The sequence below is a fragment of the Vreelandella songnenensis genome (assembly GCF_003002925.1).
Lineage (GTDB): Bacteria > Pseudomonadota > Gammaproteobacteria > Pseudomonadales > Halomonadaceae > Vreelandella > Vreelandella songnenensis.
The window spans coordinates 1-54,295 of record NZ_PVTK01000008.1; the positions used below are offsets into that span (position 1 = coordinate 1).

58 protein-coding genes and 1 pseudogene (1 of these 59 cut by a window edge) are annotated in these 54,295 nt (G+C 59.4%); 32 read left to right on the forward strand and 27 right to left on the reverse strand.

Features of this window, described 5'->3' with window-relative positions:
• Together B0H98_RS12830 and B0H98_RS12835 are read left to right on the forward strand one after the other, a co-directional pair.
• Window positions 1–189 (forward strand): integrase core domain-containing protein (locus B0H98_RS12830; protein WP_146130253.1); only part of this gene is annotated, 189 nt, incomplete at its 5' end.
• A gap of 131 nt (window positions 190–320) precedes the next feature.
• Window positions 321–794 (forward strand): pyridoxamine 5'-phosphate oxidase family protein, encoded by a 474-nt coding sequence (locus B0H98_RS12835; RefSeq protein WP_106375469.1) that lies wholly within the window; start codon window positions 321–323, stop codon window positions 792–794.
• Between the two features lie 77 nt (window positions 795–871).
• Here B0H98_RS12835 and B0H98_RS12840 read toward each other — a convergent pair whose 3' ends face one another.
• Entirely contained in the window at window positions 872–1,360 is a 489-nt protein-coding gene (locus B0H98_RS12840) for a TspO/MBR family protein (RefSeq protein WP_106375470.1), read from the reverse strand.
• 145 nt (window positions 1,361–1,505) lie between these two features.
• Between B0H98_RS12840 and B0H98_RS12845 the strand changes: the two genes are divergently transcribed.
• The 5 genes from B0H98_RS12845 (at window position 1,506) to katG (ending at window position 5,985) form a co-directional block, all read left to right on the forward strand.
• Window positions 1,506–1,727 carry a VF530 family protein gene (locus tag B0H98_RS12845; protein ID WP_106375471.1) on the forward strand — a complete coding sequence of 74 codons (222 nt, stop codon included), beginning with the start codon at window positions 1,506–1,508 and terminating at the stop codon, window positions 1,725–1,727.
• Between the two features lie 11 nt (window positions 1,728–1,738).
• Window positions 1,739–1,873 (forward strand): GFA family protein, encoded by a 135-nt coding sequence (locus B0H98_RS17360; protein WP_479715055.1) that lies wholly within the window; start codon window positions 1,739–1,741, stop codon window positions 1,871–1,873.
• A gap of 52 nt (window positions 1,874–1,925) precedes the next feature.
• A complete protein-coding gene (locus B0H98_RS12855; protein WP_106375472.1) occupies window positions 1,926–2,363 on the forward strand; it encodes an N-acetyltransferase in 438 nt (145 codons plus the stop codon).
• A gap of 89 nt (window positions 2,364–2,452) precedes the next feature.
• Window positions 2,453–3,487 (forward strand): alpha/beta fold hydrolase, encoded by a 1,035-nt coding sequence (locus B0H98_RS12860; protein ID WP_106375473.1) that lies wholly within the window; start codon window positions 2,453–2,455, stop codon window positions 3,485–3,487.
• A 296-nt stretch (window positions 3,488–3,783) separates the two neighbouring features.
• Window positions 3,784–5,985: a catalase/peroxidase HPI gene (gene katG / locus B0H98_RS12865; RefSeq protein ID WP_106375474.1), complete on the forward strand. Its 2,202-nt coding sequence runs from the start codon at window positions 3,784–3,786 to the stop codon at window positions 5,983–5,985.
• A gap of 70 nt (window positions 5,986–6,055) precedes the next feature.
• On the opposite strand, the gene B0H98_RS12870 is transcribed toward katG, so the two are convergent.
• Window positions 6,056–7,837: a DUF4153 domain-containing protein gene (locus B0H98_RS12870; RefSeq protein ID WP_106375475.1), complete on the reverse strand. Its 1,782-nt coding sequence runs from the start codon at window positions 7,835–7,837 to the stop codon at window positions 6,056–6,058.
• Window positions 7,838–8,018: 181 nt separating this feature from the next.
• Here B0H98_RS12870 and B0H98_RS12875 point away from each other — a divergent pair, with 181 nt between their 5' ends.
• Window positions 8,019–8,483: an acetyltransferase gene (locus B0H98_RS12875; protein ID WP_106375476.1), complete on the forward strand. Its 465-nt coding sequence runs from the start codon at window positions 8,019–8,021 to the stop codon at window positions 8,481–8,483.
• Here B0H98_RS12875 and B0H98_RS12880 read toward each other — a convergent pair.
• From B0H98_RS12880 to B0H98_RS12900, 5 genes are all read right to left on the reverse strand, one after another.
• A complete protein-coding gene (locus B0H98_RS12880) occupies window positions 8,476–9,039 on the reverse strand; it encodes a manganese efflux pump MntP (protein WP_106375477.1) in 564 nt (187 codons plus the stop codon). The two genes, B0H98_RS12875 and B0H98_RS12880, sit on opposite strands and share 8 nt — an antisense overlap.
• Before the next feature lie 228 nt (window positions 9,040–9,267).
• Window positions 9,268–10,356, reverse strand: a complete 1,089-nt coding sequence (gene modC / locus B0H98_RS12885) for a molybdenum ABC transporter ATP-binding protein (RefSeq protein WP_244183144.1) — start codon at window positions 10,354–10,356, stop codon at window positions 9,268–9,270.
• A gap of 4 nt (window positions 10,357–10,360) precedes the next feature.
• Complete coding sequence (gene modB / locus B0H98_RS12890; RefSeq protein WP_106375479.1) at window positions 10,361–11,059, reverse strand: molybdate ABC transporter permease subunit; 699 nt, start codon at window positions 11,057–11,059, stop codon at window positions 10,361–10,363.
• A complete protein-coding gene (gene modA, locus B0H98_RS12895) occupies window positions 11,056–11,868 on the reverse strand; it encodes a molybdate ABC transporter substrate-binding protein (protein ID WP_106375480.1) in 813 nt (270 codons plus the stop codon). Before modA ends, modB begins: the two co-directional genes overlap by 4 nt.
• 138 nt (window positions 11,869–12,006) lie before the next feature.
• Window positions 12,007–12,369 (reverse strand): winged helix-turn-helix domain-containing protein, encoded by a 363-nt coding sequence (locus B0H98_RS12900; protein ID WP_106375481.1) that lies wholly within the window; start codon window positions 12,367–12,369, stop codon window positions 12,007–12,009.
• Between the two features lie 184 nt (window positions 12,370–12,553).
• Between B0H98_RS12900 and B0H98_RS12905 the strand changes: the two genes are divergently transcribed.
• A complete protein-coding gene (locus B0H98_RS12905) occupies window positions 12,554–12,964 on the forward strand; it encodes a DUF1090 domain-containing protein (RefSeq protein WP_106375482.1) in 411 nt (136 codons plus the stop codon).
• Window positions 12,965–13,043: 79 nt separating this feature from the next.
• Here the strand turns inward: B0H98_RS12905 and B0H98_RS12910 are convergent, their stop codons facing one another.
• Window positions 13,044–13,772: a CDP-alcohol phosphatidyltransferase family protein gene (locus tag B0H98_RS12910; protein ID WP_106375483.1), complete on the reverse strand. Its 729-nt coding sequence runs from the start codon at window positions 13,770–13,772 to the stop codon at window positions 13,044–13,046.
• A 306-nt stretch (window positions 13,773–14,078) separates the two neighbouring features.
• Between B0H98_RS12910 and B0H98_RS12915 the strand changes: the two genes are divergently transcribed.
• The 4 genes and pseudogenes from B0H98_RS12915 to B0H98_RS17195 all read left to right on the forward strand — a co-directional run.
• Entirely contained in the window at window positions 14,079–15,068 is a 990-nt protein-coding gene (locus B0H98_RS12915) for a zinc-dependent alcohol dehydrogenase (RefSeq protein WP_106375484.1), read from the forward strand.
• Between the two features lie 18 nt (window positions 15,069–15,086).
• Entirely contained in the window at window positions 15,087–15,485 is a 399-nt protein-coding gene (locus B0H98_RS12920) for a 6-pyruvoyl trahydropterin synthase family protein (protein WP_106375485.1), read from the forward strand.
• Window positions 15,482–17,446, forward strand: coding sequence for a glycosyltransferase (locus tag B0H98_RS12925; RefSeq protein WP_106375486.1), 1,965 nt, complete (start codon window positions 15,482–15,484; stop codon window positions 17,444–17,446). Before B0H98_RS12920 ends, B0H98_RS12925 begins: the two co-directional genes overlap by 4 nt.
• Window positions 17,447–17,450: 4 nt before the next feature.
• Window positions 17,451–18,311 (forward strand): annotated as a pseudogene (locus tag B0H98_RS17195) (lysylphosphatidylglycerol synthase transmembrane domain-containing protein); the annotation flags it as partial.
• 66 nt (window positions 18,312–18,377) lie between these two features.
• Here the strand turns inward: B0H98_RS17195 and B0H98_RS17200 are convergent.
• Window positions 18,378–19,235 (reverse strand): RibD family protein, encoded by an 858-nt coding sequence (locus B0H98_RS17200; protein WP_340162383.1) that lies wholly within the window; start codon window positions 19,233–19,235, stop codon window positions 18,378–18,380.
• Window positions 19,236–19,287: 52 nt separating this feature from the next.
• On the opposite strand from B0H98_RS17200, the gene ribA reads away from it, so the two are divergent.
• On the forward strand, window positions 19,288–20,394 hold the full coding sequence (gene ribA, locus B0H98_RS12940) for a GTP cyclohydrolase II RibA (RefSeq protein WP_106375487.1): 1,107 nt from the start codon (window positions 19,288–19,290) through the stop codon (window positions 20,392–20,394).
• A 12-nt stretch (window positions 20,395–20,406) separates the two neighbouring features.
• Here ribA and B0H98_RS12945 read toward each other — a convergent pair whose 3' ends face one another.
• The 4 genes from B0H98_RS12945 to B0H98_RS12960 are packed head-to-tail and all read right to left on the reverse strand — an operon-like array spanning window position 20,407 to window position 25,514.
• Window positions 20,407–21,183 (reverse strand): creatininase family protein, encoded by a 777-nt coding sequence (locus B0H98_RS12945; RefSeq protein ID WP_106375488.1) that lies wholly within the window; start codon window positions 21,181–21,183, stop codon window positions 20,407–20,409.
• A gap of 56 nt (window positions 21,184–21,239) precedes the next feature.
• Window positions 21,240–22,028, reverse strand: a complete 789-nt coding sequence (locus tag B0H98_RS12950) for an FkbM family methyltransferase (protein WP_106375489.1) — start codon at window positions 22,026–22,028, stop codon at window positions 21,240–21,242.
• On the reverse strand, window positions 22,028–23,998 hold the full coding sequence (mdoH, locus tag B0H98_RS12955; protein ID WP_106375490.1) for a glucans biosynthesis glucosyltransferase MdoH: 1,971 nt from the start codon (window positions 23,996–23,998) through the stop codon (window positions 22,028–22,030). The genes B0H98_RS12950 and mdoH overlap by 1 nt, the downstream gene beginning before the upstream one ends.
• Window positions 23,991–25,514 carry an OpgD/OpgG family glucan biosynthesis protein gene (locus B0H98_RS12960; RefSeq protein ID WP_106375491.1) on the reverse strand — a complete coding sequence of 508 codons (1,524 nt, stop codon included), beginning with the start codon at window positions 25,512–25,514 and terminating at the stop codon, window positions 23,991–23,993. The genes mdoH and B0H98_RS12960 overlap by 8 nt, the downstream gene beginning before the upstream one ends.
• A gap of 206 nt (window positions 25,515–25,720) precedes the next feature.
• Between B0H98_RS12960 and B0H98_RS12965 the strand changes: the two genes are divergently transcribed.
• Complete coding sequence (locus tag B0H98_RS12965; protein ID WP_106375492.1) at window positions 25,721–27,319, forward strand: alkaline phosphatase family protein; 1,599 nt, start codon at window positions 25,721–25,723, stop codon at window positions 27,317–27,319.
• Entirely contained in the window at window positions 27,316–28,734 is a 1,419-nt protein-coding gene (locus B0H98_RS12970) for a mannose-1-phosphate guanylyltransferase/mannose-6-phosphate isomerase (RefSeq protein ID WP_106375493.1), read from the forward strand. The genes B0H98_RS12965 and B0H98_RS12970 overlap by 4 nt, the downstream gene beginning before the upstream one ends.
• A 3-nt stretch (window positions 28,735–28,737) precedes the next feature.
• On the opposite strand, the gene B0H98_RS12975 is transcribed toward B0H98_RS12970, so the two are convergent.
• From B0H98_RS12975 to B0H98_RS12985, 3 genes are all read right to left on the reverse strand, one after another.
• Window positions 28,738–29,676: a lysophospholipid acyltransferase family protein gene (locus B0H98_RS12975; protein ID WP_106375494.1), complete on the reverse strand. Its 939-nt coding sequence runs from the start codon at window positions 29,674–29,676 to the stop codon at window positions 28,738–28,740.
• 3 nt (window positions 29,677–29,679) lie between these two features.
• Entirely contained in the window at window positions 29,680–30,078 is a 399-nt protein-coding gene (locus tag B0H98_RS12980; RefSeq protein WP_106375495.1) for a DUF4870 family protein, read from the reverse strand.
• A 104-nt stretch (window positions 30,079–30,182) separates the two neighbouring features.
• Entirely contained in the window at window positions 30,183–30,563 is a 381-nt protein-coding gene (locus B0H98_RS12985) for a VOC family protein (RefSeq protein WP_106375496.1), read from the reverse strand.
• A gap of 43 nt (window positions 30,564–30,606) precedes the next feature.
• On the opposite strand from B0H98_RS12985, the gene B0H98_RS12990 reads away from it, so the two are divergent.
• The 4 genes from B0H98_RS12990 to B0H98_RS13005 all read left to right on the forward strand — a co-directional run bounded on the left by B0H98_RS12990 (window position 30,607) and on the right by B0H98_RS13005 (window position 35,456).
• Window positions 30,607–31,242 (forward strand): class I SAM-dependent methyltransferase, encoded by a 636-nt coding sequence (locus B0H98_RS12990; RefSeq protein WP_244183146.1) that lies wholly within the window; start codon window positions 30,607–30,609, stop codon window positions 31,240–31,242.
• Window positions 31,243–31,380: 138 nt separating this feature from the next.
• On the forward strand, window positions 31,381–32,754 hold the full coding sequence (locus tag B0H98_RS12995; RefSeq protein ID WP_106375498.1) for an MFS transporter: 1,374 nt from the start codon (window positions 31,381–31,383) through the stop codon (window positions 32,752–32,754).
• A 107-nt stretch (window positions 32,755–32,861) separates the two neighbouring features.
• Complete coding sequence (locus B0H98_RS13000) at window positions 32,862–34,634, forward strand: acyl-CoA dehydrogenase (RefSeq protein ID WP_106375499.1); 1,773 nt, start codon at window positions 32,862–32,864, stop codon at window positions 34,632–34,634.
• A gap of 48 nt (window positions 34,635–34,682) precedes the next feature.
• Window positions 34,683–35,456 carry an enoyl-CoA hydratase-related protein gene (locus B0H98_RS13005; RefSeq protein WP_106375500.1) on the forward strand — a complete coding sequence of 258 codons (774 nt, stop codon included), beginning with the start codon at window positions 34,683–34,685 and terminating at the stop codon, window positions 35,454–35,456.
• An 85-nt stretch (window positions 35,457–35,541) separates the two neighbouring features.
• Here B0H98_RS13005 and B0H98_RS13010 read toward each other — a convergent pair whose 3' ends face one another.
• From B0H98_RS13010 to B0H98_RS13020, 3 genes are read right to left on the reverse strand one after another with little or no spacing between them, the layout of a single operon-like run.
• Window positions 35,542–36,552, reverse strand: a complete 1,011-nt coding sequence (locus tag B0H98_RS13010; RefSeq protein ID WP_106375501.1) for an L-idonate 5-dehydrogenase — start codon at window positions 36,550–36,552, stop codon at window positions 35,542–35,544.
• 23 nt (window positions 36,553–36,575) lie between these two features.
• Window positions 36,576–37,346: an SDR family oxidoreductase gene (locus B0H98_RS13015; RefSeq protein ID WP_106375502.1), complete on the reverse strand. Its 771-nt coding sequence runs from the start codon at window positions 37,344–37,346 to the stop codon at window positions 36,576–36,578.
• Between the two features lie 9 nt (window positions 37,347–37,355).
• Window positions 37,356–38,714 (reverse strand): GntP family permease, encoded by a 1,359-nt coding sequence (locus tag B0H98_RS13020; RefSeq protein ID WP_244183148.1) that lies wholly within the window; start codon window positions 38,712–38,714, stop codon window positions 37,356–37,358.
• A gap of 269 nt (window positions 38,715–38,983) precedes the next feature.
• Between B0H98_RS13020 and B0H98_RS13025 the strand changes: the two genes are divergently transcribed.
• The 4 genes from B0H98_RS13025 to B0H98_RS13040 all read left to right on the forward strand — a co-directional run bounded on the left by B0H98_RS13025 (window position 38,984) and on the right by B0H98_RS13040 (window position 41,733).
• Window positions 38,984–39,523 carry a YaeQ family protein gene (locus tag B0H98_RS13025; protein WP_106375504.1) on the forward strand — a complete coding sequence of 180 codons (540 nt, stop codon included), beginning with the start codon at window positions 38,984–38,986 and terminating at the stop codon, window positions 39,521–39,523.
• A gap of 196 nt (window positions 39,524–39,719) precedes the next feature.
• Window positions 39,720–40,709 (forward strand): lipid A deacylase LpxR family protein, encoded by a 990-nt coding sequence (locus B0H98_RS13030; protein WP_106375505.1) that lies wholly within the window; start codon window positions 39,720–39,722, stop codon window positions 40,707–40,709.
• Window positions 40,710–40,774: 65 nt separating this feature from the next.
• Window positions 40,775–41,098, forward strand: a complete 324-nt coding sequence (locus B0H98_RS13035) for a hypothetical protein (RefSeq protein ID WP_106375506.1) — start codon at window positions 40,775–40,777, stop codon at window positions 41,096–41,098.
• A 116-nt stretch (window positions 41,099–41,214) separates the two neighbouring features.
• The gene (locus tag B0H98_RS13040; RefSeq protein ID WP_106375507.1) at window positions 41,215–41,733 is read left to right on the forward strand and encodes a DUF421 domain-containing protein; all 519 of its coding nucleotides are present in this window, start codon (window positions 41,215–41,217) and stop codon (window positions 41,731–41,733) included.
• A 65-nt stretch (window positions 41,734–41,798) separates the two neighbouring features.
• Here the strand turns inward: B0H98_RS13040 and yghU are convergent, their stop codons facing one another.
• Window positions 41,799–42,659 carry a glutathione-dependent disulfide-bond oxidoreductase gene (yghU, locus tag B0H98_RS13045; protein ID WP_106375508.1) on the reverse strand — a complete coding sequence of 287 codons (861 nt, stop codon included), beginning with the start codon at window positions 42,657–42,659 and terminating at the stop codon, window positions 41,799–41,801.
• A 175-nt stretch (window positions 42,660–42,834) separates the two neighbouring features.
• Here yghU and B0H98_RS13050 point away from each other — a divergent pair, with 175 nt between their 5' ends.
• Complete coding sequence (locus B0H98_RS13050; protein WP_106375509.1) at window positions 42,835–43,530, forward strand: aspartate/glutamate racemase family protein; 696 nt, start codon at window positions 42,835–42,837, stop codon at window positions 43,528–43,530.
• Between the two features lie 7 nt (window positions 43,531–43,537).
• On the opposite strand, the gene B0H98_RS13055 is transcribed toward B0H98_RS13050, so the two are convergent.
• Window positions 43,538–43,963 carry an organic hydroperoxide resistance protein gene (locus B0H98_RS13055; RefSeq protein ID WP_106375510.1) on the reverse strand — a complete coding sequence of 142 codons (426 nt, stop codon included), beginning with the start codon at window positions 43,961–43,963 and terminating at the stop codon, window positions 43,538–43,540.
• A gap of 126 nt (window positions 43,964–44,089) precedes the next feature.
• Window positions 44,090–44,539 carry a MarR family winged helix-turn-helix transcriptional regulator gene (locus tag B0H98_RS13060; protein ID WP_106375511.1) on the reverse strand — a complete coding sequence of 150 codons (450 nt, stop codon included), beginning with the start codon at window positions 44,537–44,539 and terminating at the stop codon, window positions 44,090–44,092.
• Between the two features lie 264 nt (window positions 44,540–44,803).
• Here B0H98_RS13060 and B0H98_RS13065 point away from each other — a divergent pair, with 264 nt between their 5' ends.
• From B0H98_RS13065 to B0H98_RS13075, 3 genes are all read left to right on the forward strand, one after another.
• The gene (locus B0H98_RS13065; protein ID WP_106375512.1) at window positions 44,804–45,346 is read left to right on the forward strand and encodes a gluconokinase; all 543 of its coding nucleotides are present in this window, start codon (window positions 44,804–44,806) and stop codon (window positions 45,344–45,346) included.
• A 15-nt stretch (window positions 45,347–45,361) separates the two neighbouring features.
• A complete protein-coding gene (gntR, locus tag B0H98_RS13070) occupies window positions 45,362–46,357 on the forward strand; it encodes a gluconate operon transcriptional repressor GntR (RefSeq protein WP_106375513.1) in 996 nt (331 codons plus the stop codon).
• A 72-nt stretch (window positions 46,358–46,429) separates the two neighbouring features.
• Entirely contained in the window at window positions 46,430–47,302 is an 873-nt protein-coding gene (locus tag B0H98_RS13075) for an MOSC domain-containing protein (RefSeq protein ID WP_422822153.1), read from the forward strand.
• On the opposite strand, the gene B0H98_RS13080 is transcribed toward B0H98_RS13075, so the two are convergent.
• Window positions 47,286–48,161 (reverse strand): DMT family transporter, encoded by an 876-nt coding sequence (locus tag B0H98_RS13080; RefSeq protein ID WP_106375514.1) that lies wholly within the window; start codon window positions 48,159–48,161, stop codon window positions 47,286–47,288. The two genes, B0H98_RS13075 and B0H98_RS13080, sit on opposite strands and share 17 nt — an antisense overlap.
• Before the next feature lie 249 nt (window positions 48,162–48,410).
• Here B0H98_RS13080 and B0H98_RS13085 point away from each other — a divergent pair, with 249 nt between their 5' ends.
• Complete coding sequence (locus B0H98_RS13085; protein WP_106375515.1) at window positions 48,411–48,833, forward strand: OsmC family protein; 423 nt, start codon at window positions 48,411–48,413, stop codon at window positions 48,831–48,833.
• Window positions 48,834–48,986: 153 nt separating this feature from the next.
• Here B0H98_RS13085 and B0H98_RS13090 read toward each other — a convergent pair whose 3' ends face one another.
• The 3 genes from B0H98_RS13090 to B0H98_RS13105 all read right to left on the reverse strand — a co-directional run bounded on the left by B0H98_RS13090 (window position 48,987) and on the right by B0H98_RS13105 (window position 51,245).
• On the reverse strand, window positions 48,987–49,421 hold the full coding sequence (locus B0H98_RS13090; RefSeq protein ID WP_106375516.1) for a PRC-barrel domain-containing protein: 435 nt from the start codon (window positions 49,419–49,421) through the stop codon (window positions 48,987–48,989).
• 490 nt (window positions 49,422–49,911) lie between these two features.
• Window positions 49,912–50,580, reverse strand: a complete 669-nt coding sequence (locus B0H98_RS13100) for a 2OG-Fe(II) oxygenase (RefSeq protein WP_106375517.1) — start codon at window positions 50,578–50,580, stop codon at window positions 49,912–49,914.
• On the reverse strand, window positions 50,577–51,245 hold the full coding sequence (locus B0H98_RS13105) for a CoA pyrophosphatase (protein WP_106375518.1): 669 nt from the start codon (window positions 51,243–51,245) through the stop codon (window positions 50,577–50,579). Before B0H98_RS13105 ends, B0H98_RS13100 begins: the two co-directional genes overlap by 4 nt.
• Before the next feature lie 93 nt (window positions 51,246–51,338).
• On the opposite strand from B0H98_RS13105, the gene B0H98_RS13110 reads away from it, so the two are divergent.
• Window positions 51,339–51,896, forward strand: coding sequence for an NUDIX hydrolase (locus B0H98_RS13110; RefSeq protein ID WP_106375519.1), 558 nt, complete (start codon window positions 51,339–51,341; stop codon window positions 51,894–51,896).
• Between the two features lie 3 nt (window positions 51,897–51,899).
• Here B0H98_RS13110 and B0H98_RS13115 read toward each other — a convergent pair whose 3' ends face one another.
• Window positions 51,900–52,211 (reverse strand): YqfO family protein, encoded by a 312-nt coding sequence (locus tag B0H98_RS13115; RefSeq protein ID WP_106375520.1) that lies wholly within the window; start codon window positions 52,209–52,211, stop codon window positions 51,900–51,902.
• A gap of 90 nt (window positions 52,212–52,301) precedes the next feature.
• Between B0H98_RS13115 and B0H98_RS13120 the strand changes: the two genes are divergently transcribed.
• Window positions 52,302–53,261, forward strand: coding sequence for a sugar-binding transcriptional regulator (locus B0H98_RS13120; protein WP_106375521.1), 960 nt, complete (start codon window positions 52,302–52,304; stop codon window positions 53,259–53,261).
• Window positions 53,262–53,399: 138 nt separating this feature from the next.
• Window positions 53,400–54,295, forward strand: the 5' portion of a protein-coding gene (locus B0H98_RS13125; protein WP_106375522.1) for an ABC transporter substrate-binding protein. 424 nt of this gene lie beyond the right edge of the window; only the first 896 of its 1,320 coding nucleotides appear in the window; it begins with the start codon at window positions 53,400–53,402; its stop codon lies beyond the right edge, outside the window.

A 54,295-nucleotide genomic window follows, 5' to 3' on the forward strand; every position in this document is an offset into this window, starting at 1 on the left:
GAATGTCTGAATGAGCATTGGTTCACCAGCCTTCATCACGCCAAGGTTGTCATCGAAGCATGGCGCCGGGAGTACAACGAAGAAAGACCGAAGAAGAGTCTTGGCGGACTGACACCTTCAGCCTATGCCGAGCAACTGGTGTTAAAACACGATAAAGTAACTTCTGACTCTAAACCCGGCTGCTACTGAACATGGGGTGACGTCGCGTAATATTGTACTGTACAGACTGTCATACATTGATAAGTAGTGGGCAATGGCTTTTTTACTCACACAACTCTTTTAAGGTGATACGCTCGGTATACTTCGTTAGAGAAATTGCCATGACCAGAATGCTTACCCCAGACGTTCATAAAGCCGTAGAAAAAAGCGTGCTCTGTTGGCTTGCCACCTGTGATGAGCATGGCCAGCCGAACGTCTCGCCCAAGGAAATGTTTGCGGTGGCCGATGATGAGCATATTGTCGTGGCCAATATCGCCTCGCCGCAGTCGGCCAATAATATCCGGATCAATCCGCGGGTATGTCTGAGCTTCGTGGATGTGTTCGTTCAGAAGGGTTTCAAGGTCGTGGGCGAGAGCATTGAGGTTAAACGCTCGGCGCCCGAGTATTCACGCTGGGTGAAGCCGCTGGAAGCCATGGCGGGAGAGCGCTTCCCCATTCATAGTGTGTTCGTTGTGCGTGTGATTGAGGTTACACCCATCGTCGCGCCGAGCTATCGTCTTTATCCGTCTGAGACTACTGAAGAAGCACAGGTAGAATCTGCGCTTATTACCTACGGCGTTAGCCGGAAATCTTAAGAGTAAAGGGGGGCAAAGCTGGTATGAGCCATTATTTTATTCACTTATACCCAATAGCTGAGCCCCCCAAGCCGTCATCATCCAAACACCTGCGGATTCAACTGCCAGACGCTCCAAGTCAGCGCACAGGCCAGGCTCACCCAGGCCAAGTAAGGCACCAGCAACACCCCGGCCAACGCCTTCAGCCGCCAGAACATTACCAGCGTCACCAGTATCAATACCCACAGCGCCACTGTGCCGATGAATGAAATAGCGCCCAAATTCCAGACAAAGAACAGCCAGCTCCACAGCGCGTTCAGTGCCAGTTGCCCCACGAATACGGTTAACGCAGGCCGCGCACCGCGCTCGCGCCAGGCAAGCCAGGCGGCGATGCCCATCAGGCCATAAAGCGTTGTCCACATCGGCCCGAACAGCCAGGCCGGCGGCGCCCAGCTGGGCTGTTCGAGCGAGGCGTAAAAGTCGGCCGCGTTGATGGACGCCACGGCGCCGATGGCGGCAGCGATATAGGCCAGTACCAGCCAGCCGATGAGGCCCAGAATCTGTTTCTTGCGGGAGAGTGTACGCATGCGAGTGCCTGCCGAAGTTGATAAAAACTGTTTCAATGGTAATGCAGCGGCGCAGGCTCGGCCATGGGCGGCTTTCGTTAGCGCAAAAGGCTTCTCTGTTAAAATACGCGATTGGCCCTTTGGCATACACACCGGGAATGACTTGATGAACCCTACACAACCCAACAACCCCTTGCACGGTTTGACCCTTGAAACGATCGTGACCCGTCTGGTCGAGCATTACGGTTGGGGCGGCCTGTACGAAAAAATTCGTATCAACTGCTTTGATAATGACCCTTCCATCAAGTCATCGCTCAAGTTCCTGCGCAAGACGCCGTGGGCGCGAGATAAAGTGGAAGCGCTGTATATCGCTACGTTTAAGGATTGAGGACATTGACCATGACCGGTGAGTGCCTCTGCGGTGAGGTGAAGTTCGAGATTGATGGAAAACTTCCCAATCTCTATCAGTGCCACTGCTCGTTATGCCGCAAAACAACGGGCTCTACTGCCAATGCGGCCACCTTTGTCAGCTAGGCGGATTTTCGCTGGGTAAACAAGCGAACGTATTACCGTTAAGAAGGCTCGAATGATACGCCCATACCAACCCTCCGATATTGATTCGGTACTCTCTATCTGGCTTGCTGCTTCTATTCAGGCGCATGATTTTATCGACTCCGGCTTTTGGGAATCAAAGCTAGGAGATATGCGCCGCCATTATCTTCCGGCCTCTGAAAATCACGTGACGGAGGTGGCAGGCCAGGTAGCAGGGTTCTATAGCCTTTATGAAAACACGCTGGCGGCGATTTTCGTTCAGCCTGGCTATCAAGGCCAGGGGCTGGGCAGGGCGCTGCTTGATGATGCGAAAAACCGCCGGAAACATTTGCAGCTCACGGTGTATGCCAGGAATGCACCCAGCATTCATTTCTATCGCCAGCAGGGTTTTGTTACCGCCGGTGAGCAGATGGATGCGCATACGGGAGAGCCGGAGCTTCTAATGCAGTGGTCATGGGCGCCTTCCCGTTGATACTACGCTGGTTGCTCAGGGGGGTATGTCTGACAAATCCTGCCATACTCTTCCAGGTCACTGAATCCATGGAAGAGAGGAGCGACACAATGGTACGCCCACACTTTACCCGCACGTTTCTGACAAGCTGCATTGGCGCCGCACTTACGGTGGGCACTATCGGCAGCGCCAACGCTGACGAGGTGCCCACATTCGATGGCGAGCTTTCCGGCTTCGAATACGCCTACCCGGTCGAGCGCTTCGAGTTCAGCTCCCAGGGGCAGGATATGCAGATGGCCTACCTGGACGTTGCGCCTGACGAGGGCAGCGCCAATGGTCGCACGGTCGTACTGATGCACGGCAAGAACTTCTGCGCGGGCACCTGGGAAGGCACCATCGAGGTGCTGACGGGGGCAGGTTACCGCGTCATCGCGCCGGATCAGGTGGGCTTCTGCAAATCCACCAAGCCCGAACACTACCAGTTCAGCTTCCATCAACTGGCCGCCAATACCCATGCCCTTCTCGAAGCGCTGGGTGTGGATGAAGTGACCGCCATGGGGCACTCCATGGGCGGCATGCTGGCCACGCGTTTTGCCCTGATGTACCCGGAGCAGACCGAGCAGCTGGTCATGGTCAATCCGATTGGCCTGGAAGACTGGAAAGCGCTGGGCGTGCCTTATCAAAGCATCGATGATGCTTACCAGACCGAGCTTGAGAAAACCGCTGAGGGCATCCGCGCCTATCAGGAATCCACCTACTACGTGGATACCTGGGAGCCGGAGTACGACCGCTGGGTGGAAATGCTGGCGGGCATGTATGCCGGTGAAGATGGCGAATTGGTCGCCTGGAACCAGGCGCTGACCTCGGACATGGTCTTCACCCAGCCGGTGGTGCACGAATTTGGCGAGTTACAGATGCCTACGCTGCTGCTGATCGGTGAGAAGGACAATACCGCCATCGGCAAGGCGCAGGCACCGGAAGACGTGCAGAAAACCCTTGGCCATTACGATGTGCTGGGCGAGCAGGCCGCCGAAGCTATTCCTCAAGCCACCCTTATCGAGTTCCCGGAACTTGGGCACTCGCCGCAAATTCAGGCGCCAGAGCGTTTTCACGAAGAGCTGCTCAAGGGGCTTGAAGAGCAGTAACCCTTGAGCCAAGGACGGGCGGGCAAACCTGCCCGTCCTTATGGCTTTCTAAGCTGATCCTACCAAGCGCCATCCTGATGTCGGCTTACTTATCATTCATCACCTTGACGCCCCCGTTATTGAGTTCTTCACTGTAGGTGGATGGTTTCAAAGTTGAATCCTTCATTAACGTGACGGCTTATAAAGCCTTCAGCGCATTCTGTCGCGGCTCTGGCAGTGTTGGCGGTCTCTGGCACCTCCAGACCTATCGGCTTGAACGCCTGGGTAAGCCCCATCATCTAGTCGAGGAGAGTAACGTGTCCGATCCAACGCCTAAACGCCAGGAGTGGGGCGCCCGCACTACACCCCGCCTGCAGGGTAACGAGCACTGGTGGCCCGACCAGCTCAATCTCAACGTTCTGCACCAGAAACACCCCGACGCCAATCCCTTTGGTGAAGGTTTCCGCTACGGCGAGGCGTTTGCCAAGCTCGATGTGGATGAGCTCTGCGCCGATGTGGATGCGCTGATGACCGACTCCCAATCCTGGTGGCCGGCGGACTGGGGGCACTACGGCCCGTTTTTCATTCGCATGTCCTGGCACGCTGCGGGTACTTATCGGGCGATTGACGGCCGGGGCGGCGGCGGTACCGGCGCGCAGCGTTTTGCCCCGCTCAACAGCTGGCCGGACAACGGCAACCTGGACAAGGCGCGCCGCCTTTTATGGCCCATCAAGAAGAAGTACGGCGAGTCGCTCTCCTGGGCCGACCTGCTGGTATTTGCCGGCAACCGCGCGCTTGAGACCATGGGCTTCAAGACCTTCGGGTTCGGCTTTGGTCGCTCGGATATCTGGGCGCCGGAGGATGACATCTACTGGGGCCCGGAGGCCGAGTGGCTGGGTAACAAGGATGAGCGCTATACCGGCAGCTTCGATGAGGGCAACCGCCTGCTCGACAACCCGCTCGCTGCGGTGCAGATGGGCCTGATTTACGTCAACCCCGAAGGCCCCAACGGCGTGCCGGATGCGGCGAAGTCCGCCAAGGATGTGCGTGAAACCTTTGCCCGCATGGGCATGAACGATCGCGAAACCGTCGCACTCACCGTGGGCGGGCACACCTTCGGCAAGATGCACGGCAACGGCCCGGCGGATGCCGTGGGCGGCGCGCCGGAAGAGGCCAAACTTCACGAGCAGGGCGTAGGCTGGGCCAACAAGCACGAAACCGGCCTTGGCGAATACACCATCACGTCAGGGCTTGAAGGCGCCTGGACACCCACGCCCACCAAGTGGGACAACACCTACCTGGAAACCATCTTCTCCCACGAGTGGGAGGTCAAGAAATCCCCGGCCGGTGCCAACCAGTGGCAGCCTGTTGAGGTGAAGGATGGGTTCTGGGTGCCCGATGCCCACGTGGAAGGGCGCAAGAATCCGCCGGTGATGACCGCCGCTGATATGGCAATGATCGTTGATCCGGACTATCTCGAGATATCCAAGGAGTACCGCGAGAACCCGGACGTACTCGCTGACGAGTTCGCCCGCGCCTGGTACAAGCTGCTGCACCGCGACATGGGCCCCAGCGCGCGCTACCTTGGCCCGCAGGTGCCCGCCGAAATGCTCGTTTGGCAGGATCCGGTACCCAAGCACCAAGGGCCTCTGGTGTCGGACGAGCAAGTCGCCACGTTGAAACGCCAGATCGCCGATTCGGGACTGAGCGCCAAGCAGCTCGTCGGCACTGCCTGGGCCTCGGCATGCACCTACCGCCAGACAGACCACCGCGGCGGCGCCAACGGGGCGCGCATTCGTCTTGAGCCGCAAACCGGCTGGGACATCAACGTACGCTCCGGCGTGCCGCAGGTGCTCGAGCAGCTTGAGCGTATCAAGAACAGCGCAGATACCAACATCTCCCTGGCGGACCTGATCGTTCTAGCGGGCAGCGTGGGTGTGGAAATGGCCGCGAAAAACGCCGGGCACGCGCTCACGGTGCCGTTCACCCCAGGGCGTACCGACGCGTCCCAGGAAATGACCGAGATAAGCACCCAGGCGTATCTCGAACCCCGCCACGATGCGTTTCGTAACTACATGCAGGCGCAGTCTACCTCCATCCCCGCCGAGCATCTGATGATTGACCGGGCGTTCATGCTGAACCTGAGCGCCCCGCAGATGGCGGCATTGGTGGGCGGCCTGCGGGTCATCGGCGCCAACGCCGGTGATGACAATACCGATGGCGTCTTCACCGACCGCCCAGGCCAATTGACCAACGACTTCTTCGTCAACCTCGTCGATATGGGCACCGTCTGGGAGCCGGTGGACGAGAACGAAGAGCGCTTCGTGGGCCGCGACCGCAACAGTGGAGAAACCAAATGGACCGCCACGCGGGTGGATCTGGTCTACGGTTCGAACTCGCAGCTGCGCGCCATTGCCGAGGAGTTCGCGGCCAACGGCGGCGAGCGTCATATGCTCGACAAGTTCGTCTCCGGCTGGGTCAAGGTCATGGAGAACGACCGGTTCGACTTGCATCGCTGAGGAGTAAAAAAAGTAGATTGAGTGATGATCAAGCGCGGTAGGGCTTACCCCCGCCGCGCTTTTTTGTACCTTATTTTCGAATCGACAGCCGTTGCCGCACGCTTTCAAGCGTAGGCTGCAAACTGTATAGGCAGTTGCCGCCCTGGTAGACGTTTACCACCTCTGGAAGGCGCTGAAGATCTTCCGGCAGCTGAACGGTTTGGCACGCCAGGTCATGCTGGGCTTGAGTGCCGCCCAGCGGGCTCAGGGTACCGATGTGTTGCCAGTCGCCTTCAAGCACGGCGTAAGCTTGCCCGGCGGTGTTATAGGGCTCATAAATCAACCATTGAAACGCTGCCTCACCGCTTGGCTGTACGGCCTGGCAGGGCTCCACCTGGCTCAGGCAGGTAGATGTTTGTCCCGCCAGCAGGGTAAGCAGCGCCTCTGGAAGAACGGCGTTTTCCGAGCGCACGTTAAACTGCTGAGCCACTTCCCCCAGGTCATCGGCATCCACCAGCGGCTCCGGACTCCAGCGCTCGGCCTGGCGGAGCGAAAGCGTAATACGCCGAGAAAGTGCAGGATGGGCCTCGGCAAATTCGCTGTCTTCCAGCGCCTGCAATGCCAGCACCCCCGGCTGGCCGAGTTGAAAGCGCAGATAGTTCACATCGAACGTATCCACTGCTGTGCGGCCTTCCATCAGCCGTTTGATCTGATGCTGGGCCACCCAGTGGCGCATATCGACAAGTGGGGTGTTCACCAGCATTAGCGCCCCGGCCACCAGCAGGGCCAGAAGGATATTGGCGCGCTGAAGGCTTTGCAGCGCAGACCCTCGCCGCCATAGCAACAGCAGGCTATAGCTCAAGGTAAACGCCGCGGTAAGCGCTTGCAGCAGGGCGGCCCAGAGCCTGTCCAGGCTTAGCCCGTACTGATCGATACGCAGCCACAGCGCCCAGGCGGCCAGCACGCTGCCCACCGGCAACAGCGCCACGGCCAGGAGGATGAGCCGACCAAGCCAGGCTGGATAAGGCGCCGGGGCGTGCGGCTCATGAAACACGACGTTGAAGAACAGCAGCAGGGTCAGCATCAGCGTCATCAGAATGGAGGACGCTCTGCCTGTATCCCACACCGGCTGCAGGCCGGTGAAGGGCAGCACGGCGAAGAACAGCACAATGATCAGGGCCACCAGCGGCAGCAGCGCCTTGATAAGCGCCTCGCCCATCTGACGCACGCTCTGAATCAGGCGGTAGCGGCTGCGGATCATTACCAGCGCCAGCCCGACCACAAGCCCGGTTACGGGGTACACAAAAGCGGGCTTGCCAAACAGCGTGTCGAATACGCTCAGGCCGATGGCGGCAAACAGCGCCGCCCCCAGCCATAAAAGGCTCCAGAACACGCCCATGAACAGCCCCAGCAGTAACAGCGTCAGGGCAAGCTCCCAGGCAAGGCTGAGCAAAGGCAGGTAGCGTGTCGGCCAGCCTTTACATGCAGCACTGCTTCGAAAAAACAGCGCCAGAATGAAGAGCGCCACCGCCAGGGCCGCCCCGAAGGAGAAGGTGAATGAGTGCTGCTCCCACGGCTCCAACGCCTGCTCCGCCCAACCGAGGTGCCAGCCCATCCAGAAAAGCAGCGGCGCCAGCAGCAGCGCAAGCGCGTTGAGCCGATCACGCAGTTGCACCATGCCGAGTAGATAAAACGCCGGCAGGGCGAGCGCAACCGTGTAAAGCGCCTTGAGCCAGCGCGGATCCGCGGCCAGCCAATGCTCGTGCTCGATCGCCAGGTGAAGTATCAGCAGCGCAAGGCCTTGGATTACCGCAAGGGCGATCAGGCCCAGACGGGTGGTCTTGTCCAGCGTGGTGGTGCGGTGATCATTCATGGTGGGGCTTCACAGATGGTGGCGGAAGGGGCCATACGGCGAGACCGTGTATGTTTATAATAACCAGCAGAAGCGATACGTATGATGCAGCGTTTCTGATCAAGAAGCTCACCTTCAGTTCCGCGGTCGTCCAGGGCACACGTACTTGCCGTTGAGTGATTAATCCCGAATCGAGTGAATGATGCAGATAGAGAGAGCCGCTAAAACCGACTACACCGCGCTAATTTTGCTTTGGGAAGCCTCCGTGCGCGCCACCCACGACTTTCTGGCCGAAGAGGATCTCTTAATGCTCAAACCGCTTATCTTCGAGCAGTTCTTCGATGCCATGACGCTGCACGTGGCGCGCGACGCCAGCGGCGAGATCAAAGGCTTCAGCGGGGTAGATGATGGCAAGCTCGAAATGTTGTTTATCGACCCATCTGTACGTGGCCAGGGTTTTGGCACGGCGCTGGTCGATCACGCCGTTGACGTTCAGGGCGTACGCAAGGTCGATGTGAACGAGCAAAACGCACAAGCGTTCGGGTTTTATCGGCGCCAGGGCTTCACAGTAATAGGGCGCTCACCGGTGGACGGGCTTGGCAAGCCGTATCCGCTTTTGCATATGGCGCTTTCCTTGATCGATGGACCTGAAGACCACCTCAACTAAAAACGCCCGTGTGCTCCGCCAGTACCGCGCAGCCGATACCGATCAACATCACGCCGCCGATCAGCTCGGCCCAGTGGCCGACGAACTTGCCCAGCTTGTGGCCCAGCAGTGTACCGATCGAGGCCATCAGGGTGGTCGCAAGGCCGATGGCGAGGCTGGTGGCGATGATATCCGCATCGATAAAGGCCAGGCTTGCCCCTACAGCCATGGCATCGATACTGGTGGCGGTAGCGGTGAGTACCAGTAGCCAGAGTGTCTGCTTGCGGTGCTCTATCTTCTCCTCTTTTTTAAGCCCGGCAACCACCATGTGCAGGCCAATGACACAAAGCAGTGTGAAGGCCACCCAGTGATCCCAAGCTTGAACAAAGTGCTGTGAAGCCACACCTGCGACCCAGCCAATCAGCGGAGTAATCGCTTCGATCACACCAAATATCAGGCCAATTCCCACTGCATGGCGAAATTGTGGTCGGCTTAATTCCGCCCCTTTACTGATCGAGGCCGCAAACGCGTCGGCGGACATGGAAAATGCGAGAAAAACCAAGGCAAAAGGTGTCATGGATAAGCATTCTCTTGCGGGGTAAATAGTACTGTCTGATGAAAGATTAAAGCCATCTTCAATGGCGTGAAATCCTATCACGCTTTATACGATTTAAACGCTAAGTCATTAAAAATAAAGTTTATTTCTGACAAGTAATATAGCCTTGGCTAACAATGTCAGCAGTGGGTTATTTCTATAGATAGTTGAAACAAGATGCCGAATATTAGCTAAGCGTGTAAATCAAAACTAATGGGCGTTAAACGAGACGCTGCGAATGAGCGCGGTGACGGTCATGCCTTTTGATAGCCCCATGTCATCCCAGGATTTACGCGTCAGCCGGGCGCGCAGGAACAGCGTGCCGATGCGTAGGCGCAGTTCAACGGTATGCGGGGTTTCGGGTAGAACGGTGGTATCAGTGATGGTGGCGATGAGCTGGTTGCGGTAGCTGGTGCCTGCGGGCGGAGTAAGCGCCAGCGCGATATCGCGGGCCAGAATACGCAGGCGCAGGCGGCTGCCAATTGGCGCGGCGGTGCCGGGTAGCGTCAGTTGGTGGTCGTCATCCAGCGCCAGTATGGTAAGGCCGTAGGCCTGATCGTGCGCAACGACCTCACCTTCGAGAAGCGAAGCGGCATCAAAGCCGCCCAGCCCATGGGTCAGATCAAAACGGTGCAGCAGGGTGCTGAGCGCATCGCTCGCCTCGACGCGGCCAGCTTTCAGCACCACCAGGTGATCGGCAATGGCGGTGATCTCTTCGGCATCATGGCTGACGTAAACCACCGGGATATCCACCTGCTGGGTGAGCCGTGTGATATAGCGCAGAAGTTCTTCCTTGCGCGGGCCGTCAAGCCCGGTGAGTGGCTCATCCATCAGCAGGAGCTGCGGCTCGCTCAACAGCGCCCGGCCAATGGCGACTCGCCGGGCCTCGCCGCCGGAAAGCGTACCCGGCATACGCGCCAGCAGCGCTTCGATCCCCAGCAGCTCGACGATTTCGGCAAGCCGCTCGGGCGCTGGGTGGGGCATGCCGTAGGTCAGGTTGCCGCGGACGCAGTAGTGTGGAAACAGTCGGGCTTCTTGAAATACCACGCCGATACGCCGCTGATGCGGAGGCGTGAAAATACTCCGCTCGGTGTCCAGCAACACCTGCTCGCCCAGTTGGATATAGCCTTTTTGTGGTCGGTCCAGCCCGGCAATTACGCGCAACAGGCTAGTCTTGCCGCTGCCCGAGGCGCCAAACACGCCGCTTACGCCGTTACCGGGCAAATCGAGTGCGGCTGAGAGCTTGAAATCCCCCTGGGATTGCTCGACATCAAGCGTCAGGCGTGGGTTTGTGGTCATGATGTCAGCCATCGCGTTCCTGCAAGCGTTGTCGGGTGCGCCGCGCCAGCCACTCGGAGGCAATCAATGAAGCCAGGGCGATCACAATGGCGATCAGGCACAGGCGCGCTGCGGCGGATTCCTGGCCCGGTGATTGAATCAGGGTATAGAGCGCCAGCGGCAGGGTGCGCGTTTCGCCGGGAATGTTGGAGGCAAAAGTGATGGTAGCGCCAAATTCTGAAAGCGCCCGGGCGAACGCCAGCACGGTGCCGGTTAAAAGTCCGGGCACTGCCAGCGGTAGAGTGATGGTGGTAAACACCCGCCAGCGGCTGGCGCCCAGCGTGCTGGCAGCGGCTTCAAGCTTGGGGTCCACCGCTTCAAGCGATAGCCTGAGTGCACGCACCAGCAGCGGAAACGCCATCACGCCGCTGGCCACCGCAGCCCCTTGCCAGGTAAACGGCAGCGACAGCCCGAATGTGGTGTAAAGCCACTGGCCAATCGCCCCCTGCCTGCCCAAGGCCACCAGCAGCAAGTAGCCCACCACTACCGGCGGCAGCACCAGCGGTAGGTGAATCAACCCATCAAGCACCGCCTTGCCGCGGAACTCATGCCTAGCCAGCAGCCAGGCAACGCCGATACCCAAGGGCAGAATCCACGCCACTGCGGCCAGCCCGATCAGCAGGCTCAGGCGAATGGCTTCCCACTCGGCGGGCGAAAGGCTCACGGGGTCTTGTTTTCCAGGGCTTTGTTTTCCATGGCTGTGTCATCCGGAGTAAAGCCGTAGCGGGTGAATATCTCCAAGGCGTCTTCACTGGCAAGCCACGCCTTGAGCGCCACCGCCGCTTCATTGTGTTCGGCGTCGATCAGGGCAATCGGGTAGGTGATGGGGGCGTGACTGTCGGCCGGGAACAGGCCCAGTATGCGCACGGCATCGCTTGCCAGCGCATCGGTTTGATACACCACGCCCACCGGCGTTTCCTGGCGCTCGACCAGCGTGAGGGCGGCGCGGACGTCGCCTCCGCGGGCAAGCCGTGGCGCGAGCGCATTCCATTCACCCAAGGCTTCAAGCGCCTGCTGGGTATAGATGCCTGCGGGTACGTGGTCCGGGTCGCCGACCGACAGGCGCTCCCGGTCTTGGAGCAGAGAAATCACGGGCAATTCGCCGCCGGGAGTAAAGCGTTCCGGCAGCGTGTCACGCGCAGATACAAGCGCCAGGCGGTTGTGCAGCAGGTTGCGGCGCTGTTGAACGCTTACACCTTGATTCTCAAGCCAGTCCATCCAGGCGACGTTGGCCGAGAGAAAAAGATCGGCGGGGCTGCCGTTGGCAATCTGGCGGGCAAGCGTGGACGAGGAGGCGTACACAGGGGTTACCTGCACGTCGTGCTCGGCCTGGTAAACGCTGATGGCCTCATTCAGCGCATCGGTGAGCGACGCGGCGGCTGCAATGTGAAGGCGTTCCGTCGCCTGGGCAGGGCCCGATAGCAATACAAAAGCGGCGGCCAGTATAGCGCCGTGAATCACGTGGCTGGTCATCGTTATTCCGCTATTTCCATTTGGATATAACGGAGACTACACAAAAGCACGGGGCCACTCAATGTAAATGACGTAGCCTCCGTGTGACAAAAGGTCCGAAAGATGGGTCCGTCAACAGCGTGAGCTATCAGGGCGAGCTCAGCGAGTGTCCATCAGGGCAAGCAGCGCCTGGGCATCGGCGGAGTGTTCAGGGCTAAGCTGCTTTTCCAGAGCGCGATAATGGGCAAGTACCTGTTGGCCCAGCTCGGTCAAATGAGCGCCCCCGCGCTCGTTGCCGCCAGAGCTTGTGGACACTAAAGGCGATGGGAAGTGATTGTTCATGGTCTCGATCAGGTGCCAGGCTTTTTTATAGCTCATCTTCAGCGAGCGGCCCGCTGCTGAAATGGAGCCAGTCTGGTTGATCCTTTCCAGCAGGTCGGCCTTGCCAGGGCCGATCACCACATCGCGATTCAGCGCCAGGCGCAGCTGAAACGTGGGCGTTGTGTGAAGGGTGCGTGTCATTGTCTGTCCTGGGATAACCGTTTCGGGAAGTGTAACAGCCGCGCTACCTTCAGGGCCTGCCTGTAGAGAATCTTATGCCTATCAAACAGAAATAAAGAACCGTTTCGCTTGAAAGCGCTCTAAGCGTGATCAAACCAGAGATCTTTAGTGGATCAAGAAAAATCTAGCCTGAGAGGTAAAGGGAATGCGTCATCGCCTTACGAAAATGGGAACCATGGCCCTGCTGGCGGGTGTTTTACTACCGCTAACGGCCAGTGCAAATGAAGTCTTGTGCGAAAGCAAGGCAGCCGAGATCCAGGAGCAACTTGAGCATGCCCAGGCCCAGAATAACCAGCATCGGGTAGAGGGTCTCGAGCGCGCGCTGAATGCCATCGAAAACGACTGCACCAATGAGCGCGTGCTCAACGACGCCACCGATGAAGTAAAAGAGAGTCTACAGGAGGTTCAGGAGCGTCAGGCGGAGTTTGAACAGGCCTTGAGCGATGGCGACGAAGACGATATTCGCAAGCGCCGCGTCAAACTGGAAGAGGCAACGCTGGAGCTTGAAGAGGACACCGAGGCGCTGAACGCGCTGCAGGGGCAGCTGGGTAATTAAGCCTTGAACCGATACCAGGCGCCGCGGTTCAGCGGCGCCTGACGTGTTACCCATAGCCCATGAAGATAATGAACCCCGCCTAGCGCCGATACTGCCGGTACAGCCACCAGCTATCCATTCCAAACGAGTAGGCGAGTGATATCAGGGCGCTGAGAGCCAGCAGGCTTGCCAAATAGGGGTGGGTCAGCGGCGTCAGGGCCAGCAGCAGCGCGGAAACCTGCCATACGCATACGAGCTTACGCCGAAAGCTTGCATACAGCGGCTTCGAGAGCCAGCTTAAATACCAGCCCGCCGCCACGAACAGATAGCGCATCACGCCGATCAGCAGCACCCACAGGCCTAACGACTCAAGCCGTATCAGGCCAATGCACAAAAGCAGTATCAATAGGGCATCGAGTTCCATATCGAAGCGAGCGCCGAAGGTGCTGAAGCTTTGCGTGCGCCTGGCTACCCAGCCATCAACGCCGTCCAGCAGCAGGGCCACCGTGGCTACCACCAGCCAGAGCCAGATTGCCTGGGTAAAGGTATCGTAGGCCAGCGCTCCGGCTACCAGGGCAATCAGTACCGCGCGAAACAGGGTAATACGGTTTGCCCAGCCAAGCGGCCCCTGCGCCCAGAACGCCAGCACAAACAGGCTGATCAACCCGTAGGCTGCGTAAGCCAGCCACCAGTTGGCGGCTTGGGTCATCAGTTTGGAGAGTAGGCTGCCCAATCCCAGCAGCAGCAAGGCGCCTAGAAAAAGCTCACCGGTACTGTAAATGCGGTTAGGAAGCGAGTGAGTGGGGCTTGCGGTAAACAATCGACGCATGGTGTCTCGCAAAGCGGTCGCGCTGCCCGCCGTGAATTAATTAGTGCAAATGTTTTTATATGTACCATTTTTGTACATGAAGCCTGGTTAGTCCATTTTATTCCCTAGATCATTGATGCGGCTGGAAAGTCATCAAACATGTTTAAACGCTTTTGAATGAAATTGGCCGCCTGCATTCATCGACCTATGGCGTTTCTGCGCTACGCTATAAGAAACGCCATAAAAGATGCATGGACGAGCTGAGGGGTCTGGTTTGTCAGGAATACCCAGTTCATTGGATGAAAGCATTAATAATAGGGAAATGCCATGTCGGCGACTGATACCGCCACCGCCTTTTGGGTAGTTCGCCCAGGCGCTGGTGAGCTTAAAAGCGAACCGCTAACCGCCGTTGGCAAGGAAGACGTTCTAATTCGTGCGCTGTACAGCGGCATTAGCCGCGGTACGGAGTCGCTGGTATTCAACGCGCGCGTGCCGGAAAGCGAATTCGAGCGCATGCAGGCGCCGTTTCAGGCTGGCCAGTTTCCTGCGCCGGTAAAGTACGGTTACTGCAATGTCGGCCGAGTAGAGCAGGGGCCTGACCACCTGCTGGCTAAGACCGTTTTCTGCCTGTTTCCCCACCAGGACCGCTACGTGGTACCGGCGGCCATGGTGCTGCCCGTACCCGATAATGTGCCCGCTGCGCGCGCCGTGCTGGCCGCTAATATGGAAACCGCGATCAACGGCGTGTGGGATGCCGAGCCGATGCTGGGCGAGCGTGTCACGATTATCGGCGCAGGCGTCGTCGGCTGTCTGGTGGCTTATCTCTGTTCCCAGGTGGCCGGTGTCGAAGCCACGCTTGTGGATATCAACCCGGAGCGCCAGGCAATCGCCGAGCACCTGGGGATTACCTTCTGTACCCCGGATCAAGCGCCTGATGATCAGGACTGCGTCATCCATGCCAGCGGCCACCCCGAAGGCCTGCGTCAGGCGCTAAGCCAAGTAGGCAGCGAAGGCCGCGTCATTGAAATGAGCTGGTTTGGCGAAGGCGACGTCAGCCTGCCGCTGGGCGGCGCTTTCCACTCACAGCGCCTTAGCCTGCGGGCGAGCCAGGTAGGCCAGTTGCCTGCCAAGCTGCGCCCGCGCTGGGATTACGCGCGTCGCTTGGCCCTGGCGCTGCGCCTGCTGGCCGACAGCCGCCTGGACGCCTTGATCAATAGCGAAAGCGATTTTGCTGCACTGCCCGAGCTTGCCCCAACGCTTTTTGCCGCGGGCAGCCCGGTGCTGTGTCACCGCCTCAATTACCCTACTTCCGATTAATCAACGCCAGGAGCGTCTATGTACCGTTTATGTGTTCGTGACCACTTCATGATTGCCCATAGCTTCAAAGGGGAGATATTCGGCCCTGCACAGCGCACCCACGGCGCTACCTATGTGGTGGACGTTATCTTCCAGCGCCCGGAGCTTGACGAGGACGGCCTGGTGATCGATATCGGCCTTGCCAGCGAAACGCTCAAGGAAGTGCTCTCGCACCTGAACTACCGCAACCTGGATGACGAAGACGAGTTTGCGGGCAAGAACACTTCTACAGAATTCATGGCCGGCGTCATTTTTGGCCGACTGGCCGATGCCATCGGCGAGGGCACCATGGGCAAGACCGCCCAGGGGATTACTCGGATGGAGGTCAAACTCCACGAATCGCATATTGCCTGGGCAAGCTATGAAGGCGATCTATGAGTGAGCCGCTGACGCTGATCGTCGCCGGCGAGCTTGACCAGCGCACCGGCGGGTATATCTACGATGCGCGCATGGTGGAAGCGCTACGCCGCCAGGGGCATGCCGTTGAGGTGGTCAGCCTTGCAGGCTGCTTTCCGGCGGCGGATACCGAGGCTTACGAGCAGCTGGCGAGCGCGCTGGAGGCGCTACCCGACGCCTCGCATGTCATCATCGATGGCTTGGCCATGGGCGCGTTGCCGGAAGTGATTGCCGAACACGCCGAGCGCCTGGAGATAACGGCATTGGTTCATCATCCGCTGGGTGATGAACAGGGGCTGAGCGAAGCCGAGCAGCAGCAGTTTCATGAAAGCGAGCTGACGGCACTGGCCGCGGTTTCACGCATTATCGTGACCAGCCGGTTTACCCAGCGCCGTTTGCAGGCATTGGTCAGTGAATACGCCATGCCTTTCAGGGCTTGCGTGAACGTGGTCGAGCCGGGTGTGGAAGCGGCGCCAGCAAGCGATGCGCCGGGGCCCAATGAGCCGATTCGCCTGTTGTGCGTGGCCACCCTGGTGCCGCGCAAGGGGCAGGATCTTCTGGTGCGTGCGCTCGCGGGTGTGACCGCCGATGCCTGGCAGTGCGACTGCTACGGAAGTTCCCGGGATGCGGCATATGCAGACCGGGTCCGGCAGCTTGTCGAGGCGAGCGGTCTTGAGGCGAACATCACGCTGCACGGCGAGTGCGACGAGGCCACCCTGATACAGGCCTATCAGCAGGCCCACGCGCTGGTGCTGCCTTCCTGGTACGAAGGTTATGGCATGGTAGTCACCGAGGCGCTGGCCCACGGCCTTCCGGTGATCACCACCACTGGGGGGGCGCTTGATGAAACCCTGCCGGAGGGGGCGGGCCTCAAAGTAGCCCCGGGGGATGTGGCGGCCCTGGAGCAGGCAATCAGGCGTTTTTGCACGGATGCCGAATTGCGCGCCGAGCTGCGGGCCGGGGCACTTGCCAGACGCGAGACGCTGAACGACTGGCAGGCCGCCGGAGCGGCCTTTGCCGCCGCATTGACGCAGCCGCCTGCTGAACCGGAAGCGCTCTACAGTGCAGGCAGCCAGTTCGCGGCGGACTGGCTGAGCCTGCGCGAAGCGGTGGATTTCAGTTTTCGCAGCAAGGAGTTGCCGCGCGAGGCCGCCAAGTGGTTGAACGCCCGAACCCCCGCGCCAACGCTCGTTGATCTGGGCGCGGGCAGAGGCAGCAATATGCGCTTTCTGGCTCCTTTGCTGCCCATGCCCCAGCACTGGACCTTGATCGATCACGATGCTGAGCTGTTGGCACAGGCCAGCGCAAGCATCGATGCACCGGCCCACAAGATGATAACGGTGGAAACCCTGCAGGCCTCGCTGGATTCCTTGAACCATGCGGCTCTGCAAACCGCCGATCTGGTCAGCGCTTCGGCGCTGCTCGATCTGGTCTCGCAGCATTGGATAGACATGCTGGTAGATCATTGCGTGAATCATCAGCAGGCGCTGCTGATGGCGCTGAGCGTCACCGGCGAGTGGGGCTTTACCGATACTCAGGGCGAACCGTTGATCGATGACGAAGATCACTGGCTGCTGGCGCTGTTTATTGCGCACCAGCGGCGTGACAAGGGATTGGGCGATGCTCTGGGCGGCGACGCCCATAATGCCCTGGTAGCGGCGCTGGAAGGGGCGGGTTACCGCGTTGAACAGGCCAGCACGCCTTGGCAACTGGGCGCCGGTAACCAGGATCACCAGCCCTTGATGCAGGCGTTGATCGAGGGCTGGGCCGAAGCGGCCACCGAGCAGGCCCCGGAGGCCGCCTCGCGGATTGCCGAATGGCGCGAACGGCGCGCGCGCGCGATTGCCGAAGGCGAAGTGGGTATCTGGGTGGGCCACGCGGATCTGCTGGCGCTGCCCGGCGACGATTCAGCGCCTGCCGATACGCGAACGGGTGAGGTTTAAGCCTATGGCCATCAAACCGGTACTGCGCTCGCCCTGGGTGCAGCGGCTATTGATCAGTGCCGGTTTGCTGGGGGCGGTTGCGCTATTTGTCGAGCCGCGAGAAGTCATCGCGCAGGTGGAGCGGCTATCGGCGGGTTGGGTGGCGCTGGCACTACTGATCAGCGTGTTTCAGATCATGCTGAGTGCTTGGCGCTGGCAGTTTACCGCCCGGCAGGTGGGCGCACCGCTACGCTTCACCTATGCCTGGCGAGAGTACTATCTTGCGCTGCTGGTCAATCAGCTACTGCCCGGCGGAGTTCTTGGCGATGCCGGGCGTGCTCACCGTCATGCGCGCCAGGCCGGTTCGCGCGGCAGTGCCTGGCGGGCGGTAATTATCGAACGTACCTCGGGGCAGGTGGCGGTAGTGATCCTGACACTGGCCGCGCTGCTGCTCTCGCCGCTCTGGCACGCGGTGCTTGGCTGGCAGGTAAGCCTTTCGATGGTAGGGGGAATGCTACTGTTGGGCGTGGTCATCTGGCAGGGGCTTTCGCGCCTGCCGTCACGCAAGTTGCCCAAGTGGTATCACTCCATGGCGGTAGATATCAAACGCGGGCTGTTCAGCCCCGGCGTGTGGCATCTGCAGCTGGGTTCTTCGCTGGCGATCGTGGCGAGCTATGGCCTGGTAATGGTATGCGCCGCACGGGCAATTGGCGTGGACATTGCCGCCATTGAGCTGCTGGCGCTGGCGCCGGTGCTGCTTATGGCCATGCTGGTGCCCCTTTCAGTCGCAGGCTGGGGGCTTCGCGAAGGGGCAGCGGCGGCCACCTGGGTGCTGGTCGGGCTGCCCTCCGCCCAGGGCGTGGCGATTTCGCTCGCCTACGGCGTGCTGGTGCTGCTTTCAAGCCTGCCGGGCATCTGGGTCGCGCTTGACCGGCGCCACCGCGCTCAACCTTCAGGCGAAGGCGGCGGCGCGCAGCAGCACGTCAAACAGCGTGTCGTCGCCGCATCGGAATCGACGCATGGTAGGGCGCAGCGCACTCTCGAGCGTCTCGATGGGCGTCATTTGAAGTCCCGGTCTGCCCGAGCCAATCAGCAAGGGGGCGACCAGCAGGTGCAGGCGGTCAATGGTGCCCGCCTCGATGAACTGGGAAACCGTGATGCCGCCCCCTTCTACCAGAATACGCTCAAGGCCGTGCCGGTTGAGCAGGGCAATGACATCGCTCGGCGCGAACTGCCCCTGAGCGTTGAGCGGCAGCACGCACCGGCTGACCATCGCGCCCGCCGGTGCAGGCGACACCTCCGGCCCCACAATGTGCAGGGTAGGGGCCAATTCTTCATGAAACAGTTTGAGGTTGGCGGGCACGCGGCCCCGGGGGTCCAGCACTACCCGGGCCGGGTGAGCGCCGCTCACATGGCGTACCGTCAACTGGGGGTCGTCGGCACTGGCGGTGCCGGCGCCCACTACCACGGCATCCGCCAGGGCGCGAAGGCGGTGCAGGTGCACCAGGCTTTCAGGACCATTGATGTAGTGCGAATGGCCGCTTTCCGTAGCAATTCGCCCATCCAGGCTCTGGCCAAGCTGGGCGATAACCCAGGCCGAACGGCTTGCCAGCGGCATCAGGCAGTCCAGCAGTTCGGCGGCCTCGGCTGTTGCGCTGTTAGCAGAGGCGGCGACGCTGCTTCCCTGACGCAGGGTCAGCAGCTGTTGCCAAGCGGTATCCAGCGTCAGCCGTATAGAACCATTTTGACCAGGGGTGTCAGGCATAACGCCTCCACGTTGAAAAAACCGTCTTATCTTGCGGGGCAGCATGGCTCAGCGCAAGCGTACTCTATCTGCTGTACCGGGCAATTAGGAGGCCTATATGTATCACATTGAACGCGCTATTTTCGATATTCGCCGTGGGTTGCCGGTCGTACTCAATACCGGCGAACAGCGTCTTCTGGTACAGGCACTGGAAGGCAGTGACTCGGTCAATACCCTGGCGAAAATGGCAGGCTCACGCCCATCGCTGGTACTCACGCGCCACCGGCTGGAAGCCATGGGCATGTCGCTGACCGCAGAAGCCGCCTGCCTGCCGCTGGTGGAGGACATCAGCGAAAGTGATCTGCAGACGCTGGCGGTCATGCAGGGCACTCACCGGCCTTCGCATTCGCTGCTGAGCGGCCTCAAACCGGCAGGGCCCGGGGAGCGCGGGGCGGTCACCCTGATGCGCCGGGCGCTGCTGATTCCTGCAGCGCTGTGTGCTGACATCAGCGAACAGGCAGCGGCGTCGGTGGCCGAGGATATTGCCTCGGGCAAACTGCTCGAGATCGATGCCAAGGAGGCCGAAAAGTGTCTGGCCGGGGCGCCGGGAATGCTCAAGCGTGTCAGCGAGGCGAGTATTCCACTGGAAGATGCCGCGGAAAGCCGCTTCGTGCTGTTCCGCGAACCGGATGGCCTGCGCGAGCACGTGGCGGTGGTGATTGGTCAGCCTGAAAACATGGCAGGTGCGGTGCCGCTGCGCATGCATTCGGCCTGCCTGACCGGTGATCTGTTTGGTAGCCTGCGCTGCGATTGCGGTGAGCAGCTGCGCAATGCCGTGGCGGATATCCAGGCCATGGGAGGCGGGGTGCTGTTGTATCTGGCTCAGGAAGGGCGCGGTATTGGTCTGGCCAACAAGCTGCGCGCCTACACGCTGCAGGATGGCGGGCTGGATACCGTAGACGCCGACCAGGTGCTGGGCTTTGGCGACGATGAGCGCCAGTACGCGGTAGCGGTAGATATGCTCAATGCACTGGATATCTCACAGGTGCAGCTGTTGACCAACAACCCGCTGAAAATTTCCGCCCTGCGCGAAGGCGGCATTGATGTGGTATCGCGCCAGGCCCTTTACGGCAGCGTCACCGAGCAGAACCACCGCTACCTGAGCGCCAAGGCCAGCCGAGCCGGCCACTTTCTGGGTGACGTGCTGGAAAAGAGCAGCCGCTAAGCGGCGAGCAGGTTATCCACTCGTGAAGGCTGGCAGCCGGGCAGTTTCGGCTATTACGTCTGCAAGCTTTGCAGCGTAGTGGTTCACCAGCCGTTCACCGAGCGCTGCATCGGCCTGCTGGGCGTCGCCTGCCACGCCATGCTGGCTTAGATCTTCGGCAAGCCAGGCGAAGGCGGCGGCGCCTTCCGGGCCTACCAGGGGGTTATCCGGCAGCCTGCCCAGCGGGGCGGCTTGATAGCCTTCCAGGTTAACCGAAGCGGGCGCCAGGTAGTGCATCATGGCAGTTTCCAGAAGCCCGCCGTGTAGCCCGTAGCGCAATTCGTCAGCGTCAATCGCGCCTTCCAGCGGCGGCAGCCGCGTATAGGTCGCCTTGACCACCCGCATATTGAAGCGTTTGCGAAGCGTCAGTGCCGCCAGATCCATGATGGCCTTGTTACCGCCGTGGCTGTTGATCAGTACCAGGCGTTTGATACCTGCTCGTGCCACGCTTTCGCCGTAGGCTTCCAGCGTGGCGATGGCCAGCGGCGCCGGCAGGCTGAGCGTGCCGCCAAAGCTTGCATGCTCATCGCTTGCGCCTACGGCAATGGTCGGCAGGCAGACAACCTCCAGCGCCGGGTCCAGCTTTTCACGCAGGGCGCGCATCAGCCCCTCACCAATGATAAGGTCGGTGCCCAACGGCAGGTGGGTGCCGTGCTGCTCGATGGCACCCAGTACCAGCACGGCCACCGGGTCGCGCTCGGCAAGGGTTGCCAGCGCGGGGGCGGTAAGCGTTTGCCAGTCATGAATCATGAGCGTCAGCCCCTTGCAATAAGCGTTTGGAATCTGTCAGGTTAGCATTTGAAGGGCTATCGAGCGCGTGGTCGGCTCACAGCCGGATGGTCGGCCCGACAAGCGTAAAGATCACCCGAGGCCAGGCCATCGGCCTGGCGAGTGAACCACTCACCGATGGCCTCGGGCGTTTGCCAGGTTGGCCAGTGAAACTCGCGCTGTTCGCCGGCAATGGCATTGAAGCGGTAATCGCCCAGCCCGTTTAGCTGGGCAACGCAGGCGTGACCAACGTCGAGCGCTCCGGCCACGAACTCCACCGAAAGAGCGGCCACCGGCCGACTAAGGCCTGCCAGCACCTCGGCTTCGTAGCCCTCGACATCTATCTTGATAAAGCTGGGTTCGCCGTACTCGTCGATCAGTTGATCCAGGGTAGTGATGGGCACGCGCAGCTGCTGTTCCCAGCGCACCTTGCGAAAGCTTTCGTTACGCTCGCCAATCTGGTCGCGCCAGCCATGGGCCAGGGTGGAAAGCGTCGGATTGCGGGTGCTGATGGCGATATCGGCAAAGCCGGGCGCGGGGCCGGCGGCCAGCGGCAACAGCGTCACCGTCGGGTGGCGGATAATACGCTGAAACCATTTGGCCAGTTCAGGCTGCGGCTCCAGCGCGATTACTCGGGCACCCAGGGCGTGAAATGCCGCGCTGCGGTCACCCAGATGGGCACCGATATCAAACGCGATATCCCCAGGTGCGATAAAGGGCCGATAAAGGCGCTGCAGGCTGCTTTGCCTGCCGGGGCGCCAGTAGACCAGCAGCGAGCGGGCAACCCCGCCTGCGCTGCCGATCTGATGCAGAAGATGCTGCAGCATCAATGGGGTTCCTTCGCTGCAGGCGCTGCTTGCACTGCGCTGAACTGGGTAAGCGACTGGCTGGGCATTTCACCTATAAGCTCAGAGGGCAGGGGCGTAAGCCGCGCATTGGGCTCAACCACGAACGGGTGGGGTTCGCTGCCGCGCTGCATCAGCGCGTTGAAGTCGTCCAGCAGTACCGGGCTAAGGCTGGTGCTTGGCGTTTGCAGCAACCCAAAGCGACGATTGAGCACGCCTCCCCAGGTGCTGCTGCTGGAGTACTTGATAATCGGCACCGCTACCACAAGGCCCAGCCAGGCCGGCGTCAGCCAGCCAAAGGCCGGAGCTGAAAACAGCATGACGCTGCCCGCCCAGGCAATACCACAGAGTGTCATCCAACCAGCGTGCTGCCAGACTTCTTTCCAGGGCAGCGAGCGCTCGCCGCGAGGCTGGGTTTGCCATTCGATAGAGCGGCCCAGCAGTACGTTAATGATAAACAGGCTGTGCCAGGCCATCATCAGTGGCGCAATCAGGGCGGCAAAGAGAATCTCCAGCAGTGCGCTTGCGAGCAGTTTTCCCCGGCCGCCAAAGGCGTGGGGCGACTGGAAAAAGGCCAGCAGCAGGCCCAGCAGTTTCGGCGCGACCAGCATGCCCAGCGTAATGGAAAGCAACCCGACCGAAAGCGACCTGGGAAGCGCCTGCGCGGGCGGCGCGTCAATGGCGTGATAGCCCACCAGAATGCTTGAGCATACCAGCAGGCCCAGCCAGACCAGCGACGACAGATAGGCAAATGCACCGAACAGAAAGTGCAGGCGGCTTACAGGATGCAGGCCCGCCCCGGTAAGTAGGCGCAGATGTTGCAGGTTGCCCTGAAGCCAGCGGCGGTCACGCTTGGCAAAGTCGAGCATGTTGCTGGGCATGGCTTCAAAGCTGTTGTGCGAGGCGCTTGCATACGGGTTACGCCGGGATACGGCGGTTGTGGCCGTGGTATCCAGAAGCACCTGCCAGCCGCTGCGCTTGAGCAGCGCTGCCTCGACAAAGTCATGGCTGAGGATTTCCCCACCCAGCGGCGGCTTGCCAGGCAGCGTGGGCAGGCCAGCACTGGTCATGAAGGCGCGAGTACGGATGATCGCGTTATGCCCCCAATAGTTGGCCGCATCGCCCTGCCAGAAGCTCTGCCCGGCGGCCAGCATGGGGCTGTAAAGCGCCGAGGCGAACTGGGTAAACAGGCCAAACAGGGTGCGCTGGCCTACCGGGATGGGTACGGTCTGGATCAGCCCCACGCCAGGCTGTTGCTGCATGCGATGCACCAGGTTCAAAAGCGTAGCGCCGCTCATCAGACTGTCGGCGTCGAGCACGACCATATAGTCGTAACGCTGCCCCCAGCGGCAGCAAAAGTCGGCTATGTTACCCGCCTTGCGGCCCAGATTGTTCTCCCGGCGGCGGTAGTGAACGGCAAGCTGTCCGGCCAGACGCTGCTGCAGGGCCGCCACGTGGGCGGCTTCTATTTCGGCTTTTTCAAGATCTTGGGTATCGCTCAAGATGAATACTTCAAAGTGTTCGCTGAGCGGCGTCTCAAGGTGCTGATGAACGGCGTTTGCCTGCTCCAGAAGCGAGCGACAGGTGGCTTCAAGCCCTGCAATGGTTGGCAAGGGGGGCTCGGCGTAAATGGGCATGACCAAGGCTGTGCGGCTTTCAAGCGTATGGTCGTCCGGTGAAAGGGCGATCTGCTTGCGCAGGCTAAGCGGATCGAGTCGCAGAGCGCTTACCACGAAACCCAAAATGGCGCCCCAGAAGGCCAGGGCGATCCAGGTAAACGTCAGCGCAAACAGTACCAGCGTAATGATCTGCCAGCCCACTCCCAGCCCGGAAACCACGCGATTGAGCGCCAGGCAGCCCGCTATGCTGGTCAGCACCACCAGCACGGCCAGAAGGGCACGGCGAAGCCCCAGGCCCGGAATCAACGGGGTCGTTTCACTAATCTTATGCATCGGGGTACCACACGTAGTTCCAGGTTTCGCTAATCGGCTCCCCGTTCAGCATTAAACGCAGCCGAAGATCGCTGGGCTCGCCCGAGGCGGGGATGCGGAAGCTGGCTCGCCAGGCGTTATCGGAAAGTGACGTTACCTGAGGGATCAGAACGTCACCCTTTTGGGTGCTGATATCCAGCGTGACCGGTGCATCCGGGGCAATTCCCTCAAGCGCACCGCCTTCGAAATCAACGATGAACTGACGCTGCGGGTTGTGTTCGCTCGCCTGACCAAGCCCCCATAGACCGCCGTGACGGGTACGTACCACGCGGCCCAGCGTCAGTTCCTGAGGGTTATCGTTCAGCGTATAGGTGTGATAGTGAAGCTTGCGCGTATCGCCAGCTTCAAGCGGCTCGTCGGCGACCCAGTAGGCCACGATATTGTCGAAAGTTTCATCCTCGGTGGGAATTTCCACCAGCTCGACACGGCCGGCACCCCATGGCGCGATAGGCTCGACCCATTGACTTGGCCGACGATGGTACTGCGCTTCCATATCCAGATAGCGGTCGAAATCGCGCTCGCGTTGCATCAGCCCGAACCCACTCGGGTCGTTGTCCAGAAAACTCGACACGCGCACTGCATCAGGGTTGCTGAGCGGTCGCCAGATCCACTCGTCAGCGCCGGTATGCATCAGAAGGCCGTCTGAATCGTGTACCTGGGGTCGGAAATCATCCTGGCGTTCGTGGCTCGCCTCGCCAAAGGTATACATGCTGGTGAGCGGGGCAACGCCTAGTTTGGCGATATCGTCACGGGCGAACAGCTGGGCTTCCACTTCGGCATCGGTCTGTTCGCCCGGGCGCAGGGTGAAGCGGTAAGCGCCGCTCAGCGAGGGGCTGTCCATCAGGGCAAGCAGAACGATCTCCTCGGCATTCGCGTCCGGTTTGTAGAGCCAGAACTCGCGAAAGGCAGGAAACTCTTCACCTTCAGGAGAAGCCGTGTTGATGGCAAGCCCACGGGTTGAAAGGCCGAATACCTGATCCTTGCCCACTAGACGAAAATAGCTGGCACCGAGAAAGACAGCGAACTCATCGGCGTACTCTTCGCTGTTGAGCGGGTAGTGCAGCCGGAATCCTGCATGGCCGCTGCCGCTCAAATCCTGCTCAAGCAGCGCTTTGGCATCGCCATCGTATTGAAAATCGTCGGCGGAAAAGGGCAGCGGGGAAACGGTGTCGTTATCGATGATATTAAGGGTAACCGGCGCCTTGAATAAAAAGCCGCTATGAAACAGCTGTAAATTGAATGGGCTTTCATCACGCCAGTAGGCGTGGTCTGGAGCAAAGCGGATCTGCCGGTAGGTATCGTAACTCAGCTCTTGCAGCACTTCGGGCAGTCTTTCTTCAGGCGCTTGATAAGCCTTTTCAGCAAGCATCTGGGCCTGGTCGATGACTGCGTCATAATGCCTGTCGTCAGCATTGGCAGGTAACGCTGCAAGGCCGCCAAGCAGTAATATCCATTTTCCAGTATTCGTACACCGCATAGGCGAGTTCCTTTCGATAGCAAGCCTGAAGAGAATGAGCCAACACTAATTCAAACGTGTTTTTTTGAACAAATATTATACGCTTAGTGCTTAATGCACACTGTGTATTTACTCCCTGGTCGTTACTACGACGCTTTTCAGCTGAAAGTTCAAGATGGTTCAGACAGAAGTTGGCTTTCACTCGTTGAAATAATAATGAGAGCGATATGTTGCGATTATTGTTAGGTGCATTGGCACTCAATTTGCTGCTGGTTGCGCCTTTATGGTGGCGCTTCGGCATGATTGGCCACCCCCTTGTTGCCTGGGAAGCGTGGATCATTGTGCCGCTGATGCTGATATTGCCAATAGGGCCGTTTCGCCGCCTGATGAGCGTTGCCCTGGTCAGTTGGGTTGCCCTGGCGACGGTGGCCAATGTGGGTGACGCAGCCACTCAGATGGCCTTTGGAAGGCCGCTAAACCTCTATTTAGACACCCCTTTAATACGTTCCGTTTATCATTTGCTTGTAGGTAATGTAGGCCAGATATGGGCCATTTGCGCAATGCTTGCCGGTGCGGTTTTGCTATTGGGCACCCTGTGGGTACTGGTGCGACTTTTGACGCCAGCGCACACTTTACCAGTGAATCGCTTTAAAGGTGGCATGGCACTTGGATTGGCTGTGCTGGCAACCTGCCTGGCGGCTGGCCATCTATCTAAAAAACTTGTCGTGCCTCAGGCGGCGCTGCCGATGATCGAGGCAACACGCTTTCAGTGGCAGCAGATAGTGACGACACACCGTGCACGCCTGGCGTTTGCCGAACAGCTTGAAACCGAGCCGCTACAAGCCCGCGCCCTGCCAGGGCTTGAAGGGCGTAACGTGCTGCTCACCTTCGTGGAATCCTATGGTGTCTCGGCGATCAACGATCCACGCTATAGCCACGTACTCTTGCCTACGCTCTCTACCATGCAGCAGCGCCTGGACGCGCGCGGGCTTCACGTGGTGTCCGGGCTTCTAGAGGCGCCCATCCGCGGCGGGCAGTCGTGGCTTGCCCACGCTACGCTTCTCAGCGGACGGTGGGTGGATAACCAGCTCTGGTATCGGCTGATGCTGAGCACCCATAGTCCCACGCTGATCGATGATTTCAAGGCGACCGGTCAGCGCACGCTGAGCATCATGCCCGCGATTACCCTGGCCTGGCCGGAAGGCGAAGCGTACGGCTTTGATGACATTGTAGTGGCCAGGGATATCGATTACGCAGGCCCGCCGCTTAACTGGGTCACCATGCCCGATCAGTTCACCCTCGACTATACCCAGCGCCATCTGCTCGGCGACTCGCCGGTGTTTGCCCAGATGGCGCTGATCTCAAGCCATGCACCCTGGACACCCATCCTGCCGGTAATAGAGGATTGGGACACGATTGGTGACGGCACGGTTTTCGCGCCCTGGGAAAATGCCGGCGATTCGCCGGAAGTGCTTTGGCAGGATATCGAACGGATTCGCGATCACTACGCCTGGTCAGTCGACTACGCTGTAGAGGTAACCGGGCGCTGGGCGGAGCGGGTGGTGGACGATAATACCCTGCTGATCGTGCTGGGCGATCACCAGCCAGCACCCCTGATCACCGGCGATGAGGCCAGTGCCGCGGTGCCGGTGCATATCATCAGCGGCGACCCAGCATTGCTCGCGCCGTTCTACGCCCATGGGTTTGTGGATGGCACTCTGCCCGATGTGGAAAACCCTGAAGGTGCCGCCAGAATGAGCCAGCTTCGCCACTGGCTGCAGGACGGTTTTGGCGCGGACGCTTTGCCTACAAGGACGACACCATGATTCAGCCGGTAATTTTATGTGGGGGTAGCGGTACACGGCTGTGGCCGCTCTCCCGCGAGCAGATGCCCAAGCAGTTCTTGCGACTGACCTCCTCTCTGAGCTTGCTGCAGCAGACCCTTGTCCGGCTGGAGGGTTTGACCACCGCGCCGCCTATTATCATGGCGCATCAGGCACACCGCTTTCTGGTCGCCGAGCAGCTGCGCGAGCAGGCGCAGCAGGCGCAGCAGGCGCGTATCGTGCTGGAACCTGAAGGGCGTAATACTGCCCCGGCGATTGCCTGTGCGGCACTGCTGGCACTTGAGGCCGGCGACGACCCGCTGCTGCTGGTATTACCCGCTGATCATGCGATTGGCGATGAGACTGCTTTTCAAAAGAGCGTCACCCGCGCCGTCGCGCTGGCCGAGCAGGGCTATCTGGTGACATTTGGCGTGGTGCCCACGCACCCGGAAACCGGCTATGGCTACATTGCCTGCGGCGAGGCACTGGGCGATGGGCATAAGCTTTCCGCCTTTATCGAGAAGCCGGATAGCCAGCGTGCCGCGAAACTGATCGAGCAGGGCAATACGCTGTGGAACAGCGGCATGTTCCTGCTGCGGGCGTCGAGCTATCTTGAGCAGCTTGAGCGTCTTCAGCCGCAGATGCTTTCAGCCTGCCGTGATGCAGTGATCCGGGCACAGAGCGATCTGGATTTTCTGCGCCTTGATGAGCAGGCGTTTACAGCGTGTGCATCGGACTCCATCGACTACGCAGTGATGGAGCACTGCGAAAACGCGGCGGTTATCCCGTTGGACGCCCAGTGGAGCGATATTGGCAGTTTCGATGCGCTATGGAGTATCGGCACGCCAGATGAAGCGGGGAACGTTACCCGTGGCGATGCGCTGCTGAACGCAACCGCCAATTCACTGGTAATGGCTGAGCACCGGCTGGTGGCTACGCTGGGGGTTGCTGACCTGATCGTAGTGGAAACGCCGGACAGCGTGCTGGTGGCCCATCGTGACCGGGCTCAAGAGGTGAAGCAGCTGGTGGCAATGCTTACCCAGGCCGGGCGCAGCGAGCCGTGCTCATCGCCTGAAGTGCACCGCCCTTGGGGTAGCTTCCAGGCAATTGATAGCGGTGGGCGCCATCAGGTCAAACATATTACCGTCAAGCCGGGGGGCAGGCTCTCGCTGCAGCGCCACCATCACCGTGCTGAGCATTGGGTGGTCGTCAGCGGCACGGCGCGAGTAACGGTAGATGAGCGCTGCTTCCTGGTGAGCGAAAACCAGTCAACCTATATCCCTATTGGCACGCTGCATCGCCTTGAAAACCCCGGCAAGATTCCATTAGAGCTGATCGAGGTTCAGTCCGGGGCTTATCTGGGCGAAGACGATATCGAGAGATTTGATGACGTGTACGCTCGACAAAGCGATGAGTAGCGCTCAGTAAAGCCGAAAGCTTTTGGCCTTGGGATGCCCCTGCTGCTCTTCAACGACCTTGCGGTAGCGCTTGTACTCCCACTGGTACTGAGCCGGGTCGAGGGCAATGGAGGCTTCTACGCTTGCATTCACGCCGCTTGCGGACGCTACTTCATCTTCGCTGTAGACCCGTTCGTCGGCATCCAGAAAGTGAATCGCAAAGCCGCGGCCGGGTAGGCGCAAGGCAACGCCGGTCACCACCCGCGCCTGGGTGCGTGCTACCAGCTTGGGTAGAAGCGTCGCGGTATAGGCATTGCGGGTGTAGAACGGGGCGAAGACGCCGCTGCCCCAATCGGGCTCCTGGTCGGGCAGAATACCGATGGCTTCGCTACGCTTGAGTGCCTTGAGCAGTGCCGCCACGCCACGTGAATTGGTAGGTACCAGCTTGGCGCCCATGCGCTCGCGCCCGTGACGAATGACTGGTTCCAGAGCGGCAATCTTGGGGGGCTCGTACATGGCGGTGAACGGGAAGTGGCTGGAAAGCCAGAAATTGAGCACTTCCCAGTTACCAAAATGGGGGGCCAGTACAATCACTCCACGGCCTTCCGCCCGGGCGCTGTCCAGCTTTTCGCGACCGTGCACTTCCAGAATGCTGGCCTCGATACGCTCGGGCTCAGCCATCCAGGCGAAGCCCAGCTCCATCATCGTGGCGGTGGAGTGGCGTAGACTCTGCTTGGCCATGGCGCGTCGGGTATGGGTGTCAAACTCTGGATAGACCGCCTTGAGATTGAGCTCCGTTACCCTGCGTTCGCGCTTGCTGAAATGATAGACCAGTGGTCCCACCAAAGACGCAAAGCGCCAGAGCTTCGGCAAGGACCAGCCGGAGAGGGTATTCCACAGCCAGCTGATAATGCTCGCCCGGTCAAATGGACGACGCCTGGAGGAGGAAGCCTTATGTTCCATTGATTAAATCAGCCAGCTATCCACGTTGGCGGGGGCACGCTGTTCCTGTAGTGCCTTGAAGCCAATGACACAGCGGATGATGATCCAGGCAGCGAGTGCAAAAAAGAGGACGAATCCGATTAAAAACAGCGTTAGAAACAAGGCAATACACGCATACACGAAGCCTATCCAGAACGTGCGGATTTGGTAACGATAGTGCTCATCAAGCCAGGCAGGGCCTTTACCACGATATACATAGGCGATGATGACACCTATAACCATGGTGAAACCGACTAGAAAACTTGCCAGATAAAGGCCGTAATTCACCATTGCCATGGTGGTATCCGGTTTTTTGACGGAGGAGTCTTGATGGGGCTCGTTATGCACTACTTCGCCCTCGATTGACGTATCGTTATCGCGCATGGTCACTCCTGTTGCATGCTTTTAAACTAAGCATTCTGTGGCTTTTCGAGCGCGCTATAATAGCGCGCATAGCAATGCTTATCATCTAAGCAGAAGGTTTTTTCTTAACGCGCCGGGCGGCAGATTTCCAGCAGATTGCCGTCGGGGTCGCGCAGGTAGACGGATTCAATAGCGCCGTTGGCACCCTGGCGCGCCACCGGGCCGAGCTCGACCTCAATGCCGAGTGCATCCAGGTGCTGCTTGAATTCATCCAACGGGAGCTGGCAGCGCAGGCACAGATCCAGGCTGCCCGGCGTAGGCGTGGCGGAAATGGGCGCTATATCCGTATCGGTCTGATGCAGCCTGAGGGCCGTATCACCCAGCATCAAGTCGACCCGCTGCGCATCGCGGTAGCGCACGTCGAGCCCCAGAACGCGTGAATAGAAGTCGACGGCGCGACCCATATCCGTCACGGTAACAACAAGATGGTCCAGTCCTGTGAGCATGCTACTTTCCTTAATTCAAAACCCGAAACCCGAGAAGACGACGATGCGATGCTGCCCGCTATGCGATGCAACGACGGTTACTCACTATCACCAGGATCGTCGTCGTGATTACTATCAGTGTGGCACGTGCCAGCTGGTGTTTGTGCCGCCGGAGCAGCATTTAAGTGCTGCCCTTGAAAAAGCCGAATATGACCGGCACCAGAACTCCCCCCATGATACGGGATACCGGGACTTTTTAGGGCGTTTGTTTACCCCCCTGCTGGCAAAACTGCCCGCCGGAGCCTGCGGCCTGGATTTTGGCGCAGGGCCGGGGCCAACGCTTTCGGTAATGTTCGAAGAAGCAGGCCATCCCATGGCCATCTACGACGTGTTCTATGCACCCGACCCAGAGGCACTGCGAAAGCCCTATGGGTTTATTACCGCCACCGAAGTGCTCGAGCATCTGGCCCGGCCGGGGCAGGTGCTTGCCCAACTGCTTGGGCAACTCGAGCCCGGCGGCTACCTTGGGGTGATGACCAAGCGTGTGAGCACTAAAGATGCCTTTACCCGCTGGCACTACATCAATGATCCGACCCACGTGTGCTTTTTCAGCGAAGCGACCTTCACCTGGTGGGCACAAAAGCATCATCTGGCAGTCGAATTTCCTGGCAATGACTGCGTTATTCTACAAAAACACTGATCTATCGCGCCACGGTGTGAAAAAGCGTTGACTTTATGCTATCCAAGGCAATAATTGCGCGCCCGTTGACTGCCTGCCTGCGGTACAGGAGGTGAAAACGGAGCTTCTTGGCAACTCGTTAGGCAAGGTGAGGTTTTCATGTCGCGGCAACTACTGGCCATGGCGCTTGCGCCCCTGTTGGGCCTGTTCATTCTGGGGATCGGGAACGGCTTTCTGGCCACCCTGATCACGGTACGCCTGGACGCGGCGGGTGAATCCGCAACGGTCATCGGGATTGTATCGTCGGCCTACTTTATCGGTCTGGCGTTGGGCGCGATGTTCAACGACCGGCTGCTGCTGCGCATCGGCCATATTCGCGCCTATGGCAGTTTTGCCTCGCTGGTAGCAGTGACGGTACTGCTGCAAGGGCTGTTCTTCGACCCCTGGGCCTGGTTTGTGCTGCGCCTGATTGGCGGTTGGGCAACGGTAGGCGTTTATCTGGTCATCGAAAGCTGGCTGCTGACGGCAGGCGAGCAGAAGGTTCGTGGCCGTCTGCTGGCGCTGTACATGATTTCGCTCTACGCCGCCGGCGTTATCGGCCAGCTGCTGCTGGGCGTGACCAATGCCATGGGTGTGACCGCGCCGTTCATGGTGATCGGCATGCTCGCCTCGCTTTCGGTATTGCCCATGGCGATGATTCCACGCGTCTCGCCCTTGATTGAGCACGCCGAGCCGCTGCCGCCGTACCGGCTTATCATGCTCACTCCCACCGGCGTGGTGGGCAGTCTGGGTTCGGGCATGGTGGTTGCCGCCGCTTACAGTCTGCTGCCGCTTTATCTGCAGCGTATCGGCATGAGCGTCAATCAGGTGGGGCAGATGATGGCGCTGGTGATTCTGGGCGCGATGCTGCTGCAGTACCCCATAGGCCGCTGGTCCGACCGCCACGACCGCCAGATGGTGCTGATCGGCATCAGCGGATTCTGCGTGCTGATTTCTGCCGCCATGCTGTGGCTGCCGCTTTCCACACCGGTGCTGGCAGTGCTGCTGTTCCTGCTGGGCGGTGGGGTCTTTGCCCTCTACCCGGTGGCGGTAAGCCACGCTGCCGACCGTGCCCCCGCCGGTGCACTTGTGCGCATGAGCCAAGGCCTGTTGCTGATCAACTCGATTGGCGCCACGCTCAGTCCGCTGATGATTTCGCCGGTGATGACCGCCGTGGGCGACGCCGGGCTGTTCTGGTCGTTTGGTGGGCTTAGCCTGGTATTTCTTCTGTTCTTCTCCTGGCGACGCCATATGCGCCCGGCGCCCATGCCGGTGGCCCCGTTTACTGCTACAACACCCATGACGGCCGCTGGAGCAGAGCTGGTGATTACCGAAGAGCTTGTTCAGGGGGCGCTTGAGCACGAGCACCTGGAGGATCTCTCCGAAGCGGTGCCTGATGTGGACGTGGCAGAGCCCATGGTCGGCCCACCCGCCGAAGAGGAGGCGCACATCACCTATTATGACGATGTAGAGCAGGTAGGCGTGCGTAAATAGCCCGCGTCTGAGACGTTGGGCTAATGGTGTGGTCTGAGGTGAGAAACTACTATCGGACATAGTGCCAACTATCAAACGACTGTTTTATTCTTCATCAAGGGGTTGCCATGAACCACTACGCCGCGCCGGTACGCGATCTGCGTTTTGTGCTCGAAGAGTTGCTCGGGCATCGCTCGCTCAGCCTGCCCGACTTCAGCGATACCACCCCGGACGTGGTGGAGGCGGTGCTGGATGAAGCAGCCAAGCTGGCCGGTGATGTCTGGGGGCCGCTGAATGCTACCGGTGACCGGGAAGGGGCCAGGCGCCAGCCCAATGGCAGCGTCACCATTCCCGAGGGGTTTGCGGCGGCCTATCAGGCCTATGTCGAAGGTGGCTGGAACGGAATCGGCGTCTCCGAGGCGCTTGGCGGCCAGAACCTGCCCGAGGTCGTCGCCAGCGCCGTTCAGGAAATGCTCCACGGCGCCAATATGGCGCTGGGCCTCTGCCCGATGCTGACCGCCGGTGCTATCGAGGCGCTGGCGCATCACGGCAGCGAAGCGCTCAAGGCTATCTACCTTCCCAAGCTGGTGGAGGGGAGCTGGACCGGCACCATGAACCTGACCGAACCCCAGGCGGGGTCGGACCTTTCCAAGGTGCGTACCCGGGCCGTGCCGGAAGGCGACCACTACCGCATCAGCGGCCAGAAGATCTACATTACCTGGGGCGAGCACGACGCCGCCGACAACATCATTCATCTGGTACTCGCGCGTAAACCCGATGCCCCCGAAGGCAACAAGGGCATTTCGCTGTTTCTGGTGCCCAAGTTCCTGGTCAATGCCGATGGCTCACTTGGTGAGCGTAACGATGTGGTCTGCGCTTCCATCGAGCACAAGCTGGGCATCCACGGCTCACCTACCTGCACCTTGAGCTTTGGCGAGCAGGGCGGGGCGGTAGGTTACCTGGTGGGCGAAGAGGGGCGCGGGTTGAACCACATGTTCACCATGATGAACGAAGCGCGCCATAAGGTAGGTATTCAAGGCATTGGTGTGGCCGAGCGCGCCTGTCAGCACGCCCTGGCCTACGCCCGTGACCGCCAGCAGGGCCGCCTGCCTGCCGCTCGCGGTGGACAGGAGTGCCCCATCAGCGAACATCTGGATGTTCGCCGCATGCTGCTTTCCATGCGCGCACGCACTGACGCGCTGCGTGCCCTGGCGCTCTACTGCGCCGCCCAGCTGGATATCGCCCGCCATGGCGACGAGCCGAGTGCGCGCCAGGCAGCCCAGGCCCGCGCCGAGGTGCTGATTCCCGTGGTCAAGAGCTTCTCGACCGACCAGGCGGTGGAGATCGCCTCAACGGGCATTCAGGTGCATGGCGGCATGGGTTACGTCGAAGAGACGGGGGCCGCTCAGCTGTTGCGCGATGCGCGCATCGCGCCGATTTACGAAGGCACCAACGGTATTCAGGCGCTCGATCTGGCAGGGCGCAAGCTGCAGCGCGACCAGGGCGAGGCGTTTGGCGGCTTGCTAAGCGAGGTGGCCGCCACGGTTGAAAAGCTGAAAGCACATGCGGAGCTGGCGCCTTTAGGGCAGGCTCTGGCCGCGGGGCTTGAGGATCTGACCGCCGCTCAGCAGCAGGTGCTGACAGAAGGCCGAAACCCGGATACCGGCCCCGATGCCGTTCAGGGCTACGCCACGCCCTTTTTGACCCTGACAGGCCACGTGCTATGTGCCTGGCAAATGGGCTTGGCCGCGCTCAGCGCTCAGGCTGCCATCGAGCAGGGCAGCAGTGATTCCTTCTATACCACCAAACTGCAGAGCGCCCGTTTCGCGATTACCCAGTGGCTGCCCGTCGGGCGCGCCCAGCGGTCGGTAATCGAGGCAGGGCTTGAGTGTTTGCGCTAGGGTGGAAAGGTACGCCCGCTAACCTCGCATAACAATCAAGGAGCCAACATGAGCGAAGCAGTGATTGAAAAGGTGGATAACGATGGTGTGGTACGGTTGACCATCAACCGTCCCAAGGCACTTAACGCACTGAACAGCGAAGTGCTCGTCGCGCTTGAGTCGCATCTCACCGAGCTTGAAGCCCAGACCAACCTGCGTGCCGTGCTGATTACCGGTGCAGGGGAGAAGGCCTTCGTGGCCGGTGCCGATATCACCGAGATGCGCGACAAGACCCCGGAAGAGGCGCGCGCCTTTGCAAGCCAGGCGCTGCGCACCATCAAACGTCTGGAAACGCTGCCGGTGCCGGTGGTCGCGCTGGTGAACGGGTTTTGCCTTGGCGGCGGCTGCGAACTGGCGCTGGCCTGCGACTGGGCGGTAGCAAGCTCCAACGCGGTGTTCGGCCAGCCCGAAGTGCTGCTGGGCGTGATTCCTGGCTTTGGCGGCACCCAGCGCCTGCCGCGCCGCGTTGGCCCGGCCATGGCGATTGATCTGATCACTACCGGGCGCAAGATCGATGCGGTGGAGGCACTGCGTATCGGTCTGGTCAATCGTGTCATGCCCCAGGCCGAGCTTGAAAACTATGTGGAAGAGCTCACCAAACAGCTCAAAGGCAACGGCCCGCAATCCGTACGTGGCGCCAAGCAGGCCGTTCACGACGGCATGGATCAGGATCTGGACAGCGCTCTGGCGCTGGAAACCGCGCTGTTTGCCGTCTGCTTTGCAGGGGAAGAGCAGAAAGAGGGCATGAGTGCCTTTGTCGAGAAGCGCAAGGCCAACTTTTAAGCGCAGGCGTTGATCAAAAAAGAAGCGGGCCCTTGGCCCGCTTCTTCCGTTTTGATGCTCAGAAACGTTCTTGTGCCCAGAAACGTTACGGCCAGAGCTCGATCAGCACCTTCCCGGAGATGTCAGAATCCTTGGCAATGGCAAAAGCGTTCTGAGCATCCGCGGCCGGCAGCACGTGGGTGATGACATCATCAAAGCGCGCATCTGCGGCCAGTAGTGTAATTGCTTCATCGATTTCGTCATGAAAGCGGAAGCAGCCGCGTAGCTGAACTTCCTTGGCAATCAGCGGTGCCAGGGCAAGTGGCTGCGGGGTAGCGGGCATCATGCCGATCTGGGCGATGACGCCTGCCCGGCGAACCGCCAGAATGGCGCCGTTGATGGAGGCCGGCACGCCGGTACACTCCAGCACCACGTCGAAAGCTTCCTGCGGTACTTCATCCCCGCCGATACGATAGGTGTGCTGCACGCCAAGTGCGCGCGCCCGTGACAGCGGGCCTTCCAGCACATCGGTAATGCTCACCTCTAGAGCGCCCTTGGCGAGTGCCGCTGCCGCCGCCAGCAGCCCGATGGGGCCGGCACCGCAGACCAGCACACGCTGATTCTCGACGCCGCCGGCCACCTCGATGCCGTGCAGGCCAACGGCAAGCGGCTCGGCCAGGGCGGCTCGCCTGAGCGGGAGGGAAGTGGGCAGTACCCTTACCATGCCGGGGTCGACATCCAGGTACTCGCTCATGCCGCCCTGGGTATGCGGCCAGGTGGAAGCCGAGCCCAGGTAGGCGCCTTCCGGCCACAGGTGTGGCTTGCCCTCGATACCTGGCTGGCTTTTGCCAAAGGTGGCAGGGTGGAGGGTAACCGGCGTTCCCGGGGCCAGTTTGCCGCTCGGGTCTTCTTCGACCACGCCGGCCATCTCATGGCCGGGGATCAGCGGCTCGCGCACCACGAAGGCTCCGTTGGCGCCCTCATGGTAGTAGTGAAGATCCGAGCCACAGATGCCGCCGAAGGCCATGCGCAGCCGGACTTTTCCCGCCGCCAGTGCCGGCAGAGCGAGACTCTCTTCACGCAGATCCTGCTTACCGTGAATGACTAATGCTTGCATAGCGCTGCTTCCTGTTGGGGCCGTTAGACGACCGAAGTCATGCCGCCATCAACGAAGATGTTCTGCCCCGAAACGAAGCTCGAGGCGTCGGAGCACAGATACACCAGGGTGCCGACCAGCTCATCGAAATGACCCCAGCGCTGTGCGGGGGTGCGCTTTTCGACCCACTGGTTGAACGCAGGGTCCTGCCATAGTGCGGTATTCATCTCGGTCTTGAAGTAGCCCGGCGAGATGCAGTTGACCTGAATATTGAAGCGCGCCAGATCCGCGGCCATTCCCTGAGTCAGCAGTGCAACGCCGCCCTTGGTAGCCGAGTAGGGGGCGATGGTTTCGCGAGCCAGTCTGGATTGCACCGAGCCGATGTTGATCACTTTGCCCGAGCCGCGTTCGGACATGGCGCGGGTGACCACCTGAGAGACGTAAAACAGGCTCGACAGGTTGGTTGCGACCAGCGCGTCCCAGTCAGACGGGGCAAATTCATTGAACGGTGCGCGCCGCTGAAGCCCGGCATTGTTGACCAGGATATCCGGTACGCCGTGCTGGGCGATCAGCGCCTCAAGCGCTTTTTGAGTCGCCTTGGCATCGGTCACATCAAAGCTCACTGCATCGACCTGGGTACCGGTTTCCTCGGCAACGGCGCGCGCCTCTTCCTGAACAAGCGTCAGGTCGCGGCCGTGAAGAATCACTCGCGCCCCCTGGTGGGCAAGGCCGCGGGCAAGAGCGTTGCCAAGACCTCGGGATGAACCGGTGATCAGCGCCAGGCGGTCACGGATATTGAACAGTGTCTGGGTCATGGCAGGCCTCTAGAACAGTACGAAGATAAGGTAGGCAAATACAAACCCTACCAGGGATTCAAGGGCCTGCTGAACCGTCCAGGTCTTGAGCGTGGTCTTGACGTCCATACCGAGCAGGCGGCCTACCAGCCAGAAGCCCGAGTCGTTGACGTGGCCGGCAAATACCGAACCTGCTGCGGTGGCAACCGTAATGGCAACCACCTGCATGGCGCTGAAGTCTGCGCCGATTACCGCCGGCGCCATCAGGCCTGCGGCGGTGACCAGGGCAACGGTAGCCGAGCCCTGGGCCAGGCGCATGATGACGGCAATCACATAGGCTGCGAAAATGATCGGCAGGCCCAGATCGCTAAGCGAGTTCGATAGCGCATCGCCAATTCCCGAGGCGCGAAGGACACCGCCGAACATGCCGCCGGCACCGGTAATCAGTACCACCGAGCAGATGGGCGCCAGTGCGGAATCCAGCACCTTCTCGAGCGCGTTGCCTCCCATGCCCCGGCGATGACCCAGTACCAGCATGGCCACCAGGGTGGAAATAAGCAGTGCCACCGGCGTGCTGCCCATGGCGCGCATCAGCTGGAACCAGCCCTGGCTGCTGTCCACCGCACCTGTCGAGCGCAGAAAATCGAGCCCTGTGTTCATGAAGATCAGTATCAAAGGCAGGGTCAGCATGAAGATGACCGTACCCACGGAGGGGGGATTGGTAATCTCTTCTTCCTTTACCTCGCCAAACAGACCCTTCTCCAGCGGGAAGGGGTAGCGCTTGGCCACGAACTTACCCCACATGTAACCGGACACCCACCACATCGGAAAGGCAATGATCACGCCGGTGAGCATCAAGAGTCCCAGGTTGGCCTCATAAAGCTCCGAGGCGGTGACCGGCCCCGGGTGGGGAGGCAGGAATACGTGCATCACCGAGAACGCCGCGGCCGCCGGCATGGCGTACAGCAGAATGGGGCCGCCCAGGCGGCGCGCCACGGCAAAGATGATCGGCAGCATGACGATCAGACCCGCATCGAAGAAGATCGGAAAGCCCATCAGCAGCGAAGCGATACCCAGCGCAAACGGCGCACGCTTCTCGCCGAACAGGTCGATCATCTTGTCCGCCAGCACGCGCGCGCCACCGGAATGCTCGACCAGCTTACCCAGCATCGCCCCCAGACCCACCAGCAGGGCAACGGCGCCCAGCGTGCCGCCGAAGCTCTGAATCATGGTGGGCACGATGGCTTCAAAGGGAATATTGGTCGCGAAGGCGGTCAGCAGGCTGATCACGATCAAGGCAAGAAAGGCGTGAACCTTGAATTTGATGATCAGTATTAGAAGTAGCAAGACAGCTGCAGCGGCGATGCCCAGCAGGGGCCCTGCCGACATCGTTTGCGTCCATCCATCCATGAGCGTGCTCCAGAGTAGGTGTTGTCAGGCGGTGCGTGCGTTGATGTTATCGGTAACATTATCTTGCGAGCATAGTAGTGCATGAAGACAAGCGTTAAACACTCGACCTTGGTTTAAGAAATGCAGGAGCTGACACATGAAGAGAACATCGTGTAACACGGCACTTTACGGGTAGATTATCGTAACGCCTGACGCGCATCGGGCAGCGCATGAGGTAAACTGGCCTAAAATTCGCGACGGAACTACCCATGGCCTTGAGTGCAACCCCTTATAAAGTAGACATTAACCTTACCGACCTGGACCGCGGGGTGTACGAGACGCTGCGTTTTACCGTAGCGCGTCACCCCTCAGAAACCGAGGAGCGGATGAGCGCGCGGCTGATTGCCTATGTGCTGTGGTACAGCGAGACGCTGGCCTTTGGGCGGGGGCTTTCCGATGTGGACGAACCGGCATTGTGGGAAAAGAGTCTGGACGGCCGCGTGCTGCACTGGATCGAAGTAGGGCTTCCCGATGCAGAGCGCCTGACCTGGTGCTCACGGCGTGCCGAGCGCGTGTCGCTGCTGGCCTATGGGCGTATCGACGTATGGGAAAACAAGGTGCTGCCCGGTGTGACATCGCTCAAGAATGTTCACGTAGCGGCGCTGCCTCAGGAAGCCTTGGCAACCATTGCCGAGGGCTTGCCGCGCGCAATCAACTGGGCGGTAATGGTAAGCGAAGGATCAATCTTTATTACCGATGAAAACGGCCAGCACGAAATCACTCCGCAGTGGCTTCTGGGTGACCGATAACCCACATTCCTGGATAAGTTCTACTACGCTAAGGGAGAAGGGTTAAACCTGCCTTTCAGCAAGGATTCGCAGCCATCTTTTTTCAAGAAAACATAACGTTTGCTTGCTATGTTTTTGCACTTTTACATACAATCAGCAATGTTTGTTGGCGCCTGGGGCGCTAACGCTAATTGCCCCTCACCTCAAGGAACGAGAAATGCATAAATCCTGCCTGCTACGCTGGCGTCAGCTTCCCCTTCTGGCAGCGATAAGTCTACTACCTGTACTAGCGAGTGCAGACAACAACGTCATCACGGTCAAGCACGAAAACGATGGCATGGCCAGCAGCGACGATGGTCATTTTACCAGCGGTTTCGAACTTAACTGGGCCTTCAAACCCGCGCCCGATAACTGGACGCAGCGACTGGCAACCGCGCTCCCCAACAGCGTGATGGGCCAGGCCGACACCGCCGCTTTCCGGCTGGTTCACCAGATTTATACCCCCGATAATATCGAGCGCTCCGAGCTGATTGAAGATGACCGCCCCTATGCAGGTCTTGTGTACCTGGGCATGTCACTCTATGAAGACGTGCCCGTGGGTAACTGGCAGCAGGCCACCGACCTTCATCTGGATGTAGGGCTGGTGGGGCCGTCATCACAGGCGGACAGCATTCAGCGTGAAGTGCATCGGGTAACGGGCAGCGATCGGCCGCGCGGCTGGCGCCACCAGTTGGACGATGAACCCATCGTGAATCTGACCATGCGCCGCCAGTGGTGGCATAACGTACCTTTGGCCGGTAAGCGTTTTGCGCATGGCCCGGGCGCGAGTGTTGCCCTTGGCAACTTCAATACCTACGCAAGCGCTGGCTACGGCGTGCGCTGGGGGGATGACGCCAACGGCATTCCTACGCTTACGCCAAACCCTGGCAACCGTGGCCGCATGACCAGCACCACAGGCTGGCAGTGGTACCTGTTTGCCAACGTTGAAGGCTACTACGTGGCCCACAACCTGACGTTGGATGGCAACGTTTTCTCCAACAGCCACTCGGTAGATCGTAAGGAGTGGGTGGGCGAAGCGTCTGCCGGCCTTGCACTTGCCTGGGACGAGTGGCAGGTCACTTACGCGGCGGTTCAGCGCACGCGTGAATTTGATGGTCAGGACAAGCAGGACAAGTACGGCGCGCTTACCCTTTCAAGAAGCTTCTAGGTCAACCGGCCCGGTAGCCGTGGCGAAAGCCTGTACGGCTACCGGGCGCTATCAAGGTAGCCTGCATGGCCAATTCCTTCCCGCATACGCCCGACGGGCGCTACTTCGTTGCCAAGAATCGTTTGTGGCGCTGTACCGATCCACGCTTGAATGAGACGGACAGGCAGCGCCACGTCAATGCACTGATGGACGCTCGCCGCGCAGTAAAAAGCGCGAAACAGCAAAACGATGAAAAAGCCCTGCGCCAGGCGCGCGAAAACGTACAGGCCGCCAAGGAGGCGCTGGGCGAGCGCGGGCCGGTGTGGTGGGACGATAACGCCCCGGATGAAACCGGCATGGCGCCGCATAACAGCAGCTACGCCGAGTGGTGGGAACAGAAGAGCGAATGACTGCCTGATACCCGATGCTGGCGAAGCAGCTTGATTGCCGCTAGCTTGTCAGTAGCAAACGCTATTAATCAAGGCGCGGTACATGGTGTGCGCGCTGCACGGGTATCAAGGAGTTTATGTTTTTCAACGGTTGGGAAAACCTGTTTCGTACGCTGATTGTGGGGGTGCTGGCTTACGCCGTCCTGGTGATTTTTCTGCGCCTGTCGGGCAATCGCACGCTTTCCAAGATGAATGCGTTTGACTTGATTGTGACCGTGGCGCTGGGTTCGACGCTTGCCACCATTCTGCTTTCCAAGGACGTTGCGCTGGCCGAAGGGGCACTGGCATTGGGGCTGCTGATCTTTCTGCAGTTTGCGATTACCTGGCTGAGCGTGCGCAAGCGCTGGGTAAAACGGCTGGTCACTGGAGAGCCCTTGATGCTGCTTTATCGCGGTGAACTGCTTACCCGTGCCTTGCGCCAGGCGCGCGTGACCCAGGATGAAGTGCGCGCCGCCCTGCGCAGCAGCGGCCTTGGCAATGTAAGCGAGGCGCATGCGGTCATTCTGGAAACCGATGGCTCGCTCAGCGTGGTCAAGGAGAGCGATTCACCCACTGACTCGAGCCTTGAAGGTGTGCGTCGTGCGGGGCAGGGTTAAGCCCTTAAGCTGCATACGAGAACGGCCCCTGGGGGGCCGTTTTTTTTGCCTGCCGTAAACCGTTACTAAAGCTTATCCTGCGTCTTCAGTTCAAAGTCGCTGGCATCGTGGCGCTCATGGAGCTGTTCGCTTGGCTCGCCAAAGGTACGGTTCACCATCCGCCCGCGTTTAACGGCGGGGCGGGCATCAAGTTCTTCTGTCCAGCGCAGCACGTTCGTGTACGTGTGGGCTTCCAGGAACTCGGCCGCTTCATACACCCGGTCTTTCACCAGCGCGCCGTACCAGGGGTGAATGGCCATGTCGGCAATGGTGTACTCGTCACCGGCCATATAGCGGTTATCGGCAAGGTGGCGATCCAGTACATCCAGCTGGCGCTTCACTTCCATGGTGTAACGGTCAATCGGGTACTGGTACTTCTCCGGTGCGTACGCGTAGAAGTGACCAAAGCCGCCACCCAGTATCGGGGCGCTGCCCATCTGCCAGAACAGCCAGGAGAGGCACTCGGTACGTTTGGCCGGGTCGCTTGGCAGAAACGCGGAAAACTTCTCGGCCAGATAGAGCAGGATGGCGCCGGATTCAAAAACGCGCTGGGGCGGCTGGGTGCTGTGATCCATCAGCGCAGGGATCTTGGAGTTGGGGTTCACATCGACGAACCCGCTGCCGAACTGGTCGCCTTCGCCGATCTGAATCAGATGGGCATCATACTCAGCGTCTTGAATGCCCTTTTCTAGAAGCTCCTCCAGCATCACGGTGACTTTTACGCCGTTGGGGGTCGCCAGGGAGTAGAGCTGCAGCGGATGTTTACCCACCGGCAGTGCCTTGTCATGCGTCGGCCCTGCGACAGGGCGGTTGATATTGGCAAACTTGCCGCCATTGCCGGGTTCCCATTTCCAAACGCGTGGTGGAGTGTAAGACGTATCGCTCATCGTGGCCTCGCTGTCTCGGTTTTTGGGTAAGCGCCTCGGAACAGATAAACGCATCCTCGAGCGCTATGGATATTTTCTACCTAGGTGCTTTATGAGGGTAGTAAAAAGCTGCTACAAGGGTAGTGAGCTATTAGCACGTTAATAAAATTTTTCGAGAATGAACAAGGAGATGAAAATGCAGGTGATTGGCGTACTAGGTGGAATGAGCTGGGAGTCGACGCAGAGCTACTACCGCGCCCTGAATGAAGGTGTGAAGCAGGCGCTGGGCGGCTTTCATTCCGCCAGGATAGCCATGGTCAGCGTAGACTTTGCTGAAATAGAAACCCTCCAGCAGCAGGGCGATTGGGATAAAGCGGGCACACTGCTGGCAGATGCTGCCCAATCGGTCGAGCGCGCCGGTGCCGATTTTCTACTTCTGGCCACCAACACCATGCACAAAGTGGCGCCAGCCATCGAGCAGGCTATCAGCATTCCGCTTTTGCATATTGCCGATGCCACGGCTGAACGCCTTCGCCAGGATGGCATTACTCGCGTAGGTTTGCTGGGAACGCGCTTCACCATGGAGCAGGATTTCTACAAGGCACGGCTGCAGGAAAATTTCGGTATTGACGTAGTAGTGCCGGACGACGCCGAGCGCGAGTCAGTGCACCGCATCATCTTTGACGAGTTGTGTCAGGGTGTTATCAACGATGATTCGCGCAAGCGTTACCTGGACATCATCGGCAACCTGCGCGCCCAAGGGGCTCAGGCCGTCATTCTGGGGTGTACCGAAATTGCGCTGCTGGTAGAGCAAGCGCATACAGACGTGACGCTTTACGACACCACCGCCCTGCATGCAAGCACGGCGGTGGCACGAGCGCTAAACGCTTGAGCCGTGATCAGGCCAGCGTCAGCGTCACGTCGATGTTGCCACGCGTAGCGTTGGAGTAGGGGCAGACGACATGCGCCTTGTCGACCAGTTCCTGAGCAACGCTCTTCTCAAGGCCTGGCAGGCGGATGGTCAGCTCGACTTCGATGCCAAAGCCGGTAGGAATCGCGCCGATGCCTACGCTGCCTTCAATGGAAGTATCCTGCGGAAGCTTCACTTTCTCCTGGCTGGCCACATGCTTCAGCGCGCCCAGAAAGCAGGCAGAGTAGCCTGCGGCAAAAAGTTGCTCCGGGTTGGTGCCATTACCACCGGCGCCGCCAAGCTCCTTGGGCGTGCTGAGGTTGACATCCAGCGCACCGTCTGAAGATTTGGCGCTGCCTTCACGGCCGCCGGTAGCAGTGGCATGGGCACGGTAAACGACATTTTCAATCGACATGACAGTTTCCTTCCTGTGGTGTATCAATGGTGAGCACTTCAAGTTTTATGACTTTAATTTAGTGCAGCTTTATTTTGCGCGCAATATAAATTTCAATGAATAATATTGCTGCCGCGTTTTTAGCTATCAATCGATTTTTTGCAGGCTACTGCGCAACTGTACGAGCTCTTCTTTCAACTGAGTGAGCGTTTCCACTGACTTTTCACTGGCGTTGACGACGCAGCTGGGAATACTGCGAGCCTGTTCGCGCAAGTCTCGCCCCTTGTCTGTCAAAAACAGCTCCACAATGCGCTCATCCTGCCGGCTACGCTGACGAATCAACAACTGGTCGGCTTCAAGACGTTTCAGCAGCGGAGTCAGTGACCCAGGGTCGGTCAGCAGGCGCTTACTCAGGGCGCCTACCGTAATACCATCTTGCTGCCACAGCACCAGCATGGCCAGATACTGCGGATATGTAAGCCCTAACTCCTTGAGAAGTGGTTTATAGATTTTTGTCATCGTCAGTGAGGTGGAGTACAGCGCAAAACACAGCTGATGATCCAGCTCCAGCTCACTGCAAGGTTCTAACGTGGGCATATCGGCTCCGATAAGGGATGCGATGGGATAATGTAGCGCGCTAGGGACTCGCTTACCAGACCTAGACGTTGGTCGTAAGCGGGCGGTTTTGCTTTGACACCCCCAGGCGGGGTCGCTAGCCTTTCCAGATAATGTTACCGGTAACAGTGCTAATTATCGCGTCAGCACTTTTTCAATATTCAATCCCGCTACCTATTGGGCATCATGTTGATGACAGTTTCATGATCAGTGCCAAATAGGCCGCGCATCGGGAGAAATGGTCCAATGACCTCTACTTCTTATCGTATTCTGGTGATGGGTGCATCCGGGTGTGGAAAATCCCTGATTGGCAAACAGGTAGCTGCCGCACTGGGTGCTCGGTTCATCGATGGCGATGATTACCATCCCCCGGCCAACGTGGCTAAAATGGCCAGCGGCACGCCGCTTGATGACGATGACCGGCAGGGCTGGCTTCAAACCCTGGCCGGCCTGTTTGACCAGTACCGCCAGCAAGATGAAAGCGTGGTCATCGCCTGCTCGGGGCTCAAGCGGCGTTACCGCGACTGTTTGCGTCAAGGCGACCCGAATCTCAAGATTCTGTTTCTGGAAGGTAGCCGTGATTTATTGCGTGAACGTCTGGAAACCCGGGAGGGGCATTTCTTCAAGGGCGAGAACATGCTGGCAAGCCAGCTTGCTGATCTTGAATCGCCGGGTGAAGATGAAGCCTGTACCGTTTCCATCGCGCTTTCACCTGAGCAGATTGTGGATCACTTTACCAGTACGCTTGGCAACGACCTCGCTTATCCGCCACACGCTCCCTTGCTATAGAGGCAGTATCGCCGTTTGAAGAAAAAACGCCCTACGCTACAGGATATCGCTGACCAGGTTGGCGCCACCAAGATGACCGTTAGCCGCTGCCTGCGGGCACCGGAAAGCGTGTCGGAAGGCTTGCGAGAGCGAATCTTCAGCGCTGCAGAAACGATCGGCTATATTCCCAATCGCGCCCCGGATCTGCTGTCCCGGGCGACCAGCCGCTCCATCGGTGTACTGGTGCCGTCGCTCACCAATCAGGTATTTGCCGATGTGATTGTGGGTATCGAGGCCTATACCGAACCGGCGGGCTATCACCTGATGCTTGCTCACTACGGCTATAGCCCGGAGCTTGAAGAGCGTAGCCTGGCTTCGCTGCTCTCCTACAATGTGGACGGCGTGATTCTTTCCGACCACCAGCACACGCCGCGCAGTCTGCGCATGCTGGAAACGGCAGGCATTCCCGTGGTGGAAATCATGGACACCTATCAGGCGCCATTGCAGCAGGCGGTGGGGTACGATAACGTTCGCGCCGCCTTTGATATGGTCAGCGAGATGATTCGCCTGGGGCGTCACCGGGTGATCTATCTGGGAGTGCGCCTGGATGAACGTACTCGCCAGCGTGAGCAGGGCTACTGCCAGGCCATGGAAGCCCATGGCCTTACGCCGGTGGCGCTGCATAGCCGCCAGCGCTCTTCCTACAGCGTAGGCGCCGCGCTATTGAAGCAGATTCTGAACGACTACCCCGATGCCGACGGTATCTTCTGCACCAACGATGACGTTGCGGTAGGCGCTTACTTCGAGTGCCAGCGCCAGGAAATAGACGTGCCGGATCGAATGGCCATCGCTGGATTTCACGGCCACGATGTGGGTCAGGCCATGACGCCCAGGCTCGCCAGTGTCATCACGCCGCGCCAGGCGATTGGCGAAGCGGCGGCCAAAACGCTGCTGGCCACCCTTCAGGGCGAAGCCTCCACCGAGCGAGTGCTTGACCTTGGCTATCGCATCGAAAGCGGCGGCACGCTGTAACGTGCGGGTAGCGGCTGGCGTGAACCCGGCGGGTTGGCTTAGAGTATCCATTTTGCTTGTATCGAGGCTACCGTGAACGTTGCTGCAAACACCGCCCTGAGTATCGCTGAACTCAATATCTATCCGGTTAAATCTCTGCAAGGTATCCGCCTTTCACAAGCTGAGCTGACGCCGACCGGACTCGCCTGGGACCGCCGGTGGATGCTGGTCGATACCCAGCAGCGGTTTGTTACCCAGCGCCAGCTGCCCGCTCTGGCCACGGTAGGCGTAGCGTTGACCCACGATGCCCTGGTGCTTTCTCACCCTGATACCGCGCCTATTTCCGTACCCTTGCAAGAGCCCGAGGGCAATTTACGCATCGTTCAGGTATGGAACGACCACTGCAAGGCCTGGCCGGAGAGCGACGCAGTCACGCAGTGGCTGGAAGCCGCGCTTGGCGAGTCGGCGAAGGGGTTGCAGCTGGTCAGGTTTGCCACTCGGTTTGAGCGCTCGGTAGAAGCCGAGTTTCTTGAAGGTGATCAGGCGCATACGCATTTTGCCGACGGCTATCCATTCTTGATCACTACTACTGGCTCCTTGAGCGCTCTGAACGCCGCGCTAAAGGCTAACGGTAGCGAACCGGTGCCCATGGCGCGTTTTCGTCCCAATATCGTGGTCGAGACGCCGAGTGCGTGGGCGGAAGATGCGTGGCAAACGCTAGACGCTAAAAGCGGCGTGTTCGGCTTCACCCTGCGCAAGCCCTGCAAACGCTGCAAGATCACTACGGTAGATCAGGAGACGGCCGGCATTCCTGACCCTGCAGAGCCGCTCAAGACACTGATTGGGCTCAAGACTCAGCCAGCGCTCAAGGGTGGCTATTTTGGTCAGAATGCCACCCTGGGCAGTGGAGAGGGCGCCACTCTGCGCCTGGGCGACGAGCTTGTCGTCACTACGCGCGCGTCCTGAAACGAAGTAGCCGTGTGGCAATTGCCGTACCCAGCAGGGTAATCACCATGCCGATGACGACCTGAAGGCTCAGCGTTTCATCAAGCAGCCAATAGCCCCACAGCAGGGCGCTTACCGGTACCAGAAAGGTCACCGTTGACGCCGCCGTCGCCCCGGCGCTGGCCAGCAGGCCAAAATAGAGTAGAAACGCCAGCGCCGTGCTGAGCACGGCCAGCGCCAGCGCGTTTCCCCAGGCAAGCGCACTGATCGGCTCGCTGGGCCATAGCCACAGGCCGGGAATCAAGAGCACCAGCGCTGACATGACACTGCTGCCAGCGGCCAGTACCCGGGCCGGCAGATGGCTCAAGCGCGTCTTGGAGTAGTTACCCGCCACGCCGTAACAGAGCGTTGCCCCGAGCACGGCCAGCACAAACCAGCCATCGCCGCCCAGGCTGAAGTCGAGCCGGTTCGCGGAGAGTACATACACCCCTGCCAAGGCAAGCGCCAGCCCAAGATACTGCTGACGTAGTACCGGCGTTGCAAAGAACAGCGCTCCCAGCAGCGCCGTAAAAATCGGCGTCGTGGCGTTGATCAATGAGGTAAACCCCGCTTCCAGGCGCGTAGTGGCCAGCGCCAGCAGGGAAAAGGGCAGTACGTGATTGACGATACCTAACAACAGCAACGGCCCTTTGTGCTGCCAGATAAGGCGCAGGTAGTGGGTGCCAAGCAGCAGGGGAGCCAGCAACAGTGCGCCAATGCCCATGCGCACAAGCACCAGGGAAACAGCGCCAAATTCAGGCACGGCGACCCGCATGAAAATGAACGAAAGCCCCCATAGCGTAGAGAGCAGAATCAGGCGCAGCGCATCGGCAGGCGACATGGCAAATCCCTTGCAGTGGTTCCATAACCCGAGCTGCCAGCATAAGGCGAACGGTACGCCGAGAAAAGCCGCCCGGCGGTCACTGGTTATCGCTTGTGGTTTGCTTGATTCGGCAGGGCGCGCAAAATCAACTACGCTAAATGAGGTAGCCGGGCTGCATCACCGCAGACGGCTCGTTTGACCCACTTGGTCACGTAGGAAACAGGTTGATCAAGCTGGCTAACAGCTATCTATACACAAGGAGTTCTCATGGATCGTAAAGCTAGCGCACGTTGGGAAGGCGGACTTAAAGACGGTAAAGGTACCGTCAAGACGGAAAGCGGCGTTCTGGACGCCAACTACTCCTTCAAGAAGCGCTTTGAAGACGAGAAGGGTACCAACCCGGAAGAGCTGATCGGTGCGGCCCACGCCAGCTGTTTTTCAATGGCCCTTTCGATGATTCTGGGCGATAAGGGATACACCGCAGATTCGATTGAAACCAGCGCAAGTGTGACTCTCAAGCAGGACTCACAAGGTTTCAGCATTTCCAAGATTCATCTGGATGTCGTGGCTGAAATTGATGGCGCTGATGAAGCAAGTTTCCAGGAAGCAGCGGAAACAGCCAAGGCCAACTGCCCTGTTTCAAAAGTACTCAATGCTGATATCAGCATGACGGCCAAACTGAAAGGTTAAGGCTTAATCAAAAAAGCGCCGCGTGTTAGTCACGCGGCGCTTTTTTATGGCGGCTGTTTATATAATTAGGCTTGTATCATTCATAAAGCCTTTATATAGGCAATAAAAAAGCCCCGGCATATACCGGGGCCTCTTGCGTCTTACAATAACGGATTAGTTATTGTGGTTCGCGTCGCGGTCAAACTCTTCAGCTTCTTCAAGCGCGTCTTGTGAAGCGTTTACACGGATTACATAGTCATCGCCGTCGTCATCGCGGGTCAGTTCGAGGGAATCCCACTCGATGGCCACATCTTTTTCACCCATACCCAGGAAGCCGCCGACACCAACGACTACTGCTTGGATTTGGCCATCTTCATCGATAATCAGATCATTGATGGTGCCGATGTTCTCATCGTCCTCAACAGTGCTCAGCACATTGTTGCCAGTGAGGGAATCAGCGTAAAAAGTACCTTGTGGAGCGGTAGTCATGTACGTGGCTTCAACGGTAGAGGTCGTTGTGGCCGTGTCTTGAGCGGAGGCAGTACCGGCTGCCAGCATGAAGGCCGGAACCATCAGAGTACCAATAACTGCAGATTTGATCGTTTTCATTACGCATGCTCCTTGCACTTGTATGTAGGTATAACGTGTATACGTCGAGACCTATATCAATTAATAGTTGCTGAAGTTACCCACGATTTAAAACTAGAAGTTCAATGCAGTTTTAAATCCAGTAACGCTTCGCGTGATGGATATCACTTCCTGAAGCTTCTTCCTCTAACACAATATCCATTTGTGTTCTCAGCTAACTACTACTCCTGAAATGTAAAGCTAATTGCAAATGCTACATTGCTAAAAACCGTTGCTAAAAACTACGGGGATAGTTTTTTGCTGTCCGACCCTGGTCTGCGTCGAGACACTTATCAATGTAGACGCTATGTTCAGCTTTTCAATGGTTTTATTAAAAACTTTTGTTAAGCAGGTACGTTAATTAATTCTGGTAAGCACTTGAAAGCGGGCCGACCAATGATAGCCAGCCCCCAGCCCCCAGCCCCCAGCCCCCAGCCCCCAGCCCCCAGCCCCCAGCCCCCAGCACCCGGGGCTATCGCGCCGGGTCCAGCACGCCTCCAAGCGAAGCATTGCGCCGGAACCAGCCGGCAATACTGGCTCTTGAACGGTGTGTTGGCAGCACTTCGTGGGGAATCGTTTCCGAAAGAAAACAGGCGAACGTACCCGCCTCGGGAGTCACGCGCGCCACTTCCTGATCAGGGGCATCGGGATGATAGATCACCATCTCACCACCGCCATCAGTCGGCCAGTTGGGGTTCAGATAGCCCACCGTCGAAATGACCCGATTGGCACGGCCGCGAAAGCTGTCCAGATGGCGCTGATAGAACGCGCCCGCCGGGTAGTGGGCGAAGTGGGCCTCATACTCGAACAGCCCCAGAAACAGCGCCTGGTTAAGCGACTGCTGAAGCTCGCCCATGGCGTTCAGGTAGTGGCGCTGAGCTTCGCTTTCGCGATCCAGCCAGTGAATGGCGTCACCACGGATGTCCTTGCGCAGATGATGCTGTTGGCCGCGGCCAATCCCCGCCTCTTCAAGCGCGTCATGCTCTGCCATATGCAAAAGCTCGCGGTGCAGGGCCTGGCAAAGCGCGGGGTTGATTACCCCTTGGCCCACGTACCAGCCCTGTTCCACCAGGGCGTCTACCACCGCCACTTGAGCGGCTTGGCATAAGGCAGGCTCGGTGGAGGCATCAAAAGCCATCATTTGCGAATACTCTTGGCGGTTGCCTGACGAACGTCAGGCGAATTGAGAGGCCGGCTCTTGCGCTCCGGGTAGTGTTTGAGCGCCCCTGTCGGCTGTTGATAAAGATCGATGGGCATACCGAACCCTTCGGCCAGAAGCTCGACCAGCATCATCGCTGAAAGTCCCCAGATCACGTGGCCGTCGACGTGGTAGCTGGGGACATAGTGAGCCACGCCGTCCACCGTGATTACATCGGTATGCGTACGCCGATCCTCCAGAAAATGGCTCAACGGCACCTCGAAGATGGCGTCCAGCTCGCCGGGGTCAGCCACCAGCGGTAAATCTGCGGGAATGATGCCAACCCAAGGCGTTACCCGCAGGCCGTGCAGCGAGATGACATCCGAAAGCCGCCCTAAAGGTTCGACAAGCGCTGGGTCGAGGGCAATTTCCTCTTCGGCTTCACGCAGGGCGGTGGCGTAAAGGTCTTTATCTTCAGGTTCGCGCTTGCCGCCGGGAAAGGCGACCTGGCCGCTATGAGTATTCAGATGAGTCGCCCGGCGAGTAAACAGCAGGGTAGGCGAGGCACGGTCGACTACCGGGATCAGCACGGCAGCTTCCGCCATCTTGAAATGATCCAGCCGTTTCGGGGCCAGCAGTTGCAGCTTTTGGCGCAGATTCTCTAACATGGGGTATCCAGTCACTTTGTCTCTTTGTACCCAGCAGGGGTAACGTGCGTCAAGCGCGCGGCTATCCTGGCCATTCAGCCGTAGGAACACACCATGAATTTTTGCAGCCAGTGCGGTGAAAAAGTACGTTTTGCCATCCCGGAAGGGGACGACCGGCCGCGCTATCTATGCGATGCCTGCGGCACTATCCACTACCAGAATCCGCGCATCGTTGCCGGTACGCTGCCGGTCAGCGGCTCTCAGGTGCTGCTCTGCAAACGGGCCATCGCGCCGCGCAAAGGCTACTGGACCCTGCCCGCCGGGTATATGGAAAATGCTGAAACCACCCAGCAGGCCGCCACGCGGGAAACCCGCGAAGAGGCGCACGCCGAAGTGGCGCTGGGCGAGCTTTATACCCTGATTGACCTGCCACATATCAACCAGGTGTACATGATTTTCCGGGCCGAACTGGTGGGTGGCTTCAGCGCCGGTGTCGAAAGCCTGGAAGTGGCGCTGTTCGATGAGCACGAAATCCCCTGGGATGCGCTGGCCTTTCCTACCATCGAGCGCACGCTGCGCCACTTCTATGCCGATCGCGGCCAGAACCAGTTCCCGCTCCATGCCAGCACGATCACGCCCGAAGACCGCGAGCGCTACTTCGGCAGCGCCTAGCGTTTAAAGCTCGGCCAGTTGCCAGACATCGTAGGCAACTTCCTCGTAAGGGTGGGCAAGCTTTAGCGCAGCAATGGCGGCATGAATGCGCTCGTCGCTGCACACAAGCTCCACCTTGAACTCTTCGACATGCTCAAGCGTATCTACCTTGCCAATGTGCGGGTCGGCGCCTTCAAGAGGGCGAAACTGCCCGGTGCCGCGGGTCTGGAAACAGCAGGCTTCGTAATGGCCGATGCGGCCGGCGCCGGTTTCAAACACCGCTTCCTTGACGCTTTCGGCAGCATCGATGGGAACAAAGAATGTAAGCTTATACATGGGCTCTCTCCTGTGGAAAAGCACATTGTCATGGTAGCGGATAGGCAGCGTCGGGTCGTGGCGCAATCGAGATAAACAGGGTGCCAACCAATGGATAAATTCGAGCTAAAGCTGGATCAGGCGGCCAGAGCTGCCTGGATGTCGTATGTCGGTGGGCTGACGCAGGATGAGATTGCCGGTCAACTGGGTGTTTCCCGGCCTGGCGTGCAGCGCCTTTTGGCCCTGGCGCGCCAGGAAGGAATGATCAAGGTACATATCGATCACCCCATTTCCTCCTGCATGGCGCTGGGCCGTACGCTAAAAGAGCAGTACGGGCTTGCGTTTTGCGACGTGGTGCCCGCTGCCTCACCAGGCACTGAAAGCGCGACCTACTACCTGGGCGTGGCGGCGGCTGAGCGGATCGGCCGATTGGTCGAGCGAAGTGATCCGCTCACCCTTTCGCTGGGCAGTGGCCGCTCCGTTCGGGCGGCGGTGGAGGCACTTGACCGTATGGAGTGTCCTCAGCACCGCTTTGTATCGCTGGTGGGCAATGTCGCCCGCGATGGCTCGGCCAACCGCTATGATGCGGTAATGCTGCTGGCCGACAAGGTAGGCGGCCAGCGCTTTCTGCTGCCGGCGCCGGTGGTTGCCGAATCACTGGCAGAAAAGGATGCGCTGCTGGCTCAGCGTCTATTCCAGGCGATTGCCGAGGTCGCCAAGGCGTCGGAGGCGGCGTTTATCGGAGTGGGGCGAATCGATCGCAGGGCTACGCTGTTCCAGGATCACTTCATCAGCGAAAGCGAACTTGAAGAGCTTCTAGGCCTTGAAGCAGTGGGGGAGCTGCTGGGCTGGCCACTGAATAGCCGGGGTGAAGTGATCGACTGCTCGATTACCCGCCGCGTAACGAGCCTGCCGCTCGAGCATTTTGGCAAGCACCTGATGGTGGCGATTGCCGGGGGGAGCGACAAGGCGCCGGCGATTCACGCCGCCTTGAAGGGCGGATGGCTCAAGGGGCTGATTACCGATGAGGCAGCAGCGCGAAAGATTGTCGATCAACTGGCAGCTTTCTAAAGGCTCGCCGTGGGTGTAAGCGTAAAGTCTAAGCCGTGCGGCTTTGATTTTTTTTGTCTCCCGTACGATCATTTGTTCGAGTTATGATCAAAATGATCAAGGCAACAATAATCCCAACATTGCCACAAGGAGAGCTCTATGCGACTCGCGCGTCACTTGCCTGTCACCACCCTGGCGGCGGCTATTGCGCTGGCCGGCCACGCCCAGGCGCAAACCGAAATCACCGTCGCTACCGTCAACAACAACGACATGGTGATCATGCAGAGCCTGACCGATGCGTTCGAAGAGGCACATCCAGATATCACCCTGGATTGGGTAGTGCTCGAGGAGAACGTGCTGCGCCAGCGCATGACCACCGATATTGCCACCGGCGGCGGCCAGTTTGATGTCATGACCATCGGCGCTTATGAAGCACCGATCTGGGCGGAGCGCGAGTGGCTTGAACCCCTGGATGATCTACCTGACGAGTACGCCGTCGACGACTTGCTGACGTCTGTACGCGACGGCCTAAGTCTTGAAGGCACGCCTTACGCGCTGCCGTTTTATGCCGAAAGCTCGATGATGTACTACCGCAAGGACCTCTTCGAGGAAGCCGGTATTGAAATGTCCGAACAGCCGACTTGGAGCGAGGTGCGCGACTGGGCCGAGCAGCTCCACGGTTCGCAGGAAGGGGTGGCGGGTATCTGCCTGCGTGGCAAACCCGGCTGGGGTGAAAACATGGCCTTTGTCACCACGCTGGTCAATACCTACGGTGGGCGCTGGTTTGACGAAGAGTGGAACCCTGAGCTTACTTCCGAGCCCTGGATGAATGCCATCGAGTTCTATGTGGACCTGCTGGGCAACTATGGCCCACCCGGCGCCAGTTCCAACGGTTTCAATGAAAACCTCGCGCTTTTCTCTCGCGGAAACTGTGCGATGTGGGTAGACGCGACCTCCGCGGCGGGAACGCTTAACGATGGCGGCGAGTCCAGCGTCGCCGACAACCTTGGTTTCGCCCCGGCACCCGTGGCAAAAACGCCAAAAGGCTCACACTG

What these genes read in the sequence shown, in the direction of transcription:
- B0H98_RS12835 (WP_106375469.1), top strand. Translation starts at nt 321, where the DNA reads ATGACCAGAATGCTTACCCCAGACGTTCATAAAGCCGTAGAAAAAAGC.
- B0H98_RS12840 (WP_106375470.1), bottom strand. Translation starts at nt 1,360, where the DNA reads ATGCGTACACTCTCCCGCAAGAAACAGATTCTGGGCCTCATCGGCTGG.
- B0H98_RS12845 (WP_106375471.1), top strand. Translation starts at nt 1,506, where the DNA reads ATGAACCCTACACAACCCAACAACCCCTTGCACGGTTTGACCCTTGAA.
- B0H98_RS17360 (WP_479715055.1), top strand. Translation starts at nt 1,739, where the DNA reads ATGACCGGTGAGTGCCTCTGCGGTGAGGTGAAGTTCGAGATTGATGGA.
- B0H98_RS12855 (WP_106375472.1), top strand. Translation starts at nt 1,926, where the DNA reads ATGATACGCCCATACCAACCCTCCGATATTGATTCGGTACTCTCTATC.
- B0H98_RS12860 (WP_106375473.1), top strand. Translation starts at nt 2,453, where the DNA reads ATGGTACGCCCACACTTTACCCGCACGTTTCTGACAAGCTGCATTGGC.
- B0H98_RS12870 (WP_106375475.1), bottom strand. Translation starts at nt 7,837, where the DNA reads ATGAATGATCACCGCACCACCACGCTGGACAAGACCACCCGTCTGGGC.
- B0H98_RS12875 (WP_106375476.1), top strand. Translation starts at nt 8,019, where the DNA reads ATGCAGATAGAGAGAGCCGCTAAAACCGACTACACCGCGCTAATTTTG.
- B0H98_RS12880 (WP_106375477.1), bottom strand. Translation starts at nt 9,039, where the DNA reads ATGACACCTTTTGCCTTGGTTTTTCTCGCATTTTCCATGTCCGCCGAC.
- modC (WP_244183144.1), bottom strand. Translation starts at nt 10,356, where the DNA reads ATGACCACAAACCCACGCCTGACGCTTGATGTCGAGCAATCCCAGGGG.
- modA (WP_106375480.1), bottom strand. Translation starts at nt 11,868, where the DNA reads ATGACCAGCCACGTGATTCACGGCGCTATACTGGCCGCCGCTTTTGTA.
- B0H98_RS12900 (WP_106375481.1), bottom strand. Translation starts at nt 12,369, where the DNA reads ATGACACGCACCCTTCACACAACGCCCACGTTTCAGCTGCGCCTGGCG.
- B0H98_RS12905 (WP_106375482.1), top strand. Translation starts at nt 12,554, where the DNA reads ATGCGTCATCGCCTTACGAAAATGGGAACCATGGCCCTGCTGGCGGGT.
- B0H98_RS12910 (WP_106375483.1), bottom strand. Translation starts at nt 13,772, where the DNA reads ATGCGTCGATTGTTTACCGCAAGCCCCACTCACTCGCTTCCTAACCGC.
- B0H98_RS12915 (WP_106375484.1), top strand. Translation starts at nt 14,079, where the DNA reads ATGTCGGCGACTGATACCGCCACCGCCTTTTGGGTAGTTCGCCCAGGC.
- B0H98_RS12920 (WP_106375485.1), top strand. Translation starts at nt 15,087, where the DNA reads ATGTACCGTTTATGTGTTCGTGACCACTTCATGATTGCCCATAGCTTC.
- B0H98_RS12925 (WP_106375486.1), top strand. Translation starts at nt 15,482, where the DNA reads ATGAGTGAGCCGCTGACGCTGATCGTCGCCGGCGAGCTTGACCAGCGC.
- B0H98_RS17200 (WP_340162383.1), bottom strand. Translation starts at nt 19,235, where the DNA reads ATGCTGCCCCGCAAGATAAGACGGTTTTTTCAACGTGGAGGCGTTATG.
- ribA (WP_106375487.1), top strand. Translation starts at nt 19,288, where the DNA reads ATGTATCACATTGAACGCGCTATTTTCGATATTCGCCGTGGGTTGCCG.
- B0H98_RS12945 (WP_106375488.1), bottom strand. Translation starts at nt 21,183, where the DNA reads ATGATTCATGACTGGCAAACGCTTACCGCCCCCGCGCTGGCAACCCTT.
- B0H98_RS12950 (WP_106375489.1), bottom strand. Translation starts at nt 22,028, where the DNA reads ATGCTGCAGCATCTTCTGCATCAGATCGGCAGCGCAGGCGGGGTTGCC.
- mdoH (WP_106375490.1), bottom strand. Translation starts at nt 23,998, where the DNA reads ATGCATAAGATTAGTGAAACGACCCCGTTGATTCCGGGCCTGGGGCTT.
- B0H98_RS12960 (WP_106375491.1), bottom strand. Translation starts at nt 25,514, where the DNA reads ATGCGGTGTACGAATACTGGAAAATGGATATTACTGCTTGGCGGCCTT.
- B0H98_RS12965 (WP_106375492.1), top strand. Translation starts at nt 25,721, where the DNA reads ATGTTGCGATTATTGTTAGGTGCATTGGCACTCAATTTGCTGCTGGTT.
- B0H98_RS12970 (WP_106375493.1), top strand. Translation starts at nt 27,316, where the DNA reads ATGATTCAGCCGGTAATTTTATGTGGGGGTAGCGGTACACGGCTGTGG.
- B0H98_RS12975 (WP_106375494.1), bottom strand. Translation starts at nt 29,676, where the DNA reads ATGGAACATAAGGCTTCCTCCTCCAGGCGTCGTCCATTTGACCGGGCG.
- B0H98_RS12980 (WP_106375495.1), bottom strand. Translation starts at nt 30,078, where the DNA reads ATGCGCGATAACGATACGTCAATCGAGGGCGAAGTAGTGCATAACGAG.
- B0H98_RS12985 (WP_106375496.1), bottom strand. Translation starts at nt 30,563, where the DNA reads ATGCTCACAGGACTGGACCATCTTGTTGTTACCGTGACGGATATGGGT.
- B0H98_RS12990 (WP_244183146.1), top strand. Translation starts at nt 30,607, where the DNA reads ATGCGATGCTGCCCGCTATGCGATGCAACGACGGTTACTCACTATCAC.
- B0H98_RS12995 (WP_106375498.1), top strand. Translation starts at nt 31,381, where the DNA reads ATGTCGCGGCAACTACTGGCCATGGCGCTTGCGCCCCTGTTGGGCCTG.
- B0H98_RS13000 (WP_106375499.1), top strand. Translation starts at nt 32,862, where the DNA reads ATGAACCACTACGCCGCGCCGGTACGCGATCTGCGTTTTGTGCTCGAA.
- B0H98_RS13005 (WP_106375500.1), top strand. Translation starts at nt 34,683, where the DNA reads ATGAGCGAAGCAGTGATTGAAAAGGTGGATAACGATGGTGTGGTACGG.
- B0H98_RS13010 (WP_106375501.1), bottom strand. Translation starts at nt 36,552, where the DNA reads ATGCAAGCATTAGTCATTCACGGTAAGCAGGATCTGCGTGAAGAGAGT.
- B0H98_RS13015 (WP_106375502.1), bottom strand. Translation starts at nt 37,346, where the DNA reads ATGACCCAGACACTGTTCAATATCCGTGACCGCCTGGCGCTGATCACC.
- B0H98_RS13020 (WP_244183148.1), bottom strand. Translation starts at nt 38,714, where the DNA reads ATGTCGGCAGGGCCCCTGCTGGGCATCGCCGCTGCAGCTGTCTTGCTA.
- B0H98_RS13025 (WP_106375504.1), top strand. Translation starts at nt 38,984, where the DNA reads ATGGCCTTGAGTGCAACCCCTTATAAAGTAGACATTAACCTTACCGAC.
- B0H98_RS13030 (WP_106375505.1), top strand. Translation starts at nt 39,720, where the DNA reads ATGCATAAATCCTGCCTGCTACGCTGGCGTCAGCTTCCCCTTCTGGCA.
- B0H98_RS13035 (WP_106375506.1), top strand. Translation starts at nt 40,775, where the DNA reads ATGGCCAATTCCTTCCCGCATACGCCCGACGGGCGCTACTTCGTTGCC.
- B0H98_RS13040 (WP_106375507.1), top strand. Translation starts at nt 41,215, where the DNA reads ATGTTTTTCAACGGTTGGGAAAACCTGTTTCGTACGCTGATTGTGGGG.
- yghU (WP_106375508.1), bottom strand. Translation starts at nt 42,659, where the DNA reads ATGAGCGATACGTCTTACACTCCACCACGCGTTTGGAAATGGGAACCC.
- B0H98_RS13050 (WP_106375509.1), top strand. Translation starts at nt 42,835, where the DNA reads ATGCAGGTGATTGGCGTACTAGGTGGAATGAGCTGGGAGTCGACGCAG.
- B0H98_RS13055 (WP_106375510.1), bottom strand. Translation starts at nt 43,963, where the DNA reads ATGTCGATTGAAAATGTCGTTTACCGTGCCCATGCCACTGCTACCGGC.
- B0H98_RS13060 (WP_106375511.1), bottom strand. Translation starts at nt 44,539, where the DNA reads ATGCCCACGTTAGAACCTTGCAGTGAGCTGGAGCTGGATCATCAGCTG.
- B0H98_RS13065 (WP_106375512.1), top strand. Translation starts at nt 44,804, where the DNA reads ATGACCTCTACTTCTTATCGTATTCTGGTGATGGGTGCATCCGGGTGT.
- B0H98_RS13080 (WP_106375514.1), bottom strand. Translation starts at nt 48,161, where the DNA reads ATGTCGCCTGCCGATGCGCTGCGCCTGATTCTGCTCTCTACGCTATGG.
- B0H98_RS13085 (WP_106375515.1), top strand. Translation starts at nt 48,411, where the DNA reads ATGGATCGTAAAGCTAGCGCACGTTGGGAAGGCGGACTTAAAGACGGT.
- B0H98_RS13090 (WP_106375516.1), bottom strand. Translation starts at nt 49,421, where the DNA reads ATGAAAACGATCAAATCTGCAGTTATTGGTACTCTGATGGTTCCGGCC.
- B0H98_RS13100 (WP_106375517.1), bottom strand. Translation starts at nt 50,580, where the DNA reads ATGATGGCTTTTGATGCCTCCACCGAGCCTGCCTTATGCCAAGCCGCT.
- B0H98_RS13105 (WP_106375518.1), bottom strand. Translation starts at nt 51,245, where the DNA reads ATGTTAGAGAATCTGCGCCAAAAGCTGCAACTGCTGGCCCCGAAACGG.
- B0H98_RS13110 (WP_106375519.1), top strand. Translation starts at nt 51,339, where the DNA reads ATGAATTTTTGCAGCCAGTGCGGTGAAAAAGTACGTTTTGCCATCCCG.
- B0H98_RS13115 (WP_106375520.1), bottom strand. Translation starts at nt 52,211, where the DNA reads ATGTATAAGCTTACATTCTTTGTTCCCATCGATGCTGCCGAAAGCGTC.
- B0H98_RS13120 (WP_106375521.1), top strand. Translation starts at nt 52,302, where the DNA reads ATGGATAAATTCGAGCTAAAGCTGGATCAGGCGGCCAGAGCTGCCTGG.